This is a genomic window from Hoeflea sp. 108 (assembly GCF_000372965.1).
In the GTDB taxonomy this organism is placed as follows: domain Bacteria; phylum Pseudomonadota; class Alphaproteobacteria; order Rhizobiales; family Rhizobiaceae; genus Aminobacter.
This window is the reverse complement of the sequence record NZ_KB890024.1, coordinates 282,492-338,611: the sequence shown is the minus strand read 5'-3', so window position 1 is coordinate 338,611 and position 56,120 is coordinate 282,492. Positions and strand designations below refer to the sequence as shown.

At 64.3% G+C, this 56,120-nt stretch carries 53 protein-coding genes and 1 pseudogene (2 of these 54 cut by a window edge); 19 read left to right on the top strand and 35 right to left on the bottom strand.

What is annotated here, in order from left to right; translation table 11 throughout:
- Together B015_RS0101650 and grpE are read right to left on the bottom strand one after the other, a co-directional pair.
- Window positions 1-412, bottom strand: the 5' portion of a protein-coding gene (locus B015_RS0101650) for a trimeric intracellular cation channel family protein (RefSeq protein WP_018425909.1). The gene continues 221 nt to the left of window position 1, outside the view; only the first 412 of its 633 coding nucleotides appear in the window; its start codon is at window positions 410-412; its stop codon lies beyond the left edge, outside the window.
- 97 nt (window positions 413-509) lie between these two features.
- Complete coding sequence (gene grpE, locus B015_RS0101645) at window positions 510-1,142, bottom strand: nucleotide exchange factor GrpE (RefSeq protein WP_018425908.1); 633 nt, start codon at window positions 1,140-1,142, stop codon at window positions 510-512.
- Between the two features lie 237 nt (window positions 1,143-1,379).
- Here grpE and B015_RS0101640 point away from each other — a divergent pair, with 237 nt between their 5' ends.
- Window positions 1,380-1,568 (top strand): hypothetical protein, encoded by a 189-nt coding sequence (locus B015_RS0101640; protein WP_157632667.1) that lies wholly within the window; start codon window positions 1,380-1,382, stop codon window positions 1,566-1,568.
- Between the two features lie 21 nt (window positions 1,569-1,589).
- Here B015_RS0101640 and B015_RS0101635 read toward each other — a convergent pair whose 3' ends face one another.
- Genes B015_RS0101635 through cysG form a run of 5 tightly spaced genes read right to left on the bottom strand, consistent with a single transcriptional unit; the run spans window position 1,590 to window position 6,328 of the window.
- Window positions 1,590-2,132: a DUF934 domain-containing protein gene (locus B015_RS0101635; protein WP_018425906.1), complete on the bottom strand. Its 543-nt coding sequence runs from the start codon at window positions 2,130-2,132 to the stop codon at window positions 1,590-1,592.
- Window positions 2,133-2,142: 10 nt separating this feature from the next.
- Complete coding sequence (locus tag B015_RS0101630; protein ID WP_018425905.1) at window positions 2,143-2,913, bottom strand: phosphoadenylyl-sulfate reductase; 771 nt, start codon at window positions 2,911-2,913, stop codon at window positions 2,143-2,145.
- Window positions 2,888-4,558, bottom strand: a complete 1,671-nt coding sequence (locus tag B015_RS0101625) for a nitrite/sulfite reductase (RefSeq protein WP_018425904.1) — start codon at window positions 4,556-4,558, stop codon at window positions 2,888-2,890. Before B015_RS0101625 ends, B015_RS0101630 begins: the two co-directional genes overlap by 26 nt.
- Window positions 4,559-4,577: 19 nt before the next feature.
- The gene (locus B015_RS0101620; RefSeq protein WP_018425903.1) at window positions 4,578-4,880 is read right to left on the bottom strand and encodes a DUF2849 domain-containing protein; all 303 of its coding nucleotides are present in this window, start codon (window positions 4,878-4,880) and stop codon (window positions 4,578-4,580) included.
- On the bottom strand, window positions 4,877-6,328 hold the full coding sequence (cysG, locus tag B015_RS0101615; protein WP_018425902.1) for a siroheme synthase CysG: 1,452 nt from the start codon (window positions 6,326-6,328) through the stop codon (window positions 4,877-4,879). The genes B015_RS0101620 and cysG overlap by 4 nt, the downstream gene beginning before the upstream one ends.
- 727 nt (window positions 6,329-7,055) lie before the next feature.
- On the opposite strand from cysG, the gene ybaL reads away from it, so the two are divergent.
- Entirely contained in the window at window positions 7,056-8,867 is a 1,812-nt protein-coding gene (gene ybaL / locus B015_RS0101610) for a YbaL family putative K(+) efflux transporter (protein WP_018425901.1), read from the top strand.
- Window positions 8,868-8,947: 80 nt separating this feature from the next.
- On the opposite strand, the gene B015_RS0101605 is transcribed toward ybaL, so the two are convergent.
- Both B015_RS0101605 and B015_RS34130 read right to left on the bottom strand, forming a co-directional pair.
- Complete coding sequence (locus B015_RS0101605) at window positions 8,948-11,203, bottom strand: transglycosylase domain-containing protein (protein WP_018425900.1); 2,256 nt, start codon at window positions 11,201-11,203, stop codon at window positions 8,948-8,950.
- A 250-nt stretch (window positions 11,204-11,453) separates the two neighbouring features.
- Window positions 11,454-11,567: a DoxX family membrane protein gene (locus tag B015_RS34130; RefSeq protein ID WP_018425899.1), complete on the bottom strand. Its 114-nt coding sequence runs from the start codon at window positions 11,565-11,567 to the stop codon at window positions 11,454-11,456.
- 44 nt (window positions 11,568-11,611) lie between these two features.
- On the opposite strand from B015_RS34130, the pseudogene B015_RS33750 reads away from it, so the two are divergent.
- A pseudogene (locus tag B015_RS33750) lies at window positions 11,612-11,770 on the top strand (NrsF family protein); the annotation flags it as partial.
- 93 nt (window positions 11,771-11,863) lie between these two features.
- Here B015_RS33750 and B015_RS0101590 read toward each other — a convergent pair.
- The 6 genes from B015_RS0101590 to B015_RS0101565 form a co-directional block, all read right to left on the bottom strand.
- On the bottom strand, window positions 11,864-12,103 hold the full coding sequence (locus tag B015_RS0101590) for a hypothetical protein (RefSeq protein WP_157632666.1): 240 nt from the start codon (window positions 12,101-12,103) through the stop codon (window positions 11,864-11,866).
- 222 nt (window positions 12,104-12,325) lie between these two features.
- Window positions 12,326-12,526, bottom strand: coding sequence for a hypothetical protein (locus B015_RS0101585; RefSeq protein WP_018425896.1), 201 nt, complete (start codon window positions 12,524-12,526; stop codon window positions 12,326-12,328).
- Between the two features lie 38 nt (window positions 12,527-12,564).
- A complete protein-coding gene (locus B015_RS0101580; RefSeq protein ID WP_018425895.1) occupies window positions 12,565-12,822 on the bottom strand; it encodes a hypothetical protein in 258 nt (85 codons plus the stop codon).
- 68 nt (window positions 12,823-12,890) lie between these two features.
- On the bottom strand, window positions 12,891-13,190 hold the full coding sequence (locus B015_RS0101575) for a hypothetical protein (protein ID WP_018425894.1): 300 nt from the start codon (window positions 13,188-13,190) through the stop codon (window positions 12,891-12,893).
- Between the two features lie 285 nt (window positions 13,191-13,475).
- Window positions 13,476-14,093, bottom strand: a complete 618-nt coding sequence (locus B015_RS0101570; protein ID WP_018425893.1) for a ribonuclease D — start codon at window positions 14,091-14,093, stop codon at window positions 13,476-13,478.
- Between the two features lie 76 nt (window positions 14,094-14,169).
- Complete coding sequence (locus B015_RS0101565; RefSeq protein ID WP_018425892.1) at window positions 14,170-15,558, bottom strand: M20/M25/M40 family metallo-hydrolase; 1,389 nt, start codon at window positions 15,556-15,558, stop codon at window positions 14,170-14,172.
- A gap of 518 nt (window positions 15,559-16,076) precedes the next feature.
- Here B015_RS0101565 and B015_RS0101560 point away from each other — a divergent pair.
- Window positions 16,077-16,508 (top strand): GNAT family N-acetyltransferase, encoded by a 432-nt coding sequence (locus tag B015_RS0101560; RefSeq protein WP_018425891.1) that lies wholly within the window; start codon window positions 16,077-16,079, stop codon window positions 16,506-16,508.
- Between the two features lie 126 nt (window positions 16,509-16,634).
- Window positions 16,635-17,507, top strand: a complete 873-nt coding sequence (locus tag B015_RS0101555) for a phytanoyl-CoA dioxygenase family protein (RefSeq protein WP_018425890.1) — start codon at window positions 16,635-16,637, stop codon at window positions 17,505-17,507.
- Window positions 17,508-17,547: 40 nt separating this feature from the next.
- On the opposite strand, the gene B015_RS0101550 is transcribed toward B015_RS0101555, so the two are convergent.
- Window positions 17,548-18,447, bottom strand: a complete 900-nt coding sequence (locus B015_RS0101550; RefSeq protein ID WP_018425889.1) for a LysR family transcriptional regulator — start codon at window positions 18,445-18,447, stop codon at window positions 17,548-17,550.
- A 140-nt stretch (window positions 18,448-18,587) separates the two neighbouring features.
- On the opposite strand from B015_RS0101550, the gene B015_RS0101545 reads away from it, so the two are divergent.
- From B015_RS0101545 to B015_RS0101535, 3 genes are all read left to right on the top strand, one after another.
- Window positions 18,588-20,231 (top strand): ABC transporter substrate-binding protein, encoded by a 1,644-nt coding sequence (locus B015_RS0101545; RefSeq protein ID WP_018425888.1) that lies wholly within the window; start codon window positions 18,588-18,590, stop codon window positions 20,229-20,231.
- A 375-nt stretch (window positions 20,232-20,606) separates the two neighbouring features.
- Window positions 20,607-23,570 carry a DNA polymerase I gene (polA, locus tag B015_RS0101540; protein WP_018425887.1) on the top strand — a complete coding sequence of 988 codons (2,964 nt, stop codon included), beginning with the start codon at window positions 20,607-20,609 and terminating at the stop codon, window positions 23,568-23,570.
- Window position 23,571: 1 nt separating this feature from the next.
- Window positions 23,572-24,201: a LysE family translocator gene (locus tag B015_RS0101535; protein ID WP_018425886.1), complete on the top strand. Its 630-nt coding sequence runs from the start codon at window positions 23,572-23,574 to the stop codon at window positions 24,199-24,201.
- A 48-nt stretch (window positions 24,202-24,249) separates the two neighbouring features.
- Here the strand turns inward: B015_RS0101535 and B015_RS0101530 are convergent, their stop codons facing one another.
- From B015_RS0101530 to B015_RS0101495, 8 genes are all read right to left on the bottom strand, one after another.
- Window positions 24,250-24,663, bottom strand: coding sequence for a Fur family transcriptional regulator (locus B015_RS0101530; protein ID WP_018425885.1), 414 nt, complete (start codon window positions 24,661-24,663; stop codon window positions 24,250-24,252).
- A 210-nt stretch (window positions 24,664-24,873) separates the two neighbouring features.
- Window positions 24,874-25,926 carry an L-glyceraldehyde 3-phosphate reductase gene (mgrA, locus tag B015_RS0101525; protein WP_018425884.1) on the bottom strand — a complete coding sequence of 351 codons (1,053 nt, stop codon included), beginning with the start codon at window positions 25,924-25,926 and terminating at the stop codon, window positions 24,874-24,876.
- 58 nt (window positions 25,927-25,984) lie between these two features.
- The gene (locus B015_RS0101520) at window positions 25,985-27,127 is read right to left on the bottom strand and encodes a Gfo/Idh/MocA family oxidoreductase (protein WP_026226778.1); all 1,143 of its coding nucleotides are present in this window, start codon (window positions 27,125-27,127) and stop codon (window positions 25,985-25,987) included.
- Window positions 27,128-27,139: 12 nt separating this feature from the next.
- Window positions 27,140-27,886 (bottom strand): sugar phosphate isomerase/epimerase, encoded by a 747-nt coding sequence (locus tag B015_RS0101515; RefSeq protein WP_018425882.1) that lies wholly within the window; start codon window positions 27,884-27,886, stop codon window positions 27,140-27,142.
- 28 nt (window positions 27,887-27,914) lie between these two features.
- Window positions 27,915-28,997, bottom strand: coding sequence for an ABC transporter ATP-binding protein (locus B015_RS0101510; RefSeq protein WP_018425881.1), 1,083 nt, complete (start codon window positions 28,995-28,997; stop codon window positions 27,915-27,917).
- Window positions 28,998-29,001: 4 nt separating this feature from the next.
- Window positions 29,002-29,955, bottom strand: a complete 954-nt coding sequence (locus tag B015_RS0101505; protein ID WP_018425880.1) for a carbohydrate ABC transporter permease — start codon at window positions 29,953-29,955, stop codon at window positions 29,002-29,004.
- Window positions 29,948-30,850 (bottom strand): sugar ABC transporter permease, encoded by a 903-nt coding sequence (locus B015_RS0101500; RefSeq protein ID WP_026226776.1) that lies wholly within the window; start codon window positions 30,848-30,850, stop codon window positions 29,948-29,950. The genes B015_RS0101505 and B015_RS0101500 overlap by 8 nt, the downstream gene beginning before the upstream one ends.
- A gap of 122 nt (window positions 30,851-30,972) precedes the next feature.
- On the bottom strand, window positions 30,973-32,208 hold the full coding sequence (locus tag B015_RS0101495) for an ABC transporter substrate-binding protein (protein ID WP_018425878.1): 1,236 nt from the start codon (window positions 32,206-32,208) through the stop codon (window positions 30,973-30,975).
- Between the two features lie 370 nt (window positions 32,209-32,578).
- On the opposite strand from B015_RS0101495, the gene B015_RS0101490 reads away from it, so the two are divergent.
- Entirely contained in the window at window positions 32,579-33,649 is a 1,071-nt protein-coding gene (locus tag B015_RS0101490) for a LacI family transcriptional regulator (protein WP_040456431.1), read from the top strand.
- Between the two features lie 147 nt (window positions 33,650-33,796).
- On the opposite strand, the gene gndA is transcribed toward B015_RS0101490, so the two are convergent.
- From gndA to B015_RS0101475, 3 genes are all read right to left on the bottom strand, one after another.
- A complete protein-coding gene (gene gndA / locus B015_RS0101485; protein ID WP_018425876.1) occupies window positions 33,797-35,215 on the bottom strand; it encodes an NADP-dependent phosphogluconate dehydrogenase in 1,419 nt (472 codons plus the stop codon).
- Window positions 35,216-35,350: 135 nt separating this feature from the next.
- Window positions 35,351-35,794, bottom strand: coding sequence for a Fur family transcriptional regulator (locus tag B015_RS0101480; RefSeq protein ID WP_018425875.1), 444 nt, complete (start codon window positions 35,792-35,794; stop codon window positions 35,351-35,353).
- Window positions 35,795-36,485: 691 nt separating this feature from the next.
- Window positions 36,486-36,737 carry a DUF2171 domain-containing protein gene (locus B015_RS0101475; protein ID WP_026226775.1) on the bottom strand — a complete coding sequence of 84 codons (252 nt, stop codon included), beginning with the start codon at window positions 36,735-36,737 and terminating at the stop codon, window positions 36,486-36,488.
- Window positions 36,738-37,102: 365 nt separating this feature from the next.
- On the opposite strand from B015_RS0101475, the gene B015_RS0101470 reads away from it, so the two are divergent.
- The 4 genes from B015_RS0101470 (at window position 37,103) to B015_RS0101455 (ending at window position 40,740) form a co-directional block, all read left to right on the top strand.
- Window positions 37,103-37,954 (top strand): metal ABC transporter substrate-binding protein, encoded by an 852-nt coding sequence (locus tag B015_RS0101470; protein WP_018425873.1) that lies wholly within the window; start codon window positions 37,103-37,105, stop codon window positions 37,952-37,954.
- On the top strand, window positions 37,951-38,862 hold the full coding sequence (locus tag B015_RS0101465; protein WP_018425872.1) for a manganese/iron ABC transporter ATP-binding protein: 912 nt from the start codon (window positions 37,951-37,953) through the stop codon (window positions 38,860-38,862). Before B015_RS0101470 ends, B015_RS0101465 begins: the two co-directional genes overlap by 4 nt.
- Window positions 38,859-39,719 (top strand): metal ABC transporter permease, encoded by an 861-nt coding sequence (locus B015_RS0101460; RefSeq protein ID WP_018425871.1) that lies wholly within the window; start codon window positions 38,859-38,861, stop codon window positions 39,717-39,719. The genes B015_RS0101465 and B015_RS0101460 overlap by 4 nt, the downstream gene beginning before the upstream one ends.
- Before the next feature lie 178 nt (window positions 39,720-39,897).
- A complete protein-coding gene (locus tag B015_RS0101455) occupies window positions 39,898-40,740 on the top strand; it encodes a metal ABC transporter permease (protein ID WP_018425870.1) in 843 nt (280 codons plus the stop codon).
- 259 nt (window positions 40,741-40,999) lie between these two features.
- Here the strand turns inward: B015_RS0101455 and ugpC are convergent, their stop codons facing one another.
- From ugpC to B015_RS0101430, 5 genes are all read right to left on the bottom strand, one after another.
- Window positions 41,000-42,109 carry a sn-glycerol-3-phosphate ABC transporter ATP-binding protein UgpC gene (ugpC, locus tag B015_RS0101450; protein WP_018425869.1) on the bottom strand — a complete coding sequence of 370 codons (1,110 nt, stop codon included), beginning with the start codon at window positions 42,107-42,109 and terminating at the stop codon, window positions 41,000-41,002.
- Between the two features lie 27 nt (window positions 42,110-42,136).
- The gene (locus B015_RS0101445; protein ID WP_018425868.1) at window positions 42,137-43,801 is read right to left on the bottom strand and encodes an alpha-amylase family glycosyl hydrolase; all 1,665 of its coding nucleotides are present in this window, start codon (window positions 43,799-43,801) and stop codon (window positions 42,137-42,139) included.
- 4 nt (window positions 43,802-43,805) lie between these two features.
- Window positions 43,806-44,960 carry a carbohydrate ABC transporter permease gene (locus tag B015_RS0101440; protein ID WP_018425867.1) on the bottom strand — a complete coding sequence of 385 codons (1,155 nt, stop codon included), beginning with the start codon at window positions 44,958-44,960 and terminating at the stop codon, window positions 43,806-43,808.
- A 1-nt stretch (window position 44,961) separates the two neighbouring features.
- On the bottom strand, window positions 44,962-45,978 hold the full coding sequence (locus tag B015_RS0101435; protein ID WP_018425866.1) for a sugar ABC transporter permease: 1,017 nt from the start codon (window positions 45,976-45,978) through the stop codon (window positions 44,962-44,964).
- 200 nt (window positions 45,979-46,178) lie between these two features.
- Entirely contained in the window at window positions 46,179-47,534 is a 1,356-nt protein-coding gene (locus tag B015_RS0101430; protein ID WP_018425865.1) for an ABC transporter substrate-binding protein, read from the bottom strand.
- A gap of 363 nt (window positions 47,535-47,897) precedes the next feature.
- Between B015_RS0101430 and B015_RS0101425 the strand changes: the two genes are divergently transcribed.
- Complete coding sequence (locus B015_RS0101425; protein WP_026226771.1) at window positions 47,898-48,917, top strand: LacI family DNA-binding transcriptional regulator; 1,020 nt, start codon at window positions 47,898-47,900, stop codon at window positions 48,915-48,917.
- A gap of 160 nt (window positions 48,918-49,077) precedes the next feature.
- Here B015_RS0101425 and B015_RS0101420 read toward each other — a convergent pair whose 3' ends face one another.
- Genes B015_RS0101420 through B015_RS0101410 form a run of 3 tightly spaced genes read right to left on the bottom strand, consistent with a single transcriptional unit; the run spans window position 49,078 to window position 51,814 of the window.
- Window positions 49,078-50,583, bottom strand: coding sequence for a S8 family serine peptidase (locus B015_RS0101420; protein WP_018425863.1), 1,506 nt, complete (start codon window positions 50,581-50,583; stop codon window positions 49,078-49,080).
- A complete protein-coding gene (locus B015_RS0101415; protein ID WP_018425862.1) occupies window positions 50,580-51,245 on the bottom strand; it encodes a hypothetical protein in 666 nt (221 codons plus the stop codon). The genes B015_RS0101420 and B015_RS0101415 overlap by 4 nt, the downstream gene beginning before the upstream one ends.
- Window positions 51,242-51,814, bottom strand: coding sequence for a sigma-70 family RNA polymerase sigma factor (locus B015_RS0101410; protein ID WP_026226770.1), 573 nt, complete (start codon window positions 51,812-51,814; stop codon window positions 51,242-51,244). The genes B015_RS0101415 and B015_RS0101410 overlap by 4 nt, the downstream gene beginning before the upstream one ends.
- 226 nt (window positions 51,815-52,040) lie before the next feature.
- Here B015_RS0101410 and B015_RS0101405 point away from each other — a divergent pair, with 226 nt between their 5' ends.
- The 5 genes from B015_RS0101405 to B015_RS0101385 form a co-directional block, all read left to right on the top strand.
- Complete coding sequence (locus B015_RS0101405; RefSeq protein WP_018425860.1) at window positions 52,041-52,772, top strand: iron-containing redox enzyme family protein; 732 nt, start codon at window positions 52,041-52,043, stop codon at window positions 52,770-52,772.
- An 80-nt stretch (window positions 52,773-52,852) separates the two neighbouring features.
- Window positions 52,853-53,332 carry a heme-binding protein gene (locus tag B015_RS0101400; RefSeq protein ID WP_018425859.1) on the top strand — a complete coding sequence of 160 codons (480 nt, stop codon included), beginning with the start codon at window positions 52,853-52,855 and terminating at the stop codon, window positions 53,330-53,332.
- 38 nt (window positions 53,333-53,370) lie between these two features.
- Complete coding sequence (locus B015_RS0101395; protein ID WP_018425858.1) at window positions 53,371-54,384, top strand: 2Fe-2S iron-sulfur cluster-binding protein; 1,014 nt, start codon at window positions 53,371-53,373, stop codon at window positions 54,382-54,384.
- Window positions 54,385-54,400: 16 nt separating this feature from the next.
- Window positions 54,401-55,951, top strand: coding sequence for a carboxylesterase family protein (locus tag B015_RS0101390; RefSeq protein WP_026226769.1), 1,551 nt, complete (start codon window positions 54,401-54,403; stop codon window positions 55,949-55,951).
- Between the two features lie 124 nt (window positions 55,952-56,075).
- Window positions 56,076-56,120, top strand: the start of a protein-coding gene (locus B015_RS0101385; protein WP_026226768.1) for a GntR family transcriptional regulator. The gene runs 597 nt beyond the window's last position; 45 of the gene's 642 nt are visible here — the first part of the coding sequence; it begins with the start codon at window positions 56,076-56,078; the stop codon falls past the right edge of the window.

The following is a 56,120-nucleotide window of genomic DNA, read 5'->3' as shown; positions in this document are numbered from 1 at the left end:
CGGCAAGGAGATCGCGCAGGATGCCGCCGAAGGTGGCGGTCAGCATTCCCATGATGATAGCGACTGTCGGCGACCCCGTCGCCTCCAGGCCCTTGGCCGCACCGATCGCGGCATAAGCGGCCATGCCGAGCGCATCGAGCCAGAGCAGCAGCTTGTAGCGGGATTCGACCAGATGGGCAGTGAAGAACACGACGACTGCCACGGCGGCGCAGACCAGCACATAGGCCGGGTTGACCACCCAGAAGACCGGCAAGCCGAGAATGACGTCACGGACAGTGCCGCCGCCAATGCCGGTGAAGCTTGCCAGGAACAGGAAGCCGATGACATCGAGCTGCTTGCGCGATGCAGCAAGCGCGCCCGTGGCGGCAAACACCGCCACGCCGGCATAGTCGAGGTACAGCAGCGGGTTCATGGAAGAAGCGAATAGGGAAAGAACACTGCAGCCCCCCGTTTGGGCTCACTGTAGCGATGAATTCCCTGTTCGCTACTCCCTATTCGCCATTCGCTTCTCAGGCGTCTTTCTCGGCCTGCTCGTTCACCGGGCCAGGCTCGGCCGGGGTCTCGCCGGCGTGCTTGGGGCCGCCCTTGGCGACGCCGACCATGGCCGGGCGCAGGACGCGATCGCCGATGGTGTAGCCTGATTGTACGACCTGCACGACCGTGTTGGCCGGGACGGCCGGGTTCGGCACCTCGAACATCGCCTGGTGGAAGTTAGGGTCGAACTTCTCGCCCAGCGGGTCGAGCTTGCGCACGCCGTGACGCTCGAGCGCCGAAAGCATCGCGCGCTCCGTCACCTCGACGCCCTCGATGAGGCTGGCAAGGCCGTCGCCGCCGGCCGCCTTGGCCTCGTCGGTGACTGCCTCGATGGCGCGGCGCAGATTGTCCGACACCGACAGCATGTCGCGTGCGAAATTGGCCGCTGAATAGGCTCGCGCGTCCTGAACGTCGCGTGCCGTGCGGCGGCGCAGGTTCTCCATCTCGGCCGCGGCACGCAAAGCGCGGTCCTTCAGCTCTTCGTTTTCCTTGAGCAGACGCACGACGGCTTCATAATCGCCGTCGATGCCGCCTTCGAACTTTTCGGCCTGGGCCTCGGCAGCCGCCGTCTCGTCGGGCGCGCGTTCGTCTTTTGCCTGGTCGCTCATCGCCAAATCCCGCTTTTCATCAGATTGGAAGTTGCGCCCGATATCGAGCTTCGGGTGCCAAAAATCAAGGGGCAAGGGCCGTTGAGACCGGATGCCGCGCCGGACTGGGCCAAGATCGCCACCCTCGGATATTAAGTCAAATTTTACCCAAACGGCGCAGCTTTTTCACTGCAAATGCGCGGCATAGGAACCATTTGCCGCCCGCAGGAGTTCTTCCGGGCAACAAAGGGTCTGATCATGGCAGGAGCACGTACACAGCAGGCAGCGCGGTTGACGGCGCATATCCGGCGAGAGATCGCGACGGAAACCAACCAGCGCGTCTTGAAGGCCCTGCCAGCGTTCCGCGCCGACCACGACTTGCCCAAGAAGCTCAAGCGCCTGCTTGAAAAGCTCGCCAACGTCGAGAGCGGGCCAACGCAGCGCTAGTTCCGTCTGGTTGCGCGCCGATCAGCCGGCGGTGCGGCGCCAAGCGTATTTCGCACCCTTCTCCACGGGTCCCGAAGCCTTCGCAGCCGGCTGGTAATAGAGCGGCAGACCGCCGGAGTTGCCAGCCTCAAGACGCTTCAGCAGCACCGGATGCGACACCTCGAACTCATCGAAACCGACGCGCAGCATGTGCGGCAGCTGGTCGACCAGCACCTGGCCGGTCGCGCGCACTGCGCCCTTGAAGCCATGGCGGCTGCGCAGCAGCTCGGCCTTGGAAAAGGAGCGGCCGTCATTGAAGGCCGGAAAGGCCAGCGCCACCAGTGACAGCTCGCCGAGCAGGTCGAGGATGGCGTCGAGCTGGTCGCCGGGCTGCAGCTGAACGCCCAGCCTTTCGCCGGCCGCGTTGCGCTGCTCCGGATCGAGGTCGAGATAGGCGTGCAGCGGCAGGATCACCCTGGTGTTGCCAGCCAGTGCCGACGCGTCCTCGGCATGGATCCAGCCGTCCTCACGAAAACCTTCCGGCGTCCACAGACGGATCCTAGTCTCTGAAGTCGCTTCGGTCATACGCAAGTTCCTAAAGGGATGTGTCGGTCAGCGACTGTTCGAGACCGGAAAGATGGATGCCGCATTCGGTCTTGGCCTGGCCGGCCCAGCGACCGCTGCGAGCGTCTTCGCCCGGCTTGACCGGCTGGGTGCAGGGGAAACAGCCGATCGAAAGGTAACCGTAGGCGACAAGCGGATTCTCGCGCAAGGCATGCTTGCGCATGTAGTCGGCGAGGTCGGACGTGCCCCACCGGGCGAGCGGATTGATGCGGAAACGCGGGCCGACCTGCTCGAACGCGGCGAGCGCCGAACGCGTCGATGCCTGGAAACGCTTGCGGCCGGTGAACCAGGAGCCGAAGGGTTCCACGCCGCGCGCCATCGGCTCGACCTTGCGCACGTCGCAGCAAGCGTCGGTATCGCTCTTGTGCAGGTCGCCCAAAGGGTCGATGCGCGCCAGCGCTGCCTCGCCTGGAGTGACGATACGGATGTCGGTCAGGCCGAAATCTGCCGCCAGCGCGTCTCGGTAGTCGAGCGTCTCGCCGAAATGCTTGCCGGTGTCGAGGAAGACGATCGGCAGGTTGCGGTCGACTTCCGCAATCATATGCAGCAGCACGGCGGAATCCGCGCCGAAGGACGAGACCGCAGCGATGCCGCCATCGAAGCGCTCTACCGAACGCACGATGATCTCCTGCGGCGTCAGATGCCCGTGGAGCGCATCGAGCGAAGCGGCCTCGGCCTGAACCTGCGCTACGATCCCGGCGTCCGGGGTCTCGGCGTCAGGCTGCCTTGGCTTCGCTTGCATAAAGCGCCTCCTTGAACGGCGCGGGGCCGACGCGGCGATAGGCGTCGAGGAACTTTTCCGCCGGGCCGCTGCGGACCTGGAGATAGGTTTCGACAATGGTCTCGATCGCGTCGGTGATCTCTTCCGGGCCGAAGCCGCGGCCGATGATCTCGCCGACCGTCGTGTGCTCGTCGGCCGAGCCGCCGAGCGTCACCTGATAGAGTTCCGCGCCCTTCTTCTCGACACCGAGGATACCGATATGGCCGACATGGTGGTGGCCGCAGGCGTTGATGCAGCCCGAGATCTTGAGCTTCAGTTCGCCGATGTCGCGCTGACGCTCGAGCGAGGCGAAGCGGCGCGAAATGTCCTGTGCCACCGAGATCGAACGGGCATTGGCCAACGCGCAATAGTCGAGGCCCGGGCAGGCGATGATGTCGCTGATCAGGTTCGAGTTGGCGGTGGCCAAATCGGCCGCCACCAGCGCATCATAGACCGCCTTGAGGTCGGCGCGCGCGACATGCGGAAGGATCAGGTTCTGCTCATGGCTGACGCGGATCTCGTCGAAGCCGAACTTCTCGGCGATGTCGGCGACGACTTCCATCTGGCTGTCGGTGGCATCGCCAGGCGCTTCGCCGATGGCCTTCAACGAGATGGTCACCGCGGCATAATCGGGATTGTGGTGGGTGAAGACGTTCTGGTCGAGCCACTCGCCGAAGCTCTTCGAATCCAGGCGCGCGACCTTGAGCACGTCGTCGCCCTCGGGACGGGCAGCGAGAACGGGCGGCGCGAAATAGGACTGGATGGCCGCAACGTCCGATTCCGGCAGCTTCAGTTCGCCATCCTTCAGCGCCTGCCACTCCGCCTCGACCTGACGGGCGATCTCGTCGACGCCGGTCTCGTGGACCAGGATCTTGATGCGCGCCTTGTACTTGTTGTCGCGACGGCCAAAGAGGTTGTATACGCGCAGGATCGCCGTCGTATAGGAGAGCAGATGCTCTTCCGGCAGGAAGTCGCGGATCTTCTTGGCAACCATCGGCGTGCGGCCCTGGCCGCCGCCGATATAGACGGCGAAACCCAGCTCACCCTTGTCGTTCTTCTTCAGGTGCAAGCCGATGTCGTGGGTCTGGATGGCGGCGCGGTCGCGCTCGGCGCCCGTCACCGCGATCTTGAACTTGCGCGGCAAGTAAGAGAACTCCGGATGCACCGTCGACCACTGGCGCAGAATCTCGGCATAGGGCCGAGGATCGGCAACCTCGTCGGCCGCAGCACCGGCGAAATGGTCGGCCGTCACGTTGCGGATGCAGTTGCCCGAGGTCTGTATGGCATGCATCTCGACCGAGGCGAGGTCGGCGAGGATCGCCGGAATGTCCGACAGAGCAGGCCAGTTGAACTGGATGTTCTGGCGCGTGGTGAAGTGGCCGTAGCCCTTGTCGTATTTGCGGGCGATGTGGGCGAGCATGCGCAGCTGCTTTCCGCTCAGCGTGCCGTAAGGCACCGCGATGCGCAGCATGTAGGCGTGCAGCTGGAGATAGACGCCGTTCATCAGCCGCAGCGGGCGGAACTGGTCCTCGGTGATCTCGCCGGCAAGGCGGCGTTCGACCTGGTCGCTGAAGTCGGCGACACGGGCCTTCACGAAGTCATGGTCGAACTCGTCGTAGCGGTACATGGTCGTCTTCCGGTGTTGGTCAGGCGGCAGCGGCAGGGCGCGCCTGCTTGCCGAGGTCGAGACGGTTGGTGGGGCCGGCGGCGCGGATCACCTCGCGCAGGCGCAGCGGCTGGATCGCGCCCCCAACGACGTTGACGTCGATCAGGTTCACGTCGACCACCTCGTTGTTGTCGTAGGCATGCTTGCCGATGGCCTCGAGCCTGGTCTCGCCGTCCTTGTCGGCGACGATATCGGCGCCGTCGATGGTCTCGGCCCAGTTGCCCGTGGCCGAAAACCATACGGCCTCGCCGTCGGTCAGCCTGTTGGCGGTCAGGATCTTCATGCCCTTTGTCCTTCCATGACAGCGATTGCCGCCGTCCCATGCCTGCGTGCCGAAAGCGGCTCGGAGCGTTCGAAATTGGCGCCGGCGACGGCGTCGCCGATGATGGTCATGACCGGGCCGTCGAGGTCGATGCGACCTTCGAGCGACGGCAGGTCGGCGAGCGTGCCGTGGAAGCGCCGGCGATGCCTCAGGCTGGCATTCTCGACCACGGCGACCGCCGTATCGGGCGACAGTCCCGCCTCTATCAGACGGCCGGCGACGTCGGCGGCAACAGACCGCCCCATATAGACGGCAACCGTCGCGCCCGAGATGGCGAGCCTGGCCCAGTCGGGCAGCGAACCGCCCTTGAGGTCATGGCCGGTCGTAAACACCATCGAGGAGGTGACGCCGCGCAGCGTCAGCGGCAGCTCGAAATCGGCAGCGGCGGCAAAGGCCGAGGTCACGCCCGGCACCACCTCATAGGACACGCCGGCATCGCGCATCGCCTGCATCTCTTCGCCAGCGCGGCCAAAGACCAGCGGGTCGCCCGACTTGAGCCGCACGACGCGCTTGCCGTCCCGCGCGAGCGCGACCAGCAGATCGTCGATCTCGCTTTGCGTCTTGGAATGGCAGCCCTTGCGCTTGCCGACCGACAGACGCTCGGCGTCGCGGCGGCCCATGGCGACAACCGCCTCGGGCACCAGCGCGTCGTAAACGATGACGTCGGCTTCCATCAGAAGACGGTGGGCCCGCAACGTGAGCAGGTCCTCGGCGCCGGGACCGGCACCGACCAGGGCAACATGACCGTTCGCGGGCGCGTCGCGCAACAGGATTTCGGTGGCGGCGTCATGCGCTTCGGCAAGGGTAGCGTTGTCCAGCGCACGTGCCGGCGCGCCTTCGAAGAACTCCCGCCAGAAGGCGCGGCGGACATTGCCCCTGGGCAACAAACGCTCGACCGCATCGCGGAAGCTCGCGGCCAGTGCCGCGAGTGCGCCGAGCTGCGGCGACAGCATGCGGTCGATGCGGGCGCGGATCATCTGGGCGAGCACGGGCCCCGCGCCTTCGGTGCCGACGGCAACGGCGACCGGCGCGCGATTGACCAGTGCGGGGGTGAAGAAATCGCACAGTTCCGGCCGGTCGACGGCGTTGACGGCGATGCCGAGACGGCGGGCGTCTTCGGAGATACGTCGGTCAAGCGCCTCATCGCCGGTCGCGGCAAAGACCATCACCGCGCCTTCCACCAGCGATGCATGATAGGCAGCGTGGATGCGCAACGCGCCATTGGCGGCAATCCAGTCGCGCAGCTGCGGCTCGACGTGATCGGCGATGATGCGGATTTCGGCGCTCGACTGGCTGAGCAGGCGCGCCTTGGCAAGCGCCTCGTCGCCGCCGCCGACAATGGCCACGGCCCGGCCCTCGACCTTGAGAAAGATCGGGAAGGCGTTCAACTTGGGGGCGGCTTGAGTCATGACGCGAGGGTTCCGGAGGACCCGCCATTTCTAGCCGCCGGCACCCCTTCGTAGAAGAAACCCACTCGCGCGCGCCGATGGTGGATGCAATCGCTTTTGCCTTCGCGCACGAGGCAGAAGAATTTTTTTCCAACATTGGCAGGCGAAGCCGCCTCCGGTTTTCAAGACCATACCGAGCCAGAGCGGCTGAACACCAGTGTGGAACCCGCGGAAATGCTTATGATTGCGGCTTCTGACGCGAGCTCGCCGACACAGCGCAGCCGGAGACGCCACCCTGCCGGTCGGACGGCTTTTTCCTAATTTCTACTGATTTAGTAGAATTAAGACAGGACGCCGCCAGCCAACTTCGGGACAGGGTCTGGCCTGGCCAAAAGCTTATGTTCCGTGACGGTCATAGGTCGCGCAAACGGCCTCGATCTTCTCCTGCGACCCGCAAGCCTGATGCCGGCGACAGCATTTCCACCCTGCCAACCAAGACCCGAGTCAGTCTCGGCGTCATCATATCGAAACGACGTTTGCTCGCAACCAGGTCGGATCGGCGCATACGATCGTCCCGGCGAATAGTTCCGATATCATTCGAGCGAAACTTTTTTGGCCAGGGATGAAGTTTCTGGGTCAACCAGGGTTGCGCTTGCAGCATTGCGTCCACCATATTGGAAATGCAGCGGATTTTTCCGCCGCACCCCAAAGAAAATCTGAAACTCTTTTCAAAGGTGCCGCCCGGACAATGCCGCATGACACGCCCCTCATCGCAACCATCGTCGCCGGTCTGGGGCTGGCATTCATCTTCGGCGCGCTCGCCAATCGCTTCAAGGTTCCGCCGCTCGTCGGCTACCTGATCGCCGGCATGCTGGTCGGGCCCAACACGCCCGGCTTCGTCGCCGACCAGAAACTGGCGCTCGAACTCGCCGAGATCGGCGTGATCCTCTTGATGTTCGGCGTCGGCCTGCATTTTTCGCTCAAGGATCTGCTGTCGGTGCGCGCCATCGCCGTCCCCGGCGCTGTCGTCCAGATCGCCTTCGCAACCGCCCTTGGCGCCGGCCTCGCCTGGATGCTCGGCTGGTCGCTTGGTGCGGGTCTCGTCTTCGGCCTGGCACTATCGGTCGCCTCCACCGTCGTGCTTCTGCGCGCGCTGCAGGAGCGGCGCATGATCGAGACCGAGCGCGGCCGCATTGCCGTCGGCTGGCTCATCGTCGAGGACCTCGCCATGGTCATGGCGCTGGTGCTGCTGCCCGCGCTCGCCGGCGTGCTCGGCGGCGAAGAGCAGGTGGCGCATGCGCCAAACATCCTGGCTCTGAGGTTCGATTTCGGCATCTGGGGCGTTGTCGGCATCACGCTGGCCAAGGTCGCCGCCTTCGTGGTGCTGATGATGGTCGTCGGCCGGCGCGTCATCCCGTGGATGCTGCATTACGTGGCGCATACCGGCTCGCGCGAGTTGTTCCGCCTGGCAGTGCTGGCGATTGCCCTTGGCGTCGCCTTCGGCGCAGCCAAACTGTTCGGCGTGTCGCTGGCGCTCGGCGCCTTCTTCGCCGGCATGGTGATGAGCGAATCCGAACTCAGCCATCAGGCGGCCGAAGAAACCCTGCCGCTGCGCGACGCATTCTCGGTGCTGTTCTTCGTGTCGGTCGGCATGCTGTTCGACCCGACCAGCCTGTTCACCGACACCTGGCCGATCCTCGCCACGCTGTTCATTATCGTCATCGGCAAATCGGTCGCCGCCTTCCTGATCGTGCTTGCCTTCGGCTATCCGGTGGCGACCGCATTGATCATTTCAGCCAGCCTGGCGCAGATCGGCGAGTTCTCGTTCATGCTTGCCGGCCTCGGCGTCAGTCTCGAACTGTTGCCGGAGAAAGGCCGAGACCTGATCCTGGCCGGCGCGATCCTGTCGATCGTGCTCAATCCGCTGGTCTTCGCCGGCGTCGGTCGCCTGAAGCCGTGGCTGGAGAAGCGCGCCGGCAAGGTGCCGGAAGCCGTTGAGGCCGTGCCCATCGGGCCAGCCACCGAGCCCGGCGAGGTTGCCACCACCACGCCGGCCGCCGCCAAGATCGATGAGGACACGCCGCCACCGACCAAACTCACCGACCACACCATCCTGATCGGCTATGGCCGCGTCGGCTCGCTGGTCGGTCAGTCGCTCAAGGATGCCGAGCTGCCGTTCCTGGTTATCGAGGATTCCGACAAGACCATCGCCAAGCTGATGAGCGAAGGCGTCGAGACGGTGCCAGGCAACGCGGTCAAGGGCGAGGTGTTCGGCGCGGCCAACGCCGCCGGCGCCAAGCGGCTGATCCTCGCCATCCCCAACGCCTTCGAAGCCGGCCAGATCATCCTCAAGGCCAAGGCCGCCAATCCCGAGATGAAGATCATCGCCCGCGCCCATTCCGACGCCGAAGTCGACCACCTGAAGAACCTCGGTGCCGACCAGGTGATCATGGGCGAACGCGAAATCGCCCGCGGCATCGTCGAGCAAGTGATGCAGAAACCTGCTGCGGACGCGGAGCCCGTCGAAGACCGCAGGCCGGATGCGCCTTCGGCGGCCTGACCGAGATCGGCCGAAACGGCTAGCAAAACGACAAAACCCGGCGAGCCTCTCGCCGGGTTTTGTCGTTTGGTGTGCCCGCGTCAGTTCCCCAGCAAGATATTAAGGATCGACGTCTCGCGGCGCTGCGGCTGGCCGCCGACGTCGGCGGGCGGGACAGGTCGGCGGGCGCCGACATCGGCAGGCGGCACCGGCCGACCGATCGAAGCGGTTGGCTCTTCCGGCTGGACGGCGCGGTTGCCGGTGCCTGTGGCCTGCCGTTGTCCGACAGGCTGCGGAGGCGGCGGGAAGGCGTTCGCATCGAGTGGCTGGGCCGGCTGGTCGTCGGCGGCGACGTCGGGCGCGGCACCCTGCGAGGTCCAGTTGCCCGGCAAGGCGGCAACCGGCACGCCCTCATGGGCCGCGACCATGAATTCGTGCCAGGCGAGTGCGGGCAGTGCGCCGCCCGTCACCTTCTTCATCGGCTTGCCGTCATCGTTGCCGAACCAGACACCTGTCGTGAGGTTGGCGGTGAAGCCGACGAACCAGGCGTCGCGCGAATTCTGGCTGGTGCCGGTCTTGCCGGCCGCCGGCCAGGCGAAGGCGGCCTTCTTGGCGGTGCCCTCCTCGACCGCGCCGGTCATCATCGCGTTCATCATGCCGACGACCTCAGGGCTTATGACGCGCGGGCCGCCACCTGAGGTGTTCTCATAGAGCACCTTGCCGTCGGCCGAGGTGATGCGCTTGATCAGGTGCACCTCGGGCCGGTAGCCACCATTGGCGAAGGGCACATAGGCGGCAGTCAGCTCAAGCGGCGTTACTTCGGAGGTGCCGAGCGAAATCGAGACATTGGGCTGGAGGTCGGATTCGATGCCCATGCGGTGAGCTGCCTCGACGACCGAGTTGGGTCCGACTTCCATGGCAAGTTGCGCGGCAACCGAATTCAGCGACTTGGCCAGCGCCGTCTTCAGGGTCACCCGGCCAAAATATTTGCCGTTGTAGTTTTCCGGCGTCCATTTGCCGATCTTGATCGGCGCATCGTTGCGAACGCTGTCGGGCGTGCGCCCCTGTTCGAGCGCCGCCATGTAGACGAAGGGCTTGAAGGCCGAGCCCGGCTGTCGCCGCGCCTCGGAGGCGCGATCGAACTGGCTGGTCGAATAGTCATAGCCGCCGACCATTGCACGGATGGCACCGGAATTGTCGATCGATACCAGCGCGCCCTGGCTGACATTGAGTTTCTGGCCGTTCTCGTCGATCAGCCGGCGGATCGACTTCTCGGCTAGGTCCTGCAGCGTCATGTCAACCGTCGTGTCGACGACGATGTCGGAGCGCACTTCGCCGATGAGACCCGGCAGTTCCTCCATCACCCGGTCGGCGACGTAGTTTTCGGATCCGGTCCAGAACGAGGCGACACGGGTCGCCGGCGCATTCATCGCGTTGGTGAGTTCCTTGTCGCCGATCATACCCTGGTCGCGCATCGCCGCGAGCACCAGCTGGGCGCGGTCGCCGGCAGCCTTTGGATCACGGGCCGGCGACAGGCGCGACGGCGCCTTGAGCAGGCCCGCGAGCAGCGCCGCCTCTGCCAACGTCACGTCACGGGCCGACTTGCCGAAATAGCGCCGGGAGGCAGCCTCGACGCCATAGGAGCCCGAACCGAAGAACACGCGGTTTAGGTACATTTCGAGGATCTGGTCCTTGGTGTGCTTCTGCTCGAGCCACAAGGCGAGCAGCACCTCCTGGACTTTGCGCTCGAGCGTTCGGTCGGGGGTGAGGAACAGGTTCTTGGCGAGCTGCTGGGTCAGCGTCGAGCCGCCCTGGGTGAAACGGCCATGCAGGAAGCGGGTCGATACCGCGCGCGCCAAGCCTATCGGGTCGAAGCCGAAATGCGAATAGAAACGCTTGTCCTCGATGGCGATCACCGCCTGTGGGATATAGGGCGACATCTCGTGCAGGCCGACGGCCTCGCCGCCGGTCATGCCACGATTGGCGACCAGGCGGCCGTCAACGCCGACGATCTTGATGTTGGGCGAGCGATCGGGAATGGCCCAGGTCGTGGCGCTAGGCATCTGGGCGCCGTAATAGATGACGATGCCTGCAGCGGCGATGCCGCCCCAGATCGCCAGCACGAAGCACCAGTAGACCATACGACCAAGGATGCCGAACAGGCCGCGCCTGGGCTTTTTCGATCGCCCCCGACCGCGCTCGGACGTCCCGGCCTTCGACGATTTGCGCTTGGTAGGCTGCTTGCGGCGGGTGGGCACGACGCGATCCTCTTCGCGGACCGAAAGGACATCGTCGTCCGCATCCTCATGCGCCTCACCGAAGCTAGGCTCGATGCGTCTGTCGTTCCGGTTCGCCATGTCTAAAGTCCGGCCCCCATGCCAATGGCGTTCCGGTTGGACAGTAAATGCGGCGATTTAAGGGGGCGTTAAGCCTCCCCTGGCAGCGAACGGCCGGGATCAACAGCTTGTGTGGCCAGCCAAGGCAGCCGCTCGGGCTAGACGAGAGCCTGAGCGCTCGGTCGACCGCGACAGGCCGCCGCCATGGACGACCAGCGTCAGCGTCATTGCTGCCAAGGGCACATGGAAATCGCCCAGCCGTCTGGAACGGTCAGCTGGATGACGCGGTCATGGCGAGGATGCCGAGGGCGGCAAAGCGTGTGCCGGGCCCGAGCACCGGCAGGATCGGCCGCACGATCTCGCCGACGCCTGACAGCGTCGCCATCAGGATCGGCGCTGGTTGCCGAATATGTGCAGGCTGAACTCCTGCTGGCGGGAGCCGTGGCCGGACTGCTCGCCGGCAGCATCGCTGCCAGCTTCTACACCGCCCACTGGTTCAACGACTCGCCGCTGTTCGTGGCCACCCGGTACACGCTGGCGGTGGCGATTCTGGCAGCCGCGGGCGCAATGGCGGGACGGTGTCGCTGAGGTGGCAGATTCCTTCAGGTGTGCACCGGCACCTGAGAAAATCAAAAGCCGTCGGCTTGCCTGCCGACGGCTTTTGCGACCGCTATGGGCCCTTTACTGCGGGATCGGATCGGGGCGCGGGTCGTTGGGCCTGTCGGGCTTCGGACGATCCGGCTTGTCGCTGCCGCCCTTGTAGCAGGGGCTCGACGGGTTGTTGCGATCACAGCAGTTGCTGCTTTCGAGATAGATCTGCTTCTTCGGCTTCCACTCGCAATGCCGGATCTCTGTCGACTGGCACGCCGTGACGACGGACGCTGTCGCAACCGCCAGAAGGATGTTCCTCAATGCACTCATCGTTTTCTCCTTTTGGGCTCGATTGCCCGTCCACAGCGATTGGTCGCTGTGGCGCGGAGAAAGGTTCAAAGGGCAGAGAAGATTTTTTGGGCGCGGCAGCAACACGCGGGAAAATTCCATCCGGCCGGGCCGGCCGTGCGGTCCAACCCATGCAGGGCTTCGCAACAGCCCCAGCGGCAGTCGCGCGTAGACACGTCTAGAGAGGCGGCGGCAAACAGAGTTCTACGGGCCTGTCGTCTTCGCCAGCGCCGCCGAGATATGCTCGCGCAACACCTCGGCGATATCGGCGTGCATGTGCAGGCGTACCCGGCCGCCACGCGCATCGATCAGCATCAGCGCGACGCCGTCGAGCTTGTCGTCGCGGGCATGCTCGACCGCCGTAACCAGGAATTCGTGGGTGTCCTTCTCCGACCTGTCGGCCATGGGTCTTCTCCCCGGCAGATGAACGCCCGAGAATACGCCTATTCTTCCTCGTCGTCCTGATCTTTGCCGCCGGGCGCGGCCCAGGAATGCGGCTCGATGCGCTTCTGCGTTTCGCTGTCGACATAGGCCCACCAGCCTTCGTCGCTTGCGTCCCACTGCCCGCCGGCGGCCTGGAGCCGCGACAGCGAGCGATACTGGGCAATGGATTCGTTCTCCTGGCCGTCGCGGTCGGTCCAGTAGACGGTGATCTTCGAGCCGTCCCTGGGTGCGGTGGCGATGGGCTTCTTGGTGCTCATTCGATTTCCCTTGGATGAAATGGAAGAATGCGCAGCATCAGCCACCGCCGGCCGCGCGGCAAGACCGGTCAGCGACGGGCCACCAGCGCGGCCACCAGGCCAAGCAGGGCGACGCCGACGAGGGCTGTGGCCAACGGATTGTCCTGCGCCGTCTTCTGCGCCACCCGAGCCTGCCTGCGAATCCCGGGCATGGCATCGGCGAAGCGGCCGTGCAGGTCGTCATACAGTTCGGCAGCACTGTCGCGACCTTCGGCAAGGGCTGCCGCACTGCGCTTCGACATGGCCTTGGTAAGCTGCGCCACCTGCTTGTTCAGCTGGGCAACCTGCTCTTCGAGGTCGTTCTGGATTTCTTCGCGGGTCGAAGCCATTTGTGCGTCCTTTGCTGACGCGTTGCCCCGATGGATCGATATCCAGCCGGGCCGCGCGCGGATTCAAATTGCTGCGGCACCGGGTTTCATGTCCCAAGAGGACGTAGGGCGCGCCGCAGACACGACGCAGCCCAAACGGGCGAACGGGCCGGTTCGTTCCATCGACCAGCCCAGACCTTGGCGCACCATGCGTCCGGATGGACGCGTCAGGGGTGCTCCAGGTGTTGAATTCACGCCTCGAAGTTTTTCGGAAACCGTTTCCGATTTCCGGACCGATGCGCCAGGTCAGCTGTGGGCGAAAATGTCCTCTTCACCCCAGCCCATCAGGTCGAGCTTGGCGCGCGTGGGCAGGAAGCGGAAGCAGGCCTCGGCCTCCCTGGCGCGGCCCTCGCGCTCCAGCCGGCCAGCGAGCACGTCGCGCAGGCGGTGCAGGTAGAGCACGTCGGAGGCGGCATATTCCAACTGCTCCGGCGACAGCGTCTCGGCGGCCCAGTCCGACGACTGCTGCTGCTTGGACAGCGACACGCCCAGAAGCTCGTTGCAGATGTCCTTGAGGCCGTGGCGATCGGTGTAAGTGCGGGTCAGGCGCGAGGCGATCTTGGTGCAGAACACCGGCTCGGCCATCACGCCGAAGGCATTGTAAAGCACGGCGATGTCGAAGCGGCCGAAATGGAACAGCTTCGTCACCTTGCGGTTCTTCAGGAGTGCCGTGAGGTTCGGCGCCTTCTTCTGGCCCGGCGCGATCTGGATGACGTCGGCGGTGCCGTCGCCCGGCGAAATCTGGACGACGCAGAGGCGGTCACGATGCGGGTTCAGGCCCAGCGTCTCTGTGTCGATGGCAACGGCGTCGACATCGTAATGCGTAAGGTCTGGAAGGTCGTGCTTGTGGAAGCGGATGGTCATGCGTGTCTCCGATCGCGGCTTGGCTTCTCACTTGCCGCGATCGGAGGAAAAATCAATAGAAACCTCGGTTTCTACCTCACTTGCGGGTGAGCGCCTCGAGAATGCGCGCCCAGGACCGCTGGCCCTTGTGGAACGAGGCCAGGTCGTATTTCTCGTTGGGCGAGTGGATGCGATCGTCAGGCAGGGCGAAACCGACCAGCAGCGACTCCATGCCGAGGAAGGTCTGGAAGTCGCCGACGATCGGGATCGAGCCGCCCATGGCGAGCATCACGGCCGGCTTCGGCCACTCATCCGACAGTGCGTCCTTGGCCTTGGCGAGGAAGGGCGAGTCGTAGGACAGCTGGATCGCCGGCGAGCCGCCATGCTCGTGGAACTCGACGCTGCAGTCGGCTGGAATGCGCGCACGCACGAACTCGCGGAAGGCGGCGCGGATCTTCTCGGGGTTCTGCTTGTGCACGAGGCGGAACGACACCTTGGCCGACGCTTCCGCCGCGATCACCGTCTTGAAGCCCTTGCCGGTGTAGCCGCCTGATATGCCGTTGAACTCGGCGGTCGGACGCGCCCAGGTCAGCTCGAGCACCGAGCGGCCCTTTTCGCCCGATGGGATCGACAGGCCGATCTCGCCGAGGAAGTTTTCCGCCGTCTCGCCGAGGGTTTCCCACGACTTCAGCACCTGAGAGGGCGTTTCTTCGACGCCGTCGTAGAAGCCCGGGATCGTGACGCGACCGTTGTCGTCGTGGATGTCGGCGAGAACCTTGGCGAGGATACGCACCGGGTTGGCGGCAGCGCCGCCATACTCGCCCGAATGCAGGTCGCGGTTGGCGGCGTGAACGATCACCTCTTCGCCGACAAGGCCGCGCAGACCGACGCAGATGGCCGGCGTCTGGCGATCCCACATGCCGGTGTCGCAGACCATGGCAAAATCGGCCTTCAGTTCCTCGGCATTGGCCTCGAGGAACGGCTTCAACGACGGCGAGCCGGACTCTTCCTCGCCCTCGAACAGCAGGGTGATCTCGCACGGCAGGCCGCCATGCACCTCTTTCCAGGCGCGGCATGCTTCGACGAACAGCATCAGCTGGCCCTTGTCGTCGGACGAGCCGCGGCCGGTGATGACCTTGATGCCGCCTGCGATCTCCTTGATCTTGGGATCGAAGGGATCATCTTCCCAGAGGTTAAGCGGATCGACCGGCTGGACGTCGTAATGGCCGTAGAACAGCACATGCGGCGAGCCGGCAGGGCCGGCATGGTGGGCGACGACCATCGGATGGCCCGTCGTATCGCGCACGCTGGCGTCGAAGCCGATGGTCTTGAGGTCGGCGACCAGCCACTCGGCGGTCTTGCGGCAGTCGGCTGAGAAGGCCGGGTCGGTGGAGATCGACTTGATGCGGAGCAGCTCGAACAGGCGCTCCAGGCTCTGGTCGAGATTCTTGTCGAGACGATCGAGAACGGGTGCGACAGCGGACATGTGGGTGCCTTTCGATTCTTCTGCGGCGCAAACTAGTGGCCGAAGAGAAAAACGCAAAGCGGGCAGGATTGGGCCAGAGGCCGGCGCAGGGAAAGGGGAACCGCTGAACTCCGGACAAAAAAGTGCCGCCGTGGTGGAGGGGTGGCCACGGCGGCACATTTCAAAACGGTGCGGCAGCCCGGAGAGGGGGATGAGGCTGCCGCAGGGTCCGGATAGGCGGGGGACGGGCCTGAGACCGGACTTCGGCAAAAACTGCCGATGACTGCTATTTGTGGCCGCGAACGTGGCGATTCAAGGGCACGAAGATTACACTTTCGTAACATACCCGTGATCGGAAGCCTCGGCCCGTTTCTTCCTGACATCAACCTGCCGAGTGCCGCAGCCAATGTCAGCTGCGTAGTCCTCGCCTTTGCAGAACAGCTGCAGGACGCTTAGTTTCCGGCAAATCAAACCAACAGTGGAATGACCGATCCATGCCCCTGCATGTCCGACCCGCCCAACCGCAAGACGCAAGCGCGATGGCGCGAATCCTCAATGAAATCATCGAGATCGGCGGAACGACAGCACACCGCGAGCATTTCGACGAGCAGCGCATCATCAGCTACTTCATCGCGCCAAAACTCGGAATCAGCTGCTTCGTGGCGTTGGAAGGCGAGCAGGTTTTGGGGTTCCAGTCGCTCGAATGGTCCGACCCTGACTGGCCAGGCGACAAGCTGCCGTCGGACTGGGCCATTGTCGCCACCTTCGTCGATCCGCGCGTGCACAAGAAGGGCGCCGGACGGGCGCTGTTCGCCAACACGCTGGAAGCCGCCAGAAAAGCAGGCGCCAGCTTCATCGACGCCACCATTCGCAAGGAAAACACCGGCGGACTGGCGTTCTACCAGGGGATGGGCTTCACCGACTATCGGGAAGGCCCGGAAACCATCTCCAAGCGTCTCGCGCCAAACTGAACGGCTGGGAAGACGTTCCGCCGCTCATTGTCCCGAAATTCGGCAGAGTTGTTTGCGGATTTAGAAACTTATCGCCTGGCAGCCGATCGATATTCTCCCTCTGGACGGTATGGGAGAAGAACCGAAATGATCACAACTGCACAGGCGAAAGACGCCGCAGAGCAATATCGCGAGGAAGGTTATGCCATCGTCCGCGGCTTCGTCGATGGCGACGACCTGGTGCGGCTGCGCAAGGAGACGCAGGCCGTCTATGAAGAGGGCCTGCGCCATCACGCCACCTTCCGGCATGGCAACCTGAACTTCCAGGTCCTGCCCGAGACACATTTCGACAAGCGCTACGTGCTACAGGCTTACTGGTTCTCGTGGATCAACCGGTATTTCGAGGAGTTCCGGCGCAACGCCGACTATCTCAAGCTGCTTGAAGGGCTGATCGGGCGCGACATCAAGCAGATCGCCCAGCAGCTCCACTGGAAGCCGCCGGGCGCCAATCTTACCGGCTACCGCTTCCACCAGGACATCCGCTTCCGCAACCAGGCCGACTTCGACGCCATCGTCGAGTCGACCGTCACCACCGGACTGGCCGTCGACCGCGCCACAGTGGAGAACGGTTGCCTCCAGGTCGTCCCCGGCAGCCACAAGCTCGGCTATCTCGGACTGTCCGACGAGGGCCACGGCCAGCTGATGAAGGGGGTTACTGCGGAATCGGAGCTGGTCGCCGTCGGTATCGACCCCGCCAACATCGTTTCGCTTGAACTCGAGCCGGGCGACCTCGCCATGTGGAACCTTTTGACCGTGCATGGATCGGCCGCCAACAAATCCGCTCACGACCGGGCGTTCGCGCTGTCGAGCTACGTCCGAGCCGACTCTACCTCCAGAGGCGAATGGGCGTTCAAGGACGGTGTCTCCATGCCGCTCGGCGACAAGCCCAAGCTCTGCAAATACGAGCGGCTCTTCGAGGATCCCGGCCCGTCATACGACACCACCGCGTGGTGGAACTAAGTCCAGCAAACCCCAGAGGCCGCGTTCCCCGACGCGGCCTTCAGGCTATGAGGTCGGAGGAAAGCTCGCGCATGAGGAAATCCACAAACGCCCGCACCTTGGCCGCCACGTAGGTCCGGTGCGGATAGAGCGCATAGATCGGGCTGGACTCCGGCCTGAACTCTTCGAGCAGCGCCTCGAGCGCGCCCGACGCTATGGCCTTGTCGACCAGCAGGCTCGGCAGGTTGCCGATGCCGAAGCCGGCAAGGGTCATCTGATAGGCAGCTTCGATGTGATTGGTCGACACGCGCCCCCTGACCGGCGCCGAAAACGGCCCGTCCGGTCCCTGGAACGGCCAGCTCCCGAGCCGCTTGGCGAAATTGCTCAAGACACAGGAATGCTGGGCCAGTTCACCAGGATGTTGCGGACGGCCATGGCGATCCCAGTATTCGGGCGTGGCACACACATAGTTGCGCACTTCGCCGAGGCGTTTGGCGATCAATGCGGAATCGTTCTGTTCGCCAAAGCGGATGGCGACGTCGAACCCTTCTTCCACGATGCCGACGACGTAGCGCGAGGTCAGGTGCAGCTCGATGGAGGCCTGCGGATTTTCGTCGAGGAATTTCGGCACCAGCCTGGTGACCCGGGTGTGTGCGAGCACATTGGAGCAGGACACCTTGATCGAGCCGCGGGTATCGCGATGCAGGCCTCTGGTCGCGTCGCGCAACTCGTCCAGGTCGTCGAGAAGAGCGCGCGCGCGGGTCGCATATTCCCTGCCCGCTTCTGTCAGGCTGAGCCGGCGTGTGGTGCGGTTGATCAGCCTGACGCCAAGATCGTCCTCCAACTCCTTGATGTAGCGGCTGACGGCCGTCGTCGACATCGTCAGGTCGTCGGCCGCCGCCGTCAGGCTGCCCAGCAGCGCCACCCGGTCGAACACCTTCATGGCAGTCACAAGGTTCATGCCGTTCCTCTGCGAATTTCACATCCGGCCGGTCGCAATCGATCGGCGGCACACCTGAATACCCGGCATAACAACAACGAACCCGGCCGGGCACTATCGGAACAACGACATACTGAACGATTACAATGGGAGAGAAACAAATGAAGACCAAAGACCTTCATCCGGCAATCGGGAAATTCCTGCGCGACGTGGACAGCGGCGGCATGCATCGCCGCGAATTCCTCAGCCTGGCCAGCGCCTTCGGCGCCTGCACCGCGGTTGCTTATTCGCTGCTGGGACTGGCTGCGCCAGGTGGCGGGGTGGCCCGCGCCGCAACCCCGCAACGCGGCGGCACGCTGCGCATCGCCATGCAGGTGATGGCGCTGGAGGATCCGCGCAAGTTCAGCGTCTCTCAGATGGGCAACATCGCCATGCAGTTCCTCGAACCGCTGGTTCGCTGGAACTCCGATTTCACCTTCCGACCGATGCTGCTCGAAAGCTGGTCGATCAATGACGACGCCACGGAATACACGCTGAACGTCCGCAAGGGCGTGAAGTGGTCAAATGGCGACGACTTCACCGCCGAAGACGTGGTGTTCAACATCACCCGCTGGTGCGACAAGGACGCTCCGGGCAATTCGATGGCCGGGCGCATGGGTGCGCTGATCGATCCGGCGACGAAGAAGGCGATCGAAGGGGCCATTACCGCGCCCGACGCCCATAAAGTCGTGCTCAAGCTGGCGCGGTCGGACGTCACGATCATTCCGGCGATGACGGACTACCCCGCGCTGATCGTCCACCGCGACTTCGACAGGAGCGGTGAGATGCTGTCGGCCCAGCCCATCGGCACCGGACCGTTCGAGCTGACCGGCATCGACGTCGGCGTCAAGGCATCGGTCAAGCGGCGGCCCGACGGCGCGTGGTGGGGCGGCGAGGTTTATCTCGACGGCATAGAATGGATCGACTACGGCACCGACTCGGCTGCCACCATTTCGGCGTTCGAGTCCGGCGAGGTCGATCTCAATGGCCAGACCCAGACCAACGACGTCGATATCCTCGACGGGCTCGGGCTGAAGCGTTCGGAGATCGTAACGGCAACGACAATCGTCGCCCGCACCAACGTCAATGTAGAACCCTACAACGACCAGCGCGTCCGCAAGGCTATCCAGCTTGCCGTCGACAACGAGACGGTGCTGAAGCTCGGCGCCAACGGCCACGGCATCGCTGCCGAGAACCACCATGTCGGGCCGATGCATCCTGATTATGCGCCGCTGCCGCCGGTCAAGCGCGACATCGAAAAGGCAAGGGTGTTGCTGGCCGAGGCCGGCAAGCTCGACTTCGAGTTCAACCTGATCTCGGTCGACGGCGACTATCGCAAGGAGAGTTCCGACGTCATCGCCCAGCAGATGCGTGAAGCGGGCTTCAAGGTCAAACGCACGCTCATCCCTGAATCGGCCTTCTGGAACGACTGGACCAAATATCCGTTCTCGACCACCAACTGGAACGCGCGGCCATTGGGAATCCAGACCCTGGCGCTCGCCTACCAGACCGGCAATGCCTGGAACGAGTCGGGCTTCTCCAATCCCGAGTTCGACGCCAAGCTCAAGGAAGCGAACGCCATCGGCGACTCGGACAAGCGCAAGCAGATCATGGGCGAGTTGCAGGCGATCCTGCAGGGGTCCGGTGTGATCGTGCAGCCTTTCTGGCGCAAGCTCTTTGCCCATATGCGCCCGAACGTAATGGGCTACCAGATCCACCAGGCCTACGACCAGCATTTCGACCAGACGTGGATCGACCAGGCCTAGTGTCTGATCGTGCCTGACGACGGCTCCGGAGACAGCAGCTCCGGGGTCGCCAGCGCCTCCAACGCCCGCGCGACTGCTCCTGCATTCAGCGGGCAGCGCGTACAGGTCCCGGTGCAACCCGGTTTGCGGACGGTCGAAGCCGCCTTTGCCATCTCGCTGCGATGCAATCGAGTTTCTTGGCACATTCCCGCTTGCTCCTGCGCTTTTCCCGGGAAAATCCTATCGCGACGGCAGGCGATGATAAGCGGCGGAAGGCGCAAACGACTGTCCCGAAAAATGGGATAGTGTGGAAAGCGTCAGCTGACGGCATGAGTGGGCGCTTCGGAGCCGCCTTGACCATGGACAGCGCGGCTGCGCCAAGTTACCCGTATCGCCATGAAAAAAGGCGATCATCTCTTCCTTGTCGACGGCTCCGGCTACATCTTCCGTGCCTATCACGCGCTGCCGCCGCTCACCCGCAAATCCGACGGACTGCCCACCAATGCGGTCCTCGGTTTCTGCAACATGGTGTGGAAGCTGATGCAGGACGCACGCAACACCGATGTTGGCGTCACGCCCACCCATTTCGCCGTTATCTTCGACTATTCGTCGAAGACCTTCCGCAACGAGCTGTACCCCGAATACAAAGCCAACCGCTCGGCCCCGCCCGAGGACCTGATCCCACAATTCGGACTGATCCGGCATGCGACCCGAGCCTTCGACCTGCCCTGCATCGAGATGGAAGGTTTTGAGGCCGACGACCTGATCGCCACCTATGCCCGCCTCGCCCGCGAGGCCGGCGGCGACGCCACCATCATCTCTTCGGACAAGGATTTGATGCAGCTCGTTGGCGAGACGGTGTCGATGTACGACCCGATGAAGGATCGGCAGATCAACATCCCCGAAGTTATCGAAAAGTGGGGCGTACCGCCTGAGAAGATGATCGACCTGCAGGCGCTGACCGGCGACTCCGTCGACAACGTCCCCGGCGTGCCAGGCATCGGCCCGAAGACCGCTGCACAGCTGCTCGAGCAGTTCGGCGATCTCGACACGCTTCTCGCCCGCGCCTCCGAGATCAAGCAGGACAAGCGCCGCCAGTCGATCATCGACAACGCTGACAAGGCGCGCATCAGCCGCGAGCTGGTGAAGCTGAAGAACGACGTGCCGGTCACCGAAGGCCTCGATGCATTCGCTCTGCAGCCACCTGACGGCGCGCGGCTGATTTCCTTCCTCAAGGCGATGGAGTTCACCACGCTGACGCGGCGCGTCGCCGAGGCCACCGGCGCCGACGCCGGCGCGATCGAGCCCGCCTATGTGCCGGTCGAACGCGGCGACGACGCACACGGACCGGACGTGGGTTCGGGTGCTGCTCCTGCTGCGCCAGCGACGACCGTTCCGGCCACAGCTGCCGACGTGGCTGCAGCAACGCCCGTCGCGACCGTCGCCGCCGATGGGGACACTCCCACAGCCCTCGCCAACAAGCTCGCAGAGGCTGCCGCGGCGGAAAAATTCGACCACAGCGCTTATGTCACGATCCGCGACCTCGCCACGCTGAAAGCCTGGGTCAACGAGGCGGCCGAGGCCGGCGTCATCGCCTTCGACACCGAGACCACTTCGCTCGACCCGATGCAGGCCGAGCTCGTCGGCTTCTCTCTCGCCACCGCACCAGGGCGCGCCGCCTATGTGCCGCTTGGTCACAAAAGCGGCCGCGACGACCTGCTTGGCGGCGGGCTGGTCGAGAACCAGATCCCGATGCGCGAGGCGATCGCAGCACTCAAGCCGCTGCTCGAGGACGCCTCCGTGCTCAAGGTGGCGCAGAACCTTAAGTACGATCTGGTGCTGATGAACCGCTACGGCATCGACGTGCACTCGTTCGACGACACGATGCTGATCTCCTACGTGCTCGACGGCGGCACCAATGGCGGCCACGGCATGGACTCCTTGTCGGAAAAATGGCTCGGCCACACGCCGATCCCGTTCAAGGACGTGGCCGGCTCCGGCAAGAGCTTCATCGGTTTCGACCAGGTCGACATCGCCAAGGCGTCGGCCTATGCCAGCGAAGATGCCGACGTGACGTTGCGGCTGTGGCGCGTGCTCAAGCCGCGCCTAGCCGCCAAGGGCCTGGTCTCGGTCTATGAGCGCCTGGAGCGACCGCTGGTGCCGGTTCTGGCGCGCATGGAACAGCGGGGCATCTCGGTCGACCGCCAGATCTTGTCGCGGCTGTCGGGCGAACTCGCCCAGGGCGCTGCGCGGCTCGAAGACGAGATCAACAGCATCGCCGGCGAGCGCTTCAACATCGGTTCGCCCAAGCAGCTCGGCGACATCCTGTTCGGCCGCATGGGCCTGCCCGGCGGCACCAAGACCAAGACCGGTCAGTGGTCGACCTCGGCCCAGGTGCTGGAAGACCTCGCCGCCGAAGGCCATGAGCTGCCGCGCAAGATCGTCGACTGGCGCCAGCTGACCAAGCTGAAATCGACCTACACCGACGCGCTGCCCGGCTTCATCAACCCCGAGACCAAGCGCGTCCACACCTCCTACGCGCTGGCCGCCACCACCACCGGCCGCCTGTCGTCGTCGGACCCGAACCTGCAGAACATTCCGATCCGCACGGCCGAAGGCCGCAAGATCCGCACCGCCTTCATCGCCGACAAGGGCAACAAGCTGATCTCGGCCGACTACAGCCAGATCGAACTGCGCGTGCTCGCCCATGTCGCCGACATCGCCCAGCTGAAGCAGGCCTTCGCCGACGGCGTCGACATTCATGCCATGACGGCATCCGAAATGTTCTCGGTGCCGGTCGAGGGCATGCCGTCGGAAGTGCGCCGTCGCGCCAAGGCGATCAATTTCGGCATCATCTACGGCATCTCGGCTTTCGGCCTCGCCAACCAGCTGTCGATCCCGCGCGAGGAAGCCTCCGATTACATCAAGAAGTATTTCGAGCGCTTCCCAGGCATCCGCGCCTACATGGACGAGACCAAGGCGTTCTCCCGCGACAAGGGTTATGTCGAGACCATCTTCGGCCGCCGCATCCACTACCCCGAAATCCGCTCCTCCAACCCGTCGGTGCGTGCCTTCAACGAACGCGCCTCGATCAATGCCCGCCTGCAGGGGACGGCCGCCGACATCATCCGCCGCGCCATGATCCGCATCGAGGGCGCGTTGTCCGAGGCCAAGCTGTCGGCACGCATGCTGTTGCAGGTGCACGACGAACTGATCTTCGAGACCGTCGAGGACGAGGTCGAGGCGACGATCCCCGTCGTCCGCCACGTCATGGAAAACGCCGCCATGCCGGCTGTGTCGATGTCGGTGCCTCTGCATGTCGACGCCAACGCCGCCGACAGCTGGGACGAGGCGCACTGAGATGGAGTTCGCGACGTCGTCCAGCCTGTCGACGTTGCTGTCCTTCGCCCTGACGTCGCTCATCATCGAGCTGACGCCGGGGCCGAACATGACCTATCTGGCACTGGTGTCGGCGGGCGAAGGTCGCCGTGCCGGCTTCGCCACAGTAGCAGGCATCGCGCTCGGCCTTGCCATCGTCGGCGTTGTGGCAGCGCTCGGCGTCACCGAACTGATCCACACTTCGACCCTGCTCTACGAAGGCCTGCGCTGGGGTGGCGTCCTGTTCCTGCTCTACCTGGCCTATGAAGGCTGGCGCGGCCCAGGCGAGGCCGTGCCCGAAGGCGGAGACGCCGACCGGCGCTACTTCACCCGCGGGCTGGTGACCAACCTGCTCAATCCCAAGGCGGCGATCTTCTACGTCGCCGTGCTGCCGACCTTCATCGTCGCCGATCGCCCGGTGCTGTCGCAGACACTGACGCTGACCGCCATCTACGTCGCGGTCGCGACAATCATCCATTTCCTGATCGTGGTGCTGGCCAGCCAGCTCGAGCCGCTGCTCAACAACCCCAGGATCGAAAAGATCGCGCGACGGGGGCTGTCGGCGCTGCTTGCGGCCGTTGCGATCTGGTTCGCGTTTTCGACGGCGCGCTAGCGCCCGGAGCGGTTCGCAAAGGGCAACCGCGTATTTTCCCGGAATTGATCAGGCGGCAATCGCCGCGCATTTGGCGCAGGTGCCGCGGAATTCGATGACCGCCTTCTTGGCGACAAAGCCGGTCGAGCCGACCCAGTCGTCAAGGCGCTTGCCGATCAGCTCGTCCGAAATCTCGGTGACCTGGCCGCAATTGTCACAGATGGCAAAGGCCGTCATGCGGTGGTTGTGGTGGCTGTGGTCGTGCGGCTCGGCGCAGGCGACGAAGGCGTTGAGGCTTTCGAGGCGGTGTACGAAGCCGTCCTTCACCAGAACCTCGAGCGCACGGTAAACCTGCAGCGGGGCACGAAAACCGTCGTCGCGCAGCTGGTCAAGCAGCATGTAGGCGCTGAGCGGCCCGCTCGCCACTTCGAGCTTTCCGAGCACCTTCTGCTGGTTCTTCGTCAGCGTAGCCCGCGCCGCCATGCTTTTACCTTTCCCTGCCCGGCGCAAACCGGGCGGCACCTTTCCATGCCGGCAAATGCTGCCTCATGGAACAATCCTTCGCCCCAATGTGGCGATTGGCACATGATTTTGCTAGCGCGTCCGGCCGCCAAATACAATGTTGGGCATTCCCCAACCGCCAAGCATGGCCCCTCCCCCCTTCGACAGGGAGAGGGATTGGCTATCGCTGGCTTACTTCTTCTGCCGTGCCGGGCCTTCGCGTTCGGACGAGCGGGCCCACAGGTTGATGTCGGCCTCGCGCGCATGGGTGTCGATCTCGGCGAGCTCGGCCTCGGTGAAGGCGAGGTTTTTGATCGCGCCGACACAATCCTCGACCTGCTCGGGACGGCTGGCGCCGATCAGCGCCGAAGTGACGCGGCCGCCACGCAGCACCCAGGCCAGCGCCATCTGCGCCAGTGTCTGGCCGCGACGCTCGGCGATAGCGTTCAGAGCGCGGATGTTGGCGAGGTTCTTGTCGTTGAGGAAGGCGGGGCGCAGCGACTTGCCCTGCGACGCACGGCTGCCTTCCGGCACACCGCCGAGATACTTGCCGGTCAGCATGCCTTGCGCCAGCGGCGAGAACACGATCGAGCCGATACCGAGACCGTCGAGCGCGTCGAGCAGGCCGTCATCCTCGACCCAGCGATTGATCAGCGAGTAGCTCGGCTGGTGGATCAGGCAGGGCGTGCCAAGCCGCTTCAGAATGTCGGCGGCCTCGCGGGTGCGCTGGGCGTTGTAGGACGAAATGCCGGCATAAAGCGCCTTGCCCGAACGCACGGCATGGTCGAGCGCGCCCATGGTCTCTTCGAGCGGCGTTTCCGGGTCGAAGCGGTGCGAGTAGAAGATGTCGACATAGTCGAGGCCCATGCGCTTCAGGCTCTGGTCGAGGCTCGCCAGCACATATTTGCGGCTGCCCCACTCGCCGTACGGCCCAGGCCACATGTCGTAGCCGGCCTTGGTCGAGATGATCATCTCGTCGCGCAGACCGGCAAAATCGGTGCGTAGAATCTCGCCGAAGGCAGTCTCGGCAGAGCCGGCCGGCGGGCCGTAGTTGTTGGCGAGGTCGAAATGGGTGATGCCGAGATCGAAGGCCTTCTGACAGATGGCGCGTTTGGTCGCGTGCGGCGTGTCATCGCCGAAATTGTGCCACAGGCCGAGCGAGATCGCCGGCAGCTTGAGGCCCGACCTGCCGCAGCGATTGTAGACCATGTTTTCGTAACGATTCGCGGCCGGTTGCCAGGTCATGATGCTGTCCTCGAATGGAAAGGGGAATCGGCTGGTGACGCCGATCCCCTCTCTTAGCCTATTTCGACGATGCCAGCAGCCCCCTTGCAGCGGCAGGCCCCAGCGGCTCGGGCCGCTCGCAGGTCGTCTGCATCTCGACGAACTTCCTGGTCTCGCCCGACTTCAGGATGCCGGTCATGACGTCGATGACGTGGTTCGCGAGTTCCAGCGAGCAGCGGTGCGGCCGGCCATGCATGATCGCCAGCGCCATGTCGGCCAGACCCGCGGTGCGGTAGTTGGCCATCATGCCATGGGCATGCTTCTCGTTGGGCACGCCGAAGGGATGATCCCATTTCGGCAGCGCCTTCACCGGCTTGCTACCCCTGGTGTAGCTCAGCTCGCCACCGAAGAAATTGGGATCGGGCATGTGGATGGTGCCGGTTTCGCCATAGAGCTCCATCGGCGCATGGCCATTGTCCCAGACATCCCAGCTCGCATTGAAGGTAAACACAGCGCCGTTCTCGAACTCGATCAGCGCCAGGATCGTCGTCGGCGTGGTGACAGGGATCTTTTCACCCGCACGCGGCTTGGACGAGATGGTCCGCTCCTTCGCCGGGATCGACGACAATGCCGCCACCCGCGCAACCGGCCCGATGAGCTGGACGAGGTTGGCGATGTAATAGGGCCCGAGATCGAGGATCGGGCCGCCGCCGGGCTGGAAGAAGAAATCGGGATTGGGGTGCCAGTGCTCCATGCCGTGGCTCATCACGTGGCAGGTGCCGCTCGTGATGTTGCCGAGCTTGCCCGTGTCGATGAGGTGCCGCGCCAACTGGTGCGAACCACCGAGGAAGGTGTCTGGTGCCGAGCCGATGCGCACGCCCTTCTTGTCGGCGCGCTTCTTCAGGTCGAGCCCGTCCTTGATGGCGAGCACGAAGGGCTTTTCCGAATAGACATGCTTGCCGGCGTCGATGGCCTGCCTCGACACATCGTAGTGCACCGCAGGCACCGTCAGGTTGACGACGATGTCGATGTCCTTGGCCTTGAGCAGGTCCTCGACCGTCTCTGCCCGCAGATTGAACTCCTTTGCCCGCGCCCTGGCCGCATCCATGTTGATGTCGGCGCAGGCGCGCATCTCGATGCCCCGGAACTGGGGCGCTCGCTGAAAGTAAGTCTTCGAGATGTTGCCGCAGCCAATCACCCCTACTCCAAGTTTCCTTGCCATGTCGGTCGTCCCCTAGAAGGTCTTTGCGGTGGCGATGGACCGGCGCGCGAAGCGCTCGAAATCGGCCGGATTGTCGTGCTCCATGATGAAGTATCTGGCCGGCGTGCGTTTGCGCAGCGCTACAACCAGCCCGGCCCAGTCGACGGTGCCGTGGCCAACGTCCGACCAGCCGTCCTCGTCGGCTGCCTGGCCATGCGGGGCGATGTCCTTGACGTGGGCAGCCAGGATGCGCGGGCCGAACTCCTCGATCCAGTGCAGCGGGTCGGAGCCGCCGCGGATCACCCAGGCGACGTCCATCTCCCACCCGATGTCGGGTGCGGCTTCCAGGATGAGGCGTTGCGGCACCAGCCCGCCGGCAAGGGTCAAAAACTCGAAGTCGTGGTTGTGCCAGGCAAAATCGAACCCGGCATCCCTGGCCTTCGCGCCGATGGCACCGAGGCGCTTGCCGAATGCCCGCCATCCATCGGCGTCGGTCGGCCGGTCGACCACCTCGAGCCAGGGACAAGCTATGAGCTTCATGCCGAGCGTCGTCGCAATCGTGGCCGCCCTGGCGAAATCCTGCTCCAGCAGATCGATGCCGAAATGGCCGCTCGGCATGGACAGGCCGTTGCGGTCGAGCAGGGCGCGAAAAGCCTGCGGGTCGTCATAGACCCCGCCATAACCTTCGACCTCCTTGTAGCCGACGCTGGCGAGCGCCTGCAGCACCTTGTCCCAGGGTTGGTAGTTGCGGGCGCTGTAGAGTTGGAATGACCAGTCCATGGTTCTGTCCGTTCGTTGGGAGGTGATGTCAGATGCGGTTGCCGCTCTGGCCGTCAAACAGCGAGGCGCGCGCCGGGTCGAAGCCGATGCGCAGCTGATCGCCTGGAGCCAGATGGCGTTCGGCCTCGACGCGGAAGGCGAGGCTCTGGCTGCCGAGCTTCGTCCAGACCAGCGTGTCCGAGCCCATCGGCTCGACCAGCTCGACCCTCGCGTCGGCGGCATAGGGCATGGCATTGGCGGCATCGCCTGTGGCGATGTGTTCGGGGCGCACACCGAACACGGCCTTGCCTGGCCTGGCCGTGCCGCCAAAACCGTAGCGGCCGAGCGGGATCCTTGTCGCGGTTGTCGCAAAAGCCGGCTCAACGCCGGCTTCGAGCTCGCCGTCGAGAAAATTCATGCCCGGCGAGCCGAGGAAGCCGGCAACGAAGCGGTTGACCGGCTTGTTGTAGATTACCTGCGGCGCGTCGAGCTGCTGGATCACGCCGCCCTTCATGACGGCAATGCGGTCGGCCAGCGTCATCGCCTCGATCTGGTCGTGAGTGACGTAGATCATGGTGTTGGCGAGCTTCTGGTGCAGGCGCTTGATCTCGACGCGCAGCTCCGAACGCAGCTTGGCGTCGAGATTGGACAGCGGCTCGTCGAACAGGAACACGTCGACGTCACGCACCAGTGCCCGCCCGATCGCTACGCGCTGGCGCTGGCCGCCAGAAAGTGCTGCCGGCTTGCGCTTGAGCAGCGGCTCGATCTGCAGGATCTCGGCCGCACGGGCGATACGCCTTGCGATCTCGTCCTTGGCCATGCCCGCCGTCTTCAGGCCGAAGGACAGGTTTCCTTCCACTGTCATCTGCGGATAGAGCGCGTAGGACTGGAACACCATGCCGATGCCTCGGTCCTTGGGTTCCTCCCAGGTGACGTTCTTGCCCTTGATGAAGATTTGCCCCTCGGACACGTCGAGCAGGCCGGCGATGCAGTTGAGCAACGTGGACTTGCCGCAGCCGGATGGCCCGAGCAGCACGAGGAACTCGCCTTCGGGCACATCGAGATTGAGCTGCTTCAGCACGTCATAGGCCCCAAAGCTCAGCGACACGTCCTTGACCTGGACATTCGTCATCGTCTCAACCCTTGACCGCGCCGGCGGCGATGCCGCGGACGAAAAGCTTGCCGGAGATGAAGTAGATGATGAGCGGGACCAGTCCCGTAAGCAGCGTTGCCGCCATGTTGACGTTGTACTCCTTTACGCCCTGGACGGCGTTGACGATGTTGTTGAGCTGGACGGTCATCGGATAGGTGTCGGGCTTGGTGTAGACGACGCCAAACAGGAAATCGTTCCAGATGCCGGTGACCTGCAGGATGATCGCCACCACGAAGATGGGCAGCGCCATCGGCAGCATGATCCTGAGATAGATGGTCCAGAAGCCGGCGCCGTCGACGCGGGCGGCCTTGAACAGCTCTTCCGGCAGCGAGGCGAAATAGTTGCGGAAGAGCAGCGTCAGGATCGGCATGCCGAAGATCGTGTGCACCAGCACCAGCCCCCACAGGCTGCCATAGAGGCCGATCTCGCGAAGCACGATGACGATCGGATAGAGCATCACCTGGTAAGGAATGAAGGCCCCGACGATCAGGATGGTGAAGAACACCTCCGATCCCCTGAAGCGCCAGTTGGCGAGCGCGTAGCCGTTGACCGAGGCGATTGCGATCGACAGGAACACCGACGGCACGGTGATGCGCACCGAGTTCCAGAAGCCGCGCGACAGCCCGTCGCAATTGAGCCCGGTGCAGGCTTGGGACCAGGCCTTCACCCAGGGCTCGAAGGTGATCTCGACCGGCGGCGAGAAAATATTGCCGAGCCTGATCTCGGGCATGCCTTTCAGCGACGTCACCACCATCACGTAGAGCGGCAGGAGGTAGTAGACGGCAAACAGCGCCAGCGTGCCGTAGATGAAGATGTTGCGGCGGGAAAAGCGCCGCCGTGGCTTCGGCCCCTGCGGTCCGGCAAGCGCAGCGGACCGAGCGGTCAGGGCGGGCACAACATCGAGGTCGGGCGCGGCGCGCGCCAGTTGCTCAGCCATGGCTGCGCCTCCTGCCGAATTCGAGATAGGCCCATGGCACGATGACGATGACCACCGACAGCAGCATCATGGTCGAGGCGGCGAAGCCCTGCCCCAGGTTCTGCGCCAGGAACATGTAGTTGTAGACGTATTTGGCCGGCACTTCAGACGCGATGCCGGGGCCGCCGCTGGTCTGGGCGACGACGAGGTCGTAGACCTTGACGATGCCGCTGGCGATGATGACCAGCGTGGTCACCAGAACCGGCCGCATCATCGGGATGACGATGAAGACATAGGTCTTCCATGTCGGGATGCCATCGACGCGGGCGGCCTTCCAGATGTCGGCGTCGATGCCGCGCAGGCCGGCCAGCATCAGGCACATGATCAGCCCCGTACCCTGCCACAGTCCGGCGATCAGGATGCCGTAGATGACGATGTCGGCATTGTAGAGCGGGTCGAAGACAAAGCTTTCCCAGCCAAGATTGCGCACCACCTGCTGGATGCCGAAATCCGGATTGAGGATCCATTGCCAGGCAAGGCCGGTGACGATGAAGGACAGCGCGAAAGGATAGAGGAAGATGGTGCGGAAGGTGTTTTCGAAACGGATCTTCTGGTCCATCAGCGCCGCCAGAACGAAGCCGATGACCAGCGAGAACACCAGCGTGCACAGGCCGTAGATGGCAAGGTTCTCGACGGCGATCTGCCAGCGCGGCGTCGCCCACAGCCGCTGGTACTGCTCGAGGCCGACGAAATTGAGCCGTGGCAACAGCTTCGAGTTGGTGAAGGAATAGACGACCGTCCACGCCGTTCCGCCGACGAAGATGACGAGCGCCGTCAGCACCATCGGGATCGAAGCGATCTTGGCGTTGAGGTTTCGGAACAACCGGCTCGGCCGGCCCTGATATCCAGGTGTCATCGGTCGGCTTCCATCTGGGGACCCGGCCAATCTGCCGGCCCCCTTGTGCGGGGACCGGCAGAGCGCCGCTGTACTGACTGCAGCATCTTGGCCAAGGCCGGGATCGGGAACCCGGAAATGGCCTAGTCGGCAGCGGCGATGATGTCGACGAAGCGCTTCTGGGCGTCGGCGGCCGTCAGGTTCTTGTTACCGAAGAACTCGACGAACAGGTCGTTGACCTGGGTCACGCCGTCGGCCGACATCAGCTGATCCGGCGCAGGGATGATGTTGCCCTTGGCGAGGATCTCCAGGCCCTTCTTCATGCAGTCGTTGGCAGCGTTGAGGTCGACGTCGCCGCGCACCGGCAGCGAGCCCTTCTTGAGGTTGAAGGCAACCTGCGTCGCCGGCGACAGCATCACCGAAGCCAGTGCTTCCTGTGCCTTGGACTTTTCAGGGTCCTTGAGCTTGGGGAAGTAGAAGGCGTCACCGCCCGTCGAGATGATCTCGTTGACGCCGAGCCCCGGAAGGCAGGTGTAGTCCTTGCCGGCAGTCTGACCGGCAACCTGGAACTCACCCTGGGCCCAATCGCCCATGATCTGGCCACCAGCCTTGCCGTTGATGACAAGTGCTGTGGCCTGGTTCCATTCCTGGACGTTCGACTTGGCCGACATGGCGCGGGCCTGGTCGGCTGCCGCGAACACCTTGGTCATCTCGGGTCCCGCGGCGACCGTCGCGTCCTTGTCGCCAAACACCTTCTGGAAGGTGTCGGGACCAGCCAGCGCGACGAGGATCACCTGGAAGGCGAGCGTGGTCTGCCACGGTTGCTGGCCCAAAGCGAGCGGCACGATGCCGGCCTTTTCGAGCGCCGGAGCGGCAGCCACGAACTCGTCCCAGTTCTTGGGAACGGCCACGCCGGCATCGGCAAAGGCCTTGTTGGACAGCCACAGCCATTGCTGCGAGTGGATGTTGATCGGCACGCAGTAAATCTTGCCATCAAGCGTGCAGCCGTCGAGCAGGCTCTTGGGATGGATGAACTTGGTCCAGCCTTCCTTTTCGGCCAGTTCGGTGAAATCGCGCATCAGCCCGGCCTGGACGAGCTCCTCGGCCTGGCGGCCGTGGTTGAACTGGGTTGCGCCCATCGGGTCACCGCCGGTGATGCGGCCGATCATAATCGGCCGGGCAACGTCGCCCGAACCGGCAATGGCGCCGTCGACCCATTTGTTGCCGGTCGCGTCAAACGCCTTGGCGAATTCGGCGACTGCCGCCGCCTCGCCGCCCGAGGTCCACCAATGTGTCACCTCGAGGTCGGTCGCCGCCGCAGGCCCTGCCCCGCACACGACCCCCGCCGCAAACGCGGCGGTCAGAAGCCTATAACGCATCGTACTCCTCCCTGAATCTGAAACGTTACAGATTTAGGCTAGGCGAAGTCTCGAGCCTGCGCAATGGCCGGGAGACGGCGCGAGCGCGATTTCTTTCGGGACACGAACTAAAGCACCGTTCAAAGCGGCAGCCGGAAACGTCGTCATGTTACTTTGCATTGCAGCATTCCCAGAAGAAATCACCAAAGGAATCAACCGACATTAGCAATGCTGCGGCGCGGGATCTGCGATCGCCTGGATGGCTCGTCTGGCGTCGAATTTTTGTCTCAAATAATTTTCTGTAACGTTACAGTTCTTGCTCATGCGACTTGCAAGGTCCATGCTGGGGGTGCGATATGCAAGACGAGGCGAGACGGCGGGCAAGATGACCATGGACGAGCGAACACCGCCCGATGACAGCGGCGAGCAGGTGGCAGCCGGCAGCCAGCCGCCGACGCTGAAGACCATCGCCTTCATGACCGGCCTCGGCGTGACGACGGTGTCACGGGCGCTGAAAGACGCGCCCGAAATCGGCGCCGAGACCAAACGCCGGGTGCAACTCGTCGCCCGCCAGATCGGCTACCGCCCCAACCGCGCCGGCGTGCGCCTGCGCACCGGCAAGACCAATGTCATCAGCCTCGTGCTCGACACCGAGGAGCAGGTCGGCGGCTTCGTGTCGGACCTGATCTACGGCATCTCGGAGGCACTGGCGCACACGCCCTACCACCTCGTGGTGACACCTTATTCGCGCAGCAACGACGCGCTGGAGCCGGTGCGCTACGTCGTCGAGACGGCGTCGGCCGACGGCGTCATCATCTCGCGCACCGAACCCGACGACAAGCGCGTGCGTTACATGACCGAGCGGGGTTTTCCCTTCGCCACGCACGGCCGCACTCACATGGGCATCGAGCACCCGTTCCACGATTTCGACAACTATGCCTATTCGGTAGAGGCGGTGAAGACGCTGGCTGCCCTCGGCCGCAAGCGGCTGGCGCTTCTCGCCCCGCCGCCGAACCTCAGTTACTACCGTCACATGCGCGACGGCTTTGCCGATGCCGTGATGGTGCACGGCCTGACCGAGGTGCCGTTCCCAACCGCAACCGTCGATCACTCAATCGACGAAATCCGCGCCGTCACGTCAGAGTTGATGCGTCGGCAGAGCCGTCCCGACGCCTTCGTCAGCGGCGCGGGTGCCGGCACCTTCGCTCTGGTCGCGGGCGTCGAGGATGCCGGCTTCAAGGTCGGCGAGGACGTCGACATCGTTTCCAAGCAGTCGTCCAGGCTGCTGCACCTGCTGCGCCCGCAGCTCTATGTCGTCAACGAGGACGTACGGCTGGCCGGCCATGAACTCGCCACCGCCGTGCTCGGCCGCATCGCCGGCCGCGACATCGGCTCACTGCAGAGCCTCAGCAAGCCGAGGGCGGTCGAAGCTTATGAGACGTCGGGAAAACCGAACGACTGAGCCCGGTTGAGATTGCCTCCCGCCCTTGCCCTCTCCCTGTAAACCGGCGAAGGGCGTAGGCGTCGCGGCAGTGTCCCTTCTCCCCGTTCACGGGGAGAAGGTGCCGGCAGGCGGATGAGGGGCAGCGCGAACCTTGGCCCTACGTCCCTACCCTTCGCTGCCCCATGGACCATGGTGCGCGCCCGGCGCGTCGACGCGCTCGAAGCCATGGGCGCCGAAGAAATCACGCTGCGCCTGGATGAGATCGGAGGTGCCGCGACCCTGGCGATAGCCGTCGAAATAGGCCAGAGCCGACGACAGGGCCGGCACCGGCAGGCCGGCCTCGGCGGCGCGGGCGACGATGCGGCGCAGCGACGGATGCGCCTTGCCCATCATCTCGACGAAGGCCGGCGCCATCAGAAGATTGGTCGGCTGGTCGGCCTTGCCGAAGGCTTCGGCGATGGTGTCGAGGAATTGCGAGCGGATGATACAGCCGGCACGCCAGATCTTGGCAATGGTCGGCATCGGCAGGTTCCAGCCGAACTCCTTCGACGCGCCGGCCATGACAGCGAAGCCCTGCGCGTAGGCGGCGATCTTGCCGGCAAACAACGCCAGTTCGAGATCGGCCAACAGCTCGTCCTTCGAGCCCGACAGCTTGCCCGAACGGGCACCATAGGCTTTCTCGGCGGCCAGGCGCTCGTCCTTCATCGACGACAGCACGCGTGCTGCGACCGCAGCCTCGATGGCCGTCGCCGGAATGCCAAGCTGCTGCGCCTCGATGACCGACCATTTGCCGGTGCCTTTCTGTCCGGCACGGTCGAGAATGATGTCGACCACCGGACGGCTGGTCTTGGGATCGTCGGCGGACAAGACGGTCGCGGTGATCTCGATCAGGTAGGATTCGAGCCGACCCTTGTTCCAGCCTGAAAAGACCGGCGCGATCTCCTTCGGGGCCATGCCGAGGCCGTCGCGCAGCACGCCATAAATCTCGGCGATCATCTGCATGTCGGCATATTCGATGCCATTGTGGATAGTCTTGACGAAGTGGCCGGCGCCGTTCGGCCCGAGCCAGGCGGCGCAGGGCTCGCCTTTGTACTTGGCCGAGATCGCGGTCAGCACGTCCTCGACACGGGTCCAGGATTCGGGCGCACCGCCGACCATGATCGAAGGACCGTGGCGCGCGCCCTCCTCGCCGCCCGACACGCCCATGCCGATGAAAGTCAGGCCCGAGCCGTCGAGCTCCTTGAAGCGGCGCATGGTGTCGCGGAAATTGGCATTGCCGGCGTCGATGATGATGTCGTTGGCGGCCAGCACCGGGCGCAGGGCCGCGATCTGCTGGTCGACCGGATCGCCGGCCACCACCATGATGATGATCGGCCGCGGCGGGCGGATCGCAGCCGCAAGCTCCTCGATCGAGGCGCAGGGCACGATCCTGTCGCGCAGGTCGCCGGCATTCGCCATGAAGGCCTCGGTACGCGCCGGGGTGCGGTTGAACACGGCGATGCGGTGGCCCTTCTCAGCGATGTTCAGCGCCAGGTTCGAGCCCATCGTGCCCAGGCCGATCAGTCCGATTTCGGCTTTTTCCATGGTCTCGTTTCCTTGTGCTGATGTGGTTGAAGGGCGTGCGGCGGCATGATTGACCTGCCCGCACGCCAAGGTCAACTCGACGGCCCGGCACCGGCCAGAAGCCGCGTTCAACTCACCGTGCGCGGAGCCGGCGGCTCAGTTGGAACGGCGGCGGCGGCCGTAGAGTTCGAGCCGGTGATGAACGATGTCGTAGCCGAGTTCGGCGGCGATTTCCTGCTGTAGCTGCTCGATGCGGTCGGAGCGGAATTCGATGACGTCGCCGGTGTCGATGTCGATGAGATGGTCGTGATGGTCGCCGCCAGCCTGCTCGAAACGTGATGGACCGCCCTCGAAGGCATGGCGGTGGATGGCGCCCATTTCCTCGAGCAGCTTCATGGTGCGGTAGACCGTCGACAGCGAGATACTCTTGTCGACCTGCTCGGCGCGGCGGAATATCTCGAGTGCGTCCGGATGATCTTCCGTCTCGCGCAGGATGTTGAGAATCACCTTGCGTGGACGGGTGACGCGAATGCCCGCCTTGCGGAGCGCCTTTTCATAATCCGGCTTCTTGAGGACGGGTTTGGGGGCAGTCTTCTTCATTGCGCGACTATGTGCCAGATGACACCCAGTTGCAAAAGTTTATGCGCACATTCCCCAGATGAGGTGTGTGCGTACGTCCTTCTCCCCTTGTGGGAGAGGCTGCAACGAAGGGGGTGGATGAGAGGCGCAGAACGGAGTGGAGCATTTGGAATTGTGCACCATTCAGTGGTTGTTTTCTGCATCCTTCATTTCTTCCAGCCCCCCTCATCCGACCTCGCTTCACGAGGCCACCTTCTCCCACAAGGGGAGCAGGCAGGTCGCGTCCGTCATCCCAGTCGAGCGCAGAACACCTGGGAGCCAAGCAACGTCGCGCAGACCCGGGCATGGGCGAGACTGTCAAAAAGTCCGTGGAAACTCTTCCCCGTCTGGTCGCGGAAAATCACCACCGGGTGAGGCGGATGCGGGGGCGTCTGTCAGGTGGGCTGAGCGGGGCGTCGCTCCGGCTTGGCAATGCGCGCCATCCGACGACCGCTCACGGCGCAAGCTAAAGCGGCAGAAAGAGTTCGGCCTGATCTGCCCGAGACGATCACGCTGGCTGTCGCCGCGCATCAGAGATTTCAACGGTAAGGCCAGGACCGCACAGCCACGAGAGCGTCGGTGGCACAATTTGCGTCACCTCGGCGCAACCGGCGGCAGACTGCAGGCTGGGTGGGGACGATGGGGACTGCCCGGCAGCCCGCCCCGTTACCGCCTAGCCCGCCTTGCCCTCTTCCTCAAAGGTGACCGCAACATCGGCGTTGGCCGAGAGGCGCACCTTGTTGCCTTCGGTTTCGGCGACGAGTGCCGTGGAGATATAGTGATGGTGGCCGCGGTGACGGCCTTCGCCGCTGTCTTTTTTCGTCAGCTTGATGCGGCCGTTCTCGACCTTGTCGACAGTTCCGATGTGGACGCCGTCGGCGCCGATGACTTCCATATGCTCGCGAATGGCTGAATTGGCTGACACGACCGTTCTCCTTGTTTGGGATTGGCAAACGGAAACGCGCCGAGGCCCGAATGGATGCATGGGCGGGGCAATTGGCAGCAGCATGCTCCGATACCGGTCAACGGTGTTCGTTTCGTTGGTATCCGATCTGTTTGGTGCGCCTGGCTCGCACCGACCAGGTGGCATCCCGATCAACCGGAGAGCCTGCTGGTCGGCATCGAGCCAGCCCGTCATCGAGATATCTACTTGCAAACGATTTGCAATTGCATTGACACGCCGGAGGGCTGCCGTTACGTTCGCCGCCATGCTGCCGGCCGGACCGGGCCTGCGCACAGGGAAACGGGATAAAGATGAAACGACTAAGCCTCGCCCTCGCCGCCATTGCCATGCTTGGCTTCTCAGCCACCGAAGGCATGGCCGAGAAGATGAAGGTGGCGACCACCTTCACCGTGATCGCCGACATTGCCCGCAATGTCGCCGGAGATGCCGCCGAGGTGGAATCAATCACCAAGCCGAATGCCGAGATCCACAACTATCAGCCGACGCCAGGCGACATGCTGCGGGCGCAGAAGGCGGACCTGGTGTTGTGGAACGGGCTGAACCTTGAGCTGTGGTTCCAAAAGTTCTTCGACAATCTCGACGGAGTGGCGCAGGTCGTGGTGTCCGATGGCGTCGAGCCGATGGGCATCGCCGAGGGACCCTATAGCGGCAAGCCCAATCCACATGCCTGGATGTCTCCGCAAGCGGCGCTGATCTATGTCGAGAACATCCGCAAGGCCTTTGCCGAGAAGGACCCTGCCAATGCCGCGACCTACGCGAGGAACGCGGCTGACTATTCGGACAAGATCAAGGCGACGGTGGCGCCGATCCATGCGGCGATCGACACCATTCCGGCTGAGCGACGCTGGCTCGCCACCAGCGAGGGCGCGTTCTCCTATCTGGCGCGCGATTTCGGCCTGAAGGAGGTTTATCTCTGGCCGATCAACGCCGACCAGCAGGGTACGCCGCAGCAGGTGCGCAAGGTGATCGACCTCGTCAGGGCCAACAACATTCCGGCTGTGTTCAGCGAAAGCACCGTGTCGTCGAAGCCGGCCGAGCAGGTCGCCCGGGAGACCGGCGCAAAATATGGCGGCGTGCTCTATGTCGACTCGCTGAGCGACGAGGGCGGCCCGGTGCCGACCTATCTCGACCTGTTGAGCGTCACCACCCAGACCATCGTCAAGGGGCTGACCCAATGACCATGCCCCTGAAAGGGCGGCCCCAGGCGGCGGCCACTCCCGGCGACGGGCTATACGTCGCCAACATCTCGGTGACCTATCGCAACGGCCACACCGCGCTGCGCAACGCCTCCTTCGCCATTCCACGCGGCACCATCACGGCACTTGTCGGCGTCAACGGCTCGGGCAAGTCGACCCTGTTCAAGTCGATCATGGGCTTCGTGCCGCTGGCATCGGGCAGCGTCGAGATCCTGGGCCAGCCGGCACGCGAAGCGCTCAGGAAAAACCTCGTCGCCTATGTACCGCAGAGCGAAGACGTCGACTGGAATTTCCCCGTCCTTGTCGAGGACGTCGTCATGATGGGCCGTTACGGCCACATGAACTTTTTGCGGATGACGCGCGGCATCGACCGCGAGGCGGTGGATGCCGCGCTCGAACGTGTCGGCATGGTCGACTTCCGCAAGCGCCAGATCGGCGAACTCTCCGGCGGGCAGAAGAAGCGCGTGTTCCTGGCCCGCGCGCTAGCGCAGCAGGGTGAACTGATCCTGCTCGACGAGCCCTTCACCGGTGTCGACGTGCGCACCGAAGAAGCGATCATCTCGCTGTTGCAGGGCCTGCGCGACGAAGGCCGGGTGATGTTGGTGTCGACCCACAATCTGGGTTCGGTGCCGCGCTTCTGCGACCGCGCCGTGCTGATCAACCGGACGGTGCTGGCAGCCGGCCCGACGGCCGAAACCTTCACCAAGGCCAATCTCGAAAAGGCCTTCGGCGGCGTGCTGCGCCAGTTCATCCTCGGCGGCTCCGAACTGCATGACGATGCCGACACGCGGCAGGTGACGGTGCTGACCGACGACGAGCGTCCCTTTGTCATTTATGGCGACGGCAACGGCAATGACGATGCCGCTGGCAAAGGCGGGCGACGGAAATGATCTCCACGCTGTTCGAGCCGTTCGGCTACGGCTACATGCTCAACGCGATGTGGGTGTCAGCGCTTGTCGGCGGCGTCTGCGCTTTCCTGTCGGCCTATCTGATGCTCAAGGGCTGGTCGCTGATCGGTGACGCACTCTCGCACTCCATCGTGCCCGGCGTCGCCGGCGCCTACATGCTCGGCCTGCCCTTCGCGCTCGGCGCGTTCCTGTCGGGCGGGCTGGCGGCGGGCGCCATGCTGTTCCTCAACCAGCGCACCAAGCTGAAGGAAGACGCCATCATTGGGCTGATCTTCACCTCCTTCTTCGGGCTCGGCCTGTTCATGATCTCGCTGTCGCCGGCCTCGGTGAACATCCAGACCATCGTGCTCGGCAACATCCTGGCGGTGACACCCACTGATACGCTGCAGCTGGTGCTGATCGGCGGCATTTCGCTGGCGATCCTGCTCGCCAAATGGAAAGACCTGATGGTCGCCTTCTTCGACGAGAACCACGCGCGTTCGATCGGGCTCAATCCTGATCTGCTCAAGGTGCTGTTCTTCATGCTGCTGTCGGCCTCGACGGTGGCAGCGCTGCAGACGGTGGGTGCGTTCCTGGTCATCGCCATGGTGGTGACGCCGGGCGCGACCGCCTACCTGCTCACCGACCGGTTTCCGCGGCTGATCGTGATCAGTGTCCTGATCGGCAGCGCGACCAGCTTCGTCGGCGCCTATGCGAGCTACTTTCTCGACGGGGCGACCGGGGGAATTATCGTGGTGTTGCAGACGCTGATCTTCCTGATGGCGTTCGTCTTTGCGCCGAAGCACGGGATGCTGGCGGCGCGGCGGCGGGCACGGCTGGAGCTGGAGGCAGGGGTATGAGCGCCGCGCAAAATCTTCCTTCTTCGCCTGCGGGAGAAGGTGGCCGACCCCGAGCTTGTCGAGGGGGCGGTCGGATGAGGGGTGTTGGAAGAAGTGCAGCGCTTCCATACGAATCTGTTGCTCAATTGCACTCCGTCCAGCAAGGGGAGAAGGAAGGCGCCTCCGGCGAGGTACGACCATGATCGAAACCCTTACCCTGCCCTTCGCTTTCCCGTTCATGCAGCAGGCCTTTGCCATCTCGCTGCTGGTCGCGGTGCCGATGGCGTTGTTGTCGTGTTTCCTGGTGCTCAAGGGCTGGTCACTGATGGGCGATGCCATCAGCCATGCGGTGCTGCCGGGTGTGGTGCTCGCCTATATCGTCGGCCTGCCGCTGGCGGTCGGTGCCTTTGCCGCCGGCATGACCTGCGCGCTGGCGACCGGCTATCTCAAGCAGAACAGCCGGATCAAGGAAGACACCGTCATGGGCATTGTCTTTTCTGGCATGTTCGGCCTCGGCATCGTGCTTTACACCAAGATCCAGACCGACGTGCATCTCGACCACATCCTGTTCGGCGACATGCTTGGCGTGAGCTGGCGCGACGTGGTGGAGGCCGGCGTGATCGCGCTGGTGGCGACCGGTGCCATCGGCCTCTTCCGCCGCGATCTTCTGCTGCACGCCTTCGACCCGCAGCACGCGCAGGCCATCGGCCTGCCGGTCAGGCTATTGCATTACGGGCTACTCGTGGTGTTGTCGCTGACCATCGTCGGGGCGCTGAAGGCGGTCGGCATCATCATCGCCATCGCCATGCTGATCGCGCCGGGCGCCATCGCCTACCTTGTCACCGACCGCTTCGAGCGCATGCTCCTCGTGTCGGTCCTGGTGGCGGTCTCGTGCTCGTTGTCAGGCGTCTACCTCAGCTTTTTCCTCGACAGCGCGCCTGCGCCGACGATCGTGCTGTTGATGAGCCTGACATTCGTATCGGCGTTCTTCGCCTCCAAGCGACGGACGGAGCTGAAGCAGAGGCAGGTGACGGTGGAATAAGTTCGCCGGGTAGCGCATCTCCCCGTCCTTAAGGGGAGGCGAGATGCGGTCCGCGCGGCGGACGAAAAGCCACTGCTTGGCATTTGGAGCATCGAATGCGGGCAGGCAGATGAGGGGCGGCAACATCACCGGATTGCCCCCTCACGCTTGCCCTCCCCCGCAGGCAGGGAGAGGGGGACGTCGCATCTAGCCTCACCCTCGAACCTGCCGTCGGGGCCAACTACAAAAGGCAAATCCACAAGCGCTTGGTCAAAAAGCCCTATGCTGCGACAGCGGTCCGCCGCCGGTCATACGACCGCCCATCTCCGTCAAAGATATGCAGATCGTCGGGGCTGGCGGAAAGCCGGATCACCGTGCCGCGCTTGATCTCGACATTGCCGGGCAGCTTGGCGGTCAGTGGCTGCTCGGGGCGGCCGATGTCGACATAGACGAGCTGGACCTCGCCGAGCTGCTCGACATAATCGACCATGCCTTCGAACAGGAAATCGTCATTGGTGGCGACGTAGAGATCCTCGGGGCGGACGCCGAAGCTGACGGCCTTGCCTTGGGCGTCTGCGGGGGTGGCGACCGGTACCGGCGTCTTGCGGCCGGCGACATGGGTAACGAGGCTGGTCTCGCCAGCACGCTCGATGGTGGCGGGCAGGATGTTCATGGCCGGCGACCCGATGAACTGGGCGACGAACAGGTTGCCCGGGTGCTTGTAGAGCTCCATCGGCGAGCCGACCTGCTCGATACGGCCGTCCTTGAGCACAACGATGCGGTCGGCCAAGGTCATCGCCTCGACCTGATCGTGGGTGACGTAGATCATCGTCGTCTCGGGCATCGATTCCTTGAGCTTGGCGATCTCGATGCGGGTGGCGACACGGAGTGCCGCGTCGAGGTTGGACAGCGGCTCGTCGAACAGGAAGACCTTTGGGTTGCGGACGATGGCGCGGCCGATGGCGACGCGCTGGCGCTGGCCGCCCGACATCGCCTTGGGCAGGCGGTCGAGATATTTGGTCAGCTGCAGGATATCGGCCGCGGCACGCACCCGCTTGTCGATCTCGGCCTTGCTCTCGCCGGCGATCTTCATGCCGAAGGCCATGTTGTCGTAGACCGTCATGTGCGGATAGAGCGCGTAGGACTGGAACACCATGGCGATACCGCGCTTGGACGGCGGCACATCATTGACCTTCTCGCCGGCGATATGCAGTTCGCCGCCGGTGATCTCCTCGAGCCCGGCGATCGAGCGCAGCAGCGTCGACTTTCCGCAGCCCGAGGGGCCGACGAAGACAATGAATTCGCCCGACTTGATGTCGAGGTCGATGCCATGAAGGATGTTCAGGTTGCCGTAGGACTTCTTAACGTCCCTGAGCGTTAGATCGGCCATGGTTTCCTCCCAGTACCTAATTTGCGGTCAGACGAAGCGCCCGAACCAGGCGCCGTAACCAGCGAGCCGGACTGCGCCGGCATCGGTCTTGCCATCGAGCCCATGCCCCTGAAGGGGCTGCAGGCCACGACCTCCCAGATCGACCGTAGCCGGTGTGCTGCCGAGATTGAAGACGCAAACGATCTCCTCGTTGCCCTCGCGGCGGCTGAAGGCAATGGCATCGCCCTCGGCCTTTAGGAACGAGATATCGCCCTTGGCAAGGGCCGGATGGGCACGGCGGAAGGCAAGAAAGCGCCTGTAATGTTCGAGCAGCGAGGCGGCATCGCCCTCCTGGGTGTCGACGGCTTTCGCCAGATGGTCCGCCGGCACCGGCAGCCACGGCTTGACCTTGGAGAAGCCGCCATTGGCGGCATCCTTGTTCCACACCATCGGTGTGCGGCAGCCATCGCGGCCCTTGAACTCGGGCCAGAAGCGGATGCCATAGGGATCCTGCAGGTCCTCGAAAGCGAGATTGGCCTCGGTCAGGCCGAGCTCCTCGCCCTGGTAGATGCAGACCGAGCCGCGCAGCGACATCAGAAGTGCCGAGACAACCTTGAGATAGGCGGTGCGATCGGCCTCGCCCATGCCCCAGCGCGAGGCGTGACGGACGACGTCGTGGTTGGAGAAGGCCCAGCACGACCAGCCGTCGCTGGCGACCTTGCCGAAGTCCTCGAGCACGGAACGCACCTTGGCGGCGCTGATCTTCTCGGGCGCCAGGAAGTCGAAGGCGTAACACATCTGCACCTTGTCGCCGCCGGCGGTGTAGGACGCCACGACCTCCAGACCACGCTGGGAATCGCCGACTTCGCCGACAGCAGCGGCCGCCGGATATTCGTCGAGCACGGCGCGGAAACGGGCGAGGAATTCGAGATTCTCGGGCCGGCTCTTGTCGTAGATGTGATCCTGGAAATTGTAGGGGTTCACAGCCGGTGCGGTCTGGTCGTTGCGCTCCTCCGGAGGCAGCGCCGGATTGTCCTCGAGGCCGGCCGAGTGGAAGTAGAAATTGATGGTGTCGAGACGGAAGCCGTCGACGCCGCGCTCCAGCCAGAAACGCGTGACGTCGAGCAATGCATCCTGGACGTCACGGTTGTGGAAGTTGAGATCGGGCTGCTCGGCCAGGAAATTGTGCAGGTAGTACTGCATGCGCCTGGTGTCCCACTGCCAGGCCGAGCCGCCGAAGATCGACAACCAGTTGTTAGGCGGGCTGCCGTCGGGCTTGGCGTCTGCCCAGACGTACCAGTCGGCCTTGGCGTTGTCGTGGCTCGACCTGCTTTCCTTGAACCAGGGGTGCAGGTCGGAGGTGTGCGAGATGACGCCGTCGATCATCACCTTGAGGCCGAGGCGATGCGCTTCCGATATCATCGCATCGAAGTCGGCGAGCGTGCCGAACATCGGGTCGATGTCGAGATAGTCCGAGATGTCGTAACCGAAATCCTTCATCGGCGACTTGAAGAAGGGCGAAATCCAGACCGCGTCGGCGCCAAGTTCCGCAATGTGCGGAAGGCGGGAGATGATGCCCTTGAGGTCGCCGATACCGTCTCCGTTGGAGTCCTGGAAGCTGCGGGGGTAGATCTGGTAGATCACCGCCCCTCGCCACCAGTCGCGGTCGACTGCGGTCTCAGGGTTTTCGAACTTGCGCATTGCGGCCTGCATGGAGCTAGCCTCCCTTGACTGAGCCCGCGAGCAGGCCGCGGACGAAATAGCGTTGAAGCGAGAAGAACACGATCAACGGCACAATGATGGTGACGAAGGCCGAGGTGGTGAGAATTTCCCAGTCGCCGCCGCGCGAGCCAAGCAGCGCATTGAGCTTGCCGGTCAGCACCAGTTGGTCGGAGCCTGAGCCGAGGAAAACCATCGCTACCAGCAGGTCGTTCCAGACCCAGAGGAACTGGAAGATTGCGAAGGAGGCGAGCACCGGGAAGGACAGCGGCAAGACGATCTTGACGAAGATCTCGAAGTCGCTGGCACCGTCGATGCGGGCCGACTCCATGATCTCGCGTGGCAGGCCGGCGATGTAGCTGCGCAACAGGTAGATGGCGAAGGGCAAGCCGAAGCCGGTATGCGCCAGCCATATGCCGAGATAGGTCTTGGCCGGCACGCCGAAGAACAGGCCGACGCCATTGTAGAGCTTGAGCAGCGGAATGAGCGACATCTGCAGCGGCACGACGAGCAGGCCGATGATGACGGCGATCAAAAGCGCGCGGCCGGGAAAGCGCATCCAGGCGAGCGCATAGGCGGCATAGGCGGCAATCAGGATCGGGATGATGGTGGCCGGAATGGTGACCGTCAGCGAATTGATGAAGGAACGGCCGATGCCCTCGGAGAACAGCACCGTGCGGTAGTTGTCGAGGGTGAAGCGCGGCGGCATCGAAGCCGAATAATAGATACGCTGGCCGCGGCTGCCCTCGAATGCCGTGGGCGAGGACATCACATAGGAGCCGTCGTCGGAGACCTTGAGGACGACGCCCTCGCCGAGGTCGGCGACGGTCCCCGCTTCGAACTGCGTCGGCTGCTGCGCCTTGGTGCCGAACGCCGTGACCGTACGCGCATCGCCGGCGCCGAACAGGTTGCCCATGATGTGGAACTTGCCGTCCTTCTCGACCTGCTTTTCGGCAGTGTCGGTGCGTCCGGCCTGGGTTTCGGACGAGGTCGACAGCGCCGTCCACCAGCCAGAGACCACCAGCTGGTCCTTGTCGCGCAGGGAGCTGACGAGGATGCCCAGCGTCGGGATGGTCCAGATGGTGACGAAGACGAGCACTGCGATATGGACGCCGAAACGACCGATGAAGGACTTTCCCCTTGAAGCGGCCATGTCAGTGCCCTCCCCCGCCTTCGCGATTGGCCTGGCGGATGTTCCAGATCATGATCGGCACGACGGCCAGCATGATGATGACGGCGATCGCCGCGCCGCGGCCGAAGTCGCCACCGCCACGGAACATCCAGTCGAACATGAGATTGGCCAGAACCTGGCTGTTCCACTGGCCGTTGGTCATGGTCAGGACGATGTCGAAGACCTTGAGCACCAGGATGGTGATGGTGGTCCAGACAACGGCGATCGTGCCCCAGATCTGCGGCACCATGATCTTCCAGAAGATCTGGAACGGATTGGCGCCATCGATGACGGCCGCCTCGATGGTCTCCTCGGGAATGCCGCGCAGGGCCGAGGACAGGATGACCATGGCAAAGCCCGTCTGGATCCAGATCAGGATGATCATCAGGAAGAAGTTGTTCCAGAAGGGCGTCGAGATCCACACCTGCGGATTGCCGCCGAAATATTGCACGGCCGCGTTGAGGATGCCGATCTGGGTCTGGCCGTCGGCGCGGTATTCGTAGACGAATTTCCAGATGACGCTGGCGCCGACGAACGAGATGGCGAGCGGCAGGAAGACCAGGCTCTTGGCGATGTTGCCCCACCAGATCTTGTCAGTCAGCACGGCAATGATCAGGCCGAAGAAGGTGCAGGCGGCGGGCACGACGGCGAGCCACAGCAAGTTGTTGAAGATCGAGTTGCGGAACTCGCGGTCGCCGAAGGCCCAGCTGTAGTTGGCGAGACCGACGAAGTTCTGGCCGGCACGGTCCATGAAGGACAGGCGCAGCGTCTCGATGACAGGATAGACGAGATAGACGGTGACGATCAGCATCGCCGGACCGACGAACAGCCATGGCCGGATAAGGCCCTGGCGGCGCAGGTTGTCGACCGCCGCAGCACCCGAGACGCCGCGCGACGGCAAGGCAAGGTCGAGAAGCTTGTTGGCGCCCCAGTAGTAGACGACGCAGCCGCCGACGCCGACGATGATTGTGAAAATGGCTGAAAGTATCTGTGCCGTCATGGGATTAGTCCCTTTTCAACGGGCTGTTCGAGCAGACTGCCAGTGTCGGAAGGACGCCCCCTCGCCTGCGCTTCGCGGCAACCCGGGGCAACCTCTTCCTAGCGGGAGGGGGTAACCGGGAACGGCGCCGCCGGTACCTTCTCCGCTGGCGGGAGAAGGCGGCCGCAAGGCGGCAAGACGAGGGGGCTAGCCAGACGCTGTTACTTGATCGCGTCCCAGCTCTTCTGGATGTCGCCGGCGACATCGGCCGGAGCCTTGCCACCGACGAGGTCGATCATGCCGGTCCAGAACGCACCAGCGCCGATTTTGCCCGGCATCAGATCGGATCCGTCGAAGCGGAAGGTCGAGGCATTGACGAGAATGTCGCCCTGCTTCTTCAGCGCTTCGTTGGCATAGGCTTCCTTGTTGGCCGTCTTGAGCGGGGTGAGGAAGCCCGACTGGGCCATCCAGACTTCGTGGGCGAGCGGCATCTTCAGGAAGTCGATGAAGGCGCGCGCCGCCTTGGAGTCCTTGGCGATGGTGAACAGCGTGCCACCACCGAGCACCGGATTGCCGAGCTCGGGCTTGGCCGCCATCGGCGGCAGGTAGAAGAAGTCGGCATCCTGGCCGAGCTTGGTGCCTTCAGGGAAGAAGGACGAGATGAACGACGCTTGGCGGTGCAGGTAGCACTTGGGCGGGACCGCAAACAGGCCCTTGGGGCTGTCGCGGAAGTCGGTCGCGGCGACCGCCGCCTTGCCGCCGTCGACATATTTGTCGTTGGTGGCGATCTTGGCGAAGATGTCGAGAGCGTTGACGACGGCCGGATCGTTGAACGGGATCTCGTTCTTGGTCCACTTGTCGTAGGTCTCTGGCGACTGCGTGCGCAGCATGATGTCTTCGACCCAGTCGGTGGCCGGCCAGCCGGTGGCGCCGCCCGACCCCAGGCCGATGCACCACGGCACGCCACCATCGGCGACGATCTTGTCGGTCAGTGCCTGCATGTCCTCCCAGGTCTTGGGAACCTTGTAGCCGGCTTCCTCGAAGTTCTCAGGCACATACCAGACCAGCGACTTCAGGTCGGCCTTGAAGGGGAAGCCGTAGAAGCCGGGTTTGCCGTCCTTGTCCTTGAAGGTGCCAAGATCGACCCAGGACTGGCCGGCGCCGTAGTTCTCCTTGACGAAGCTGGCGGTGCCCTCGTCGAGCGGCGAGAGCAGGCCCTTGGAAGCGAGATCCTGGATCAGGCCGGGCTGCGGCAGGATGGCGATGTTGGGCGGGCTGCCGGCCTGGGTGTCGATGACGATCTGCTGTTCGTAGTTTTCGGACGAGGAGTATTTGACCTCGGCGCCGGTGGCTTCCGAGAAATAGTCGAGCACCGAGCGGGCGAGCTTTTCGTCCTCGCCGCGCCAGGGCCCGAACACGGTCAGCGTCTCGCCCTTGAGGTCGACCTTCTTGAGGTCGTCGAAATTGGACCAGGTGAAGCGCGGGTCTTCGCCCGGCTTGAACTTCAGCTCCGCGGATGCGGGGGCGCTCAGGGCGACGGCCGCAAGCGCCACACCCAGCAACAGGGTCTTCCTCATGATTGTCCTCCCAGTGGATCGAAAACGTTGGTTCCGAACGTTCCGGCGGAACCTCCCTCCGCCGGCCGAGACGCCTTGAACTGTGCCCGATGATCACGCGGCCTGCAACCGCGTTACGCAACGGCATTTCAAAGCGCTTTGGCTGCACTCATCACGCCACCGAACGACCAACGAGTCAAGAGCCTCGTGTAGCTAATCGATTTAAATTAGTAGCGATGTGCGACGCAGCACGATTTTTTGGCGCTGCAGCAGCAAATTCTGCTTCAAAGCGGCGTTCGGGACGCCTATCTTGGGGCATGCTGCCGACACTCGCCCGCTTGGGCGGGGCGGCGAATTTAAAGCGCTTTGAGATTCGAGGGCACGGTGAACCTCAAACAGTTGTCGCAGATGCTCGAGCTTTCGCAGACGACGGTAAGCCGTGCGCTGAACGGTTACCCCGAAGTCAGCGAGGAGACGCGGCGGCGGGTGATGGACGCGGCCAAGCGCCATGGCTACCGGCCGAACCCGAGCGCGCGACGGCTGGCGACCGGCAAGGCCGGCATGATCGGCTACGTCATGCCAACCGGTGCCGCCGTTGACATCGACCCGCATTTCGTCGAGTTCCTGTCCGGACTCGGCGACTATGCCCGCGGCCACGAGCTGGACCTGGCGCTGAGCCCTGCGGATGCCCAGGACGAGGAGACGACCTATCGGCGCGTCATCGCCAACAAGCAGGTCGACGCGCTCTACATCTCGGCGCCGCGCGAGGCCGACACCCGCATTGCCCTTGTCCACCAGCTCGGCATTCCCTTCATCGTGCACGGGCGCAGCGAGGGGCTCGACTTCGACTACCCCTTCATCGACATCGACAATGACGGCGCCTTCCACGATGCGACGCGGCTTCTGCTGCAGCTCGGCCACAAGCGCGTCGGGCTGATCAACGGCGACGAGACCCAGACCTTTGCCATCTTCCGCGAGCGCGGCATGCGGCGGGCGCTCGGCGCCAGTGGGCTGGTTCTGGAGCCCAACAACATCCGCTCGGTCGCCATGACCGAGGAGAACGGCTATCGCGCCGCGCGCAGCCTGCTCGAAACGTCGGGCGGGCCGACGGCCATCGTCTGCTCGAGCCTGATCATGGCGTTGGGCGTCGTGCGTGCCGCGCGCGACCTCAATCTGTCGATCCCGCGCGACCTGTCGCTGGTCAGCCATGACGACGTGTTCCCCTGGCTGCGGCCGGAGCATTTTTCGGTGCCGCTGACGACGACACGCTCGTCGATCCGAGCCGCCGGAGCGCGCGTCGCCGAGCGACTGGCGGCACGGATTTCGGGGCTCGAGGACGGGGCACGCGGCGAGGTGTGGCCGGTGGATCTCGTCGTGCGTGGATCGATTGCGGGCGCGCGGTAAGGGGCGCGTGGATCATGCATGGGGGCGGCCGTGAATTGGTCGGCGACGCGCTCCGGCACATTCTTCCATGGACGGGGAGGCAGCTGCAGTGCCCCCGCTGCACTTGAGGTGGCTCTCCACCTCGGTGGGCTTTCCACCTGGCGCAAAACAGAGGACGCCGCTACTCCTTCACCGCTTCAGCCGCTTTCGTGTTGATCAACCCGAAGCCGAAGTCGGCGTCGCGGCCTTTTTCGCCAAGGTCGACGGCCGTGTCGGCGAGAGCCTTCTCCACCCAGTCGGCGCTGCGGTCGGGCGCCTTGTGCAAGATATTGGCGATGGCGCCGCTGACGACGGCAGCGGCGAAGGACGTGCCGGTGACGAGATCGACGCCCCCGCCGACGGGCGCCATGAGGTCGACGCCGGGCGCCGAGACATAGACATAAGGCCCGCGGTTGGCCTGTTTCATCAGCGCGTCTTTCGCATCGGTGGCGGTGACGGCGATGACGCCGTTGTAGGCTGCCGGGTAGCCATAGGGTGCGCCGGGGCCGTTGTTGCCGGCTGCGGCGACAAGGATCAGGCCACGAGCACGGGCGGCGCGGCAGGCCTGGTCGAGCAGCGCGTTCTTGGGCCCGACGAAGCTCATGTTGACAATGCGCACGTCCTGCGCTGCTGCCCAGTCGAGCGCGTCGAGGATGATGCCCATGTTGGACTTGCCGCCCTCGAAGGCACGGGCGTGGAAGATTTTTGCGCCCGGGGCCATGCCCTTGAACGCGCCCTTGCCGGCGATCAGCCCGGCAACCGAGGTGGCGTGGTCGCGGGCAGTGATCTTGACGCCGGGCATGGCATCGAACTCGCCAGCAATCACGTCCTTGAGAGCCGGATGGGTGTCGTCCAGCGCGGTGTCGATGACGGCTATGCCGACATTCTCGCCGTTGGCCTCGGCCTCGTCGAGGGCGATGCGCTGGAAGGCGAAATTGGGTGCAGCGGCCGCCTGCTGCAGCTCGTAGATGTGGTTGGGCTCGCGCGCCGTGGTGCGGCCATCGCCGGCGAGCTGGGCGAGCACGATCGGGACCGGCCGGCCGTCGGGGATGCCGTAGCGGACGAGGCTTGTGCCGAGCAGCAGCGACTGGCGCTGCGAACGGATATCGAGGCCGAAGCTTTGAGCGACTGCCTGCGCGACTGCGGGCCCGCCATCGACCGTCACCAGCACCTCGTCAGGCACGAAGGCGCCCTCGATAGCACGCGGCGCCACAGCAAGGGCTGTGCCCTGAGGCGATGCCTGGTTCGGCGGCGGCGCCGGCGGAGAGGGCGTCGAGCTGGCGGGATCGGAGGCGGACGCCTGGCCGCCGTCGCCGCGCTGCGGATTGGGCGTGGGCACCGGCACGCTGGACGGAGGTACCGTCGATGGCGGCGACGTGGTCGAGGGCGCAGAAGGTCCACCCGGATTGGCGAAGAGATCGACCAGCATGTCGGGCAGGCCGACGGATGCTCCGGCGCCACTGCCGCCCGCTCCTCCGCCTCCGCCGCCTGGCTTCAGGCAGTCGGCGGCAGTTGCGGCGGTGGCCTTGCTCAGGCAGTCGATTTGCTCGGGCGTGAGGTTTGGGTCGTTGGTCTGGGCGAAGGCGGGGCTGGCGGCGAACAGTGCCGCCACCAGCATCAGCCAGGCCCTGCCCCCAAGCCTCTTCATCCCTGAGGCTTCCGGCCAGCGGTCACCGTGTCGGCGACCGGCGACGCCGCGATGACACCGAGGATGCGATCGTAGTCGGCGACCGTTTCGGCCTTGATGGCGACGCGGAAGACGCCGCTTACGGTCGGGCCGTCGATGATGCTTGCGCCTTCGTCGCCAAGCAGTGCCGCGATTTCGGACATCCTGGCGTCCGGCTTGAATGTGACCAGCGCGAAGGGCAGTTTTGCTGCGTCCTCGCCGGTGCCGGCGACTTCGAAATTGTTGCCGCCGGCGCCGGGCCGTTCCATGACGCCCTGGACGACGACGAAGGCGAGCAGAGCCGCTGCGGCAGCCCAGGCGACGCCGACCGGCAGGCCCATGAAACCCTGCCAGGCGCGTGCCAGGAAGGATTGAGACCGGCGCTCACGCGCGGGGCCGGCTTCGGCCTCGAGCATCCTGGAGAACCGGCTCAGGGCATCGGCGGGCGGGCGCATCGCCTCGTTGGCGGCCATAGTGCCAGAGAACTCGGCCTCGGCGGCTTCGAGCGCATCCATGGCGGCGGGATCGCTGGCGAGCCAGTCCTCGACGGCTGCCAGCTCCGCTCCTTCAAGCGTACCGTTGAGGTAGAAGGGCAGCAGCGTCTCGATCTCATCTCGGCGTGTCATCTTTTCGGCAGCGCTCATGGCCAGCCCCTGTCATATCCGGCGGCCTTGAGGGCCTCGCCCAGCTTCTTGCGGGCGTAGAACATCCGCGTCTTGACGGTGGCGACCGGAATGTCGAGCACCTCGCCGATCTCGGTCACCGATTTCCCATGGTAATAGGCAAGGTCGATGACCGTGCGGTGCTCTTCGGCCAGTGCATTGACGAAGCCGCGCAGGGCGGCCCCCTTGTCCTTTTTCATTGTGACGACCTCGGGCGTGTCGGCATCGTCGGGCACGGCCGCCGCATCGTCGTCGTCGAGCCAGTCCTCCTTGCGCTTGCGCAGCTGGGACAACGCCTTGAAACGCGCAATGCCGAGCAGCCAGGTCGACACCTCCGACCGGCCCTCGAATTGCGGCGCCTGGCGCCACAACTCCAGAAAGACCTCGTTTGCTACATCATCCGCCACGGCTTCAGATCCCGTCTGGCGCGCCACGAAACGGTAGACCCGTGCGTGGTGACGCGTGAACAGGAGCCGCAAGGCGGCGCGGTCGCCGTTTGCGACCCGGCCGACGAGCTCGCGATCTGACATGGGGTCGGATGCGATGTTCATGGCCGGGGTCACCGCCGGGCTCCTGTCTGCATAGTCGCGTGTCGCCGCAAAAAGGTTCACCCGATTGTTTCGGACAAACAAAGCTAACCGAACTGCCGCTGCCTGACCAGTGGATGGGCGGCAACCCAGGCGGGAGGGTCCGGCGCAATGCCAGGGCTTGCACGCAAAGCAATTTGGTATACAGTATTCCAAATTGAACAGGCCAGTAGCCCTCGGGGAGCATTGAATGACCGTCGCCATGAATCCGGACGAATTCCGCACCGCGCTCGAAAACGCCATCAAGGGCAAGAGCGCCAACAAGTCGCCCTTCAGCGTCGGCTGGGCCAGCGGCAAGCTGAGCCGCGAGCACCTCGCCCGCTGGGCCGAGAACCACTACCACTATGTCGGACCGTTCGCGGACTACCTCGGCTACATCTACGCGCGCATGCCCGAGGGCTACACCGAGGCCAAGGATTTCCTGCTCGCCAACATGTATGAGGAAGAGATCGGCGGCGACCGCCATACCGATCTGCTGATCCGCTTCGGTGAGGCCTGCGGCACGACGGCCGCCAGAATTCGTGACCCCGAGAACATGTCGCCGACGACGCGCGCCCTGCAGAGCTGGTGCTACTCCGTCGCCATGCGCGAAGATCCCATCGTCGCCGTCGCCGGCCTCGTGGTGGGCCTGGAATCCCAAGTGCCGTCTATCTACCGCAAGCAGACGCCCACGCTGCGAGAAAAATACGGCTTCACCGACGAGGAGGTCGAATTCTTCGACCTGCATATCGTCTCCGACGAGATCCACGGCGAACGCGGCTACCAGATCGTTCTGGAGCATGCCCGCAGCGTCGAGATGCAGCAACGCTGCCTCAAGATCTGCGAGGTCGGCGCCCAGATGCGCCTGCTCTACACCACAGCGCTCTACAATGACTACGTCGCCTCCGAGTTGCCGCTCGAAGAACTGAACCTCGCCGCCTGACCAGGAGGCAAGCGGCGGGGCATATGTTCGGGCCCCGCCGAAAAGCGCAATAAAGCCATAGGCATGACAGGGACGGAAACGTGAAGCAGGTCCTCAAACTCGAAGTCGAAGAAGCCCGCGTCATGGTGGCGGCGGCGGTGGCCAAGGCGCTGGAGCTGAACGTTCCCGAAACCGTCTGCATCGCCGACGACGGCGGTTATCCGATCGCGCTCGAACGCATGAACGGCGCGCGGGTGACCGGGCCACAGATCGCCTGGAACAAGGCCTTCACCGCCGCCGGCCACAAGCGCTCGACCCACCTGTTCACCACCCCGCCGAACGGCCCTGCCCTGCCGGGCAACGAAGCCTTCGGCATCCAGCTCAGCTTCGAGGGCCGTTTCGCCGCCTTTGTCGGCGGCTTTCCCGTCGTCGTCGATGGTGAGGTAATCGGCGGCGTCGGCCTGAGCGGCGGCAATGGCGAACAGGACATCGCCTGCGGGCTGGCGGCGCTGCAGGCGCTGGCCATACTGCTGGAGCCGAAAGGCCACAAGGTGATGGTGCAGGCCGACATCAAGAAATAGCAGCGGGCTACCCGCCCCAGCCTTCAGTGGAGACATGGATGGGCCATGTTGTGCGCGTCCTCGAGACCGAGGATCAGTTCACCGTCGATTCGGAAGAGTCCGTGCTGATGGCGGCGATCCGCCAGGGCGTGCAATTGCTGCACGACTGTACCGAGGGCGGCTGCGGCACTTGCCGGGTGCGGCTGATGGAAGGCTGCGTGCGCTACGAAGAATATCCGCTGGCGCTGTCGCCCGAAGACGAGGATGAGGGCTTCGCACTGGCCTGCCAGGCGCGGCCCGAGAGCGACCTCGTGATCTCGACCGAACGGCCGATGGAACCGTGCTCGGACCCGGAACGGTATACCGCCGAGGTGGCAGCCGTCGAGGCGATCGGCCGCGACGTGGTGCATCTGACACTTGCGTTGCCCAATGCCGAAGGGCTGGTCTATCGGCCCGGTCAATATCTCAACGTCATGCTTGGCGACGGCAACAAGCGCAGCTTTTCCATGGCCTCCACGCCAAACGGCCGCACCGTTGACCTGCACATCCGTCGGGTGAGCGGCGGCCATTTCACCGACGGGCACCTGAGCACGCTCAAGCCCGGCGACCGGCTGGATGTGGATCTGCCGCATGGCCTGTTCTGCTGCCGCAAGGAGGACTTCCGGCCACTGTTGATGGTGGCGACCGGCACCGGACTGGCACCGATCAAGAGCATGTTGGAATCGCTGATGGACGATCCCGACTGCCCGCCCGTCAGCCTCTATTGGGGCATGCGGACGGAAGAGGACCTCTATCTGCATGACGAGATCCAGTCGTGGGGCGAGCGGCTGTGCGACTTCCAGTATGTGCCGGTGCTTTCTCGCCCCGGGCCGGACTGGGATGGGCGGCAGGGTTATGTGCAGGAAGTGGCGGCCGCGGACATCGGCGACTTCTCCGAACACGCCATCTACATGTGTGGTTCGCCCAACATGATCGCCAGCGCCAAGAAACTGTTCGTCGAACGCGGTGCCAATCCCGGCTTCATCTATTCCGACGCCTTCAATTTCCAGCACACGCTGGTGCCGGCGGAGTAGGCGCCAAAGGCCGCACATGGACAGCGTCGCCGAGACATCAGGAGGCCGTATCGCGGGAATGAGCCGCGACGGCGTCGGGCGCTTTCTTGGCATTCCCTATGCGGCGGCACCGGTCGGCGAACTCCGCCTGCGCTCGCCGCGACCGCATCCGGGCTGGCGCGGCATTCGCGCCGCCGACCGCATCGGCGCTGCGCCACCGCAACTGCTCAGCGGCAGCCAGACATGGCTGAACGAGCCGATCCAACGCATGGACGAGGACTGCCTGACGCTCAACGTCTGGGCACCTGAGAACGCGCGGCGCGCTCCCGTCATGGTGTGGTTCCATGGCGGGGCGACACGCAATGGCCATGGCGGCGCTGCCGCGTGCAACGGCAGCCGGCTGGCGCGCGAGCACGACATCGTGGTGGTGACGGCGAATTACCGGCTCGGGCCGCTGGGCGGGCTGGCGCATCCCGATCTTACCGACCCCGAGACAGGTCTCAACGCCAACTGGGGCATGCAGGACAAGATCGCGGCGCTGCGCTGGGTGCGTGACAACATCGAAGCGTTCGGCGGCGACCCGGCCAGGGTTACCATGGCGGGGCAATCCTCCGGGGCGGCAAACGCCGTGCTGATGGCCCAGAACCCCGCGTGCCGATGCCTGTTTCGTGGTGTGATCGCCCAGAGCCCACCACTGTTTCGCCCGCCGATGTTCGTCGGACTGGACGAGGCGGCCGAGTACACCGAGGCGGTGGCGGCGGCACTAGGCACCGATGCTGGTGGTCTGCGCGCACTCGACGGCATGGACATCGTCAAGCGCGAGGCGGCGTTGCTGCGCGACGGCGGTTTTGCCGGACGGTTCCCACGGCCGCGCACGGCGCCGACGCTCGATGGCCAGCTGGTACTCGCATGGCCGCATGACGGACAACCGGCCGACGTGCCGCTACTCACCGGCTTCACCCGCGACGAGGCGAAATTCTGGTACGACCTCGCCCTGCCCGACGGCACCAGCCTGTCGCCGCTGGCGCCACCCGCCGATGAGGCGGCACTTGGCGCGGCCATCGCCAGGCTCCTGCCGCTGCATTACGCTTTTGAGGACGCACTCAGCCCTGAGATGGTTGATGAGGCCTATCGCGAGGCGATGCCGGGCACCGACGCCACCGTGCGATGGCTGGCGATCTATGGCGACCTCGTCTTCCGGGCGCCAATCCTGCGGCTGGCGCAGCGGCATGCGGGATGCGGCCAGCCGGCCTTCCTCTACGATCTCGCCTGGCCACTGGCGAAAACCGGCGGCACGCCACATGCGGCCTGCGTGCCCTTCGTCTTCGGCATGCACGGGCATCCGCATCTCTCAGGCAAGATAGGCGCAGGTGCAGAGGCTGACGCTCTTTCCACGGCAATGATGGCGGCGTGGGCCGCCTTCGTGAGCGATGGCACGCCGTCTGCTCATTTGCACGACTGGCGGCCGCTCGACCCCGAGGCCGCTGAAGCAACTGTCATGACATTTGGCGAGCAGCGTCGCGTCTCGCGTTTCGGCGCACTCGAAGGCGGCGCAAGACTCGGGCTGTGGAAGGAGATCGCGGCATGAACGGCCCGGATCATCCCAAAAGCTGCGCAGGATTGAATATTGTAATCAATCCTTGCTCGCCTGTATCATCCTCCCTAAGGAATTGCTTCCGCAGGTTGATTCGCACCGCTACCAGGAAGTGCACATGACCGCCATTTTGGGTGAAATTCACGCGCCACTGACCAAGCTG

Excerpts from the sequence above, each read along its gene's own strand:
- grpE (WP_018425908.1), bottom strand. The coding sequence starts at position 1,142 with ATGAGCGACCAGGCAAAAGACGAACGCGCGCCCGACGAGACGGCGGCT.
- B015_RS0101640 (WP_157632667.1), top strand. The coding sequence starts at position 1,380 with ATGGCAGGAGCACGTACACAGCAGGCAGCGCGGTTGACGGCGCATATC.
- B015_RS0101635 (WP_018425906.1), bottom strand. The coding sequence starts at position 2,132 with ATGACCGAAGCGACTTCAGAGACTAGGATCCGTCTGTGGACGCCGGAA.
- B015_RS0101630 (WP_018425905.1), bottom strand. The coding sequence starts at position 2,913 with ATGCAAGCGAAGCCAAGGCAGCCTGACGCCGAGACCCCGGACGCCGGG.
- B015_RS0101625 (WP_018425904.1), bottom strand. The coding sequence starts at position 4,558 with ATGTACCGCTACGACGAGTTCGACCATGACTTCGTGAAGGCCCGTGTC.
- B015_RS0101620 (WP_018425903.1), bottom strand. The coding sequence starts at position 4,880 with ATGAAGATCCTGACCGCCAACAGGCTGACCGACGGCGAGGCCGTATGG.
- cysG (WP_018425902.1), bottom strand. The coding sequence starts at position 6,328 with ATGACTCAAGCCGCCCCCAAGTTGAACGCCTTCCCGATCTTTCTCAAG.
- ybaL (WP_018425901.1), top strand. The coding sequence starts at position 7,056 with ATGCCGCATGACACGCCCCTCATCGCAACCATCGTCGCCGGTCTGGGG.
- B015_RS0101605 (WP_018425900.1), bottom strand. The coding sequence starts at position 11,203 with ATGGCGAACCGGAACGACAGACGCATCGAGCCTAGCTTCGGTGAGGCG.
- B015_RS34130 (WP_018425899.1), bottom strand. The coding sequence starts at position 11,567 with ATGGCGACGCTGTCAGGCGTCGGCGAGATCGTGCGGCCGATCCTGCCG.
- B015_RS0101590 (WP_157632666.1), bottom strand. The coding sequence starts at position 12,103 with ATGAGTGCATTGAGGAACATCCTTCTGGCGGTTGCGACAGCGTCCGTC.
- B015_RS0101585 (WP_018425896.1), bottom strand. The coding sequence starts at position 12,526 with ATGGCCGACAGGTCGGAGAAGGACACCCACGAATTCCTGGTTACGGCG.
- B015_RS0101580 (WP_018425895.1), bottom strand. The coding sequence starts at position 12,822 with ATGAGCACCAAGAAGCCCATCGCCACCGCACCCAGGGACGGCTCGAAG.
- B015_RS0101575 (WP_018425894.1), bottom strand. The coding sequence starts at position 13,190 with ATGGCTTCGACCCGCGAAGAAATCCAGAACGACCTCGAAGAGCAGGTT.
- B015_RS0101570 (WP_018425893.1), bottom strand. The coding sequence starts at position 14,093 with ATGACCATCCGCTTCCACAAGCACGACCTTCCAGACCTTACGCATTAC.
- B015_RS0101565 (WP_018425892.1), bottom strand. The coding sequence starts at position 15,558 with ATGTCCGCTGTCGCACCCGTTCTCGATCGTCTCGACAAGAATCTCGAC.
- B015_RS0101560 (WP_018425891.1), top strand. The coding sequence starts at position 16,077 with ATGGCGCGAATCCTCAATGAAATCATCGAGATCGGCGGAACGACAGCA.
- B015_RS0101555 (WP_018425890.1), top strand. The coding sequence starts at position 16,635 with ATGATCACAACTGCACAGGCGAAAGACGCCGCAGAGCAATATCGCGAG.
- B015_RS0101550 (WP_018425889.1), bottom strand. The coding sequence starts at position 18,447 with ATGAACCTTGTGACTGCCATGAAGGTGTTCGACCGGGTGGCGCTGCTG.
- B015_RS0101545 (WP_018425888.1), top strand. The coding sequence starts at position 18,588 with ATGAAGACCAAAGACCTTCATCCGGCAATCGGGAAATTCCTGCGCGAC.
- polA (WP_018425887.1), top strand. The coding sequence starts at position 20,607 with ATGAAAAAAGGCGATCATCTCTTCCTTGTCGACGGCTCCGGCTACATC.
- B015_RS0101535 (WP_018425886.1), top strand. The coding sequence starts at position 23,572 with ATGGAGTTCGCGACGTCGTCCAGCCTGTCGACGTTGCTGTCCTTCGCC.
- B015_RS0101530 (WP_018425885.1), bottom strand. The coding sequence starts at position 24,663 with ATGGCGGCGCGGGCTACGCTGACGAAGAACCAGCAGAAGGTGCTCGGA.
- mgrA (WP_018425884.1), bottom strand. The coding sequence starts at position 25,926 with ATGACCTGGCAACCGGCCGCGAATCGTTACGAAAACATGGTCTACAAT.
- B015_RS0101520 (WP_026226778.1), bottom strand. The coding sequence starts at position 27,127 with ATGGCAAGGAAACTTGGAGTAGGGGTGATTGGCTGCGGCAACATCTCG.
- B015_RS0101515 (WP_018425882.1), bottom strand. The coding sequence starts at position 27,886 with ATGGACTGGTCATTCCAACTCTACAGCGCCCGCAACTACCAACCCTGG.
- B015_RS0101510 (WP_018425881.1), bottom strand. The coding sequence starts at position 28,997 with ATGACGAATGTCCAGGTCAAGGACGTGTCGCTGAGCTTTGGGGCCTAT.
- B015_RS0101505 (WP_018425880.1), bottom strand. The coding sequence starts at position 29,955 with ATGGCTGAGCAACTGGCGCGCGCCGCGCCCGACCTCGATGTTGTGCCC.
- B015_RS0101500 (WP_026226776.1), bottom strand. The coding sequence starts at position 30,850 with ATGACACCTGGATATCAGGGCCGGCCGAGCCGGTTGTTCCGAAACCTC.
- B015_RS0101495 (WP_018425878.1), bottom strand. The coding sequence starts at position 32,208 with ATGCGTTATAGGCTTCTGACCGCCGCGTTTGCGGCGGGGGTCGTGTGC.
- B015_RS0101490 (WP_040456431.1), top strand. The coding sequence starts at position 32,579 with ATGGACGAGCGAACACCGCCCGATGACAGCGGCGAGCAGGTGGCAGCC.
- gndA (WP_018425876.1), bottom strand. The coding sequence starts at position 35,215 with ATGGAAAAAGCCGAAATCGGACTGATCGGCCTGGGCACGATGGGCTCG.
- B015_RS0101480 (WP_018425875.1), bottom strand. The coding sequence starts at position 35,794 with ATGAAGAAGACTGCCCCCAAACCCGTCCTCAAGAAGCCGGATTATGAA.
- B015_RS0101470 (WP_018425873.1), top strand. The coding sequence starts at position 37,103 with ATGCTTGGCTTCTCAGCCACCGAAGGCATGGCCGAGAAGATGAAGGTG.
- B015_RS0101465 (WP_018425872.1), top strand. The coding sequence starts at position 37,951 with ATGACCATGCCCCTGAAAGGGCGGCCCCAGGCGGCGGCCACTCCCGGC.
- B015_RS0101460 (WP_018425871.1), top strand. The coding sequence starts at position 38,859 with ATGATCTCCACGCTGTTCGAGCCGTTCGGCTACGGCTACATGCTCAAC.
- B015_RS0101455 (WP_018425870.1), top strand. The coding sequence starts at position 39,898 with ATGATCGAAACCCTTACCCTGCCCTTCGCTTTCCCGTTCATGCAGCAG.
- ugpC (WP_018425869.1), bottom strand. The coding sequence starts at position 42,109 with ATGGCCGATCTAACGCTCAGGGACGTTAAGAAGTCCTACGGCAACCTG.
- B015_RS0101445 (WP_018425868.1), bottom strand. The coding sequence starts at position 43,801 with ATGCAGGCCGCAATGCGCAAGTTCGAAAACCCTGAGACCGCAGTCGAC.
- B015_RS0101440 (WP_018425867.1), bottom strand. The coding sequence starts at position 44,960 with ATGGCCGCTTCAAGGGGAAAGTCCTTCATCGGTCGTTTCGGCGTCCAT.
- B015_RS0101435 (WP_018425866.1), bottom strand. The coding sequence starts at position 45,978 with ATGACGGCACAGATACTTTCAGCCATTTTCACAATCATCGTCGGCGTC.
- B015_RS0101430 (WP_018425865.1), bottom strand. The coding sequence starts at position 47,534 with ATGAGGAAGACCCTGTTGCTGGGTGTGGCGCTTGCGGCCGTCGCCCTG.
- B015_RS0101420 (WP_018425863.1), bottom strand. The coding sequence starts at position 50,583 with ATGAAGAGGCTTGGGGGCAGGGCCTGGCTGATGCTGGTGGCGGCACTG.
- B015_RS0101415 (WP_018425862.1), bottom strand. The coding sequence starts at position 51,245 with ATGAGCGCTGCCGAAAAGATGACACGCCGAGATGAGATCGAGACGCTG.
- B015_RS0101410 (WP_026226770.1), bottom strand. The coding sequence starts at position 51,814 with ATGAACATCGCATCCGACCCCATGTCAGATCGCGAGCTCGTCGGCCGG.
- B015_RS0101405 (WP_018425860.1), top strand. The coding sequence starts at position 52,041 with ATGACCGTCGCCATGAATCCGGACGAATTCCGCACCGCGCTCGAAAAC.
- B015_RS0101395 (WP_018425858.1), top strand. The coding sequence starts at position 53,371 with ATGGGCCATGTTGTGCGCGTCCTCGAGACCGAGGATCAGTTCACCGTC.
- B015_RS0101390 (WP_026226769.1), top strand. The coding sequence starts at position 54,401 with ATGGACAGCGTCGCCGAGACATCAGGAGGCCGTATCGCGGGAATGAGC.